Consider the following 57,195-nt stretch of genomic DNA (forward strand, 5'->3'; position numbering starts at 1 on the left):
GACGCTCGAGGATCAGCTGCCCGGCAGGTACGATTCCCAAGAGGGCCGAAGCGCCGCTGAGCAACAAGAACAACATCGACCCGGTGAGCACCGCCAGCAACACCCCGGAAAGCATCGGAACCAGGGCAGCCAAGCACAAGGCGATCAATCGTTGTAGCTCCGGTTTGTCTGGCAGCTGCCAGCGCAGTTGCTCGGCCGACAGACTCTGGCCGGTATCAAGCAGTACCGGATCGCCGACGCACAATTCGGTGTCTCCCAAACAAAAGCGCGTTCCGCGGTGCAGCTGCAGACGGGTCACCGAACTCCGCTTCCCGACGCGGTCCTCCACCCCGATCGTATTTGCATCATCACAGGTCAGTACCAGGGCCGATTGGTCCACTGCAATTTGGGCATGGTGCCGGGCGATCAGCGGGTCCTGCAGCCACAGCGGGGCACAGCGCCCCAGCCGATGCACGCCTTGGTCCAGTCGCACGCTCGCCCCGGCGTCCGGCCCAGATGCGACAAAGAGTTGCAGCGCGGCAGGCATCCGGACCCCCGAGGTGGCAGTGGCTCGCGGAATATCGGTCAGCAACAGGTGAGTGCGCGCGCTGAGCATCCCACAATCTTCCAGAGCGGTGTCTGCCACAAACCAGCGCGTCGCGCCGAAGGAGCCGGCCAAAATTTTGGCCAGCCCAGCGCCATCTAGCTGCGCGGAAACGTCGAGCCTGAATTGGCGCGGCTGGGCGAAACACCGCGCCGCCAGCAGCAACTCATAGCGCACCATGAATTCTCCTCCTCAATCGCTAGCTGGGTCTTGGCAACACTTCAGCACGCACGATGGTCCACTATTCGAGCCGCACCTCGCACTGTGGAAAACCCGTCGGAGTTTATCCACATCTTCGGGCATGCTATTGAAAGCGCTAGCCGGTGGGGCTAGGCTCCCTTGACATAGCCCTTCTAGCTAAACTCCAGAAAAGGGTTGCAAGACGCTGTGCCGGTGCCGCGCTCGCCGGTGTACCTCGAAGCATTCGGGAACGATTTTCATAGTTTCGGCTAAGGACTTTGACGTGGACGCGCTATCCATCGTGGAAGACGAAGTGCGAGAGCTGGTGCGCCGGCGCGGACTGGACCCTGGCAGACAACCTGCGCTCATCAGATCCCTGATTGACGATGTCTTGCGTGACTATGACGAACGTTCCCTGCTCGGCGCGGTCCCGGCCATCGGATCGCTCGATCAGGTTCGCCGTTCGGTCTTCGACAATGTGGCAGGATTCGGGGCGCTGCAACCGCTGCTCGATGACCCCAACGTCGAAGAAATATGGATCAACTCGCCGCAACAGGTTTTTTGCGCGCGTGGCGGGCAAAGCGAACTGACGCATATCAGGCTCGAATCCGACGAGGTAGCCGGCCTGGTGGAACGAATGCTGAAATCCTCTGGGCGCCGGTTGGATCTGTCCCAACCCTTCGTGGACTGCCAATTGCCCGATGGCTCCCGACTGCACGTAGTCATCCCGGACATCACCCACGAACACTGGGCGGTGAACATCCGTAAATTCATCGCCCGCGCAACGAAGCTCGAAGATTTGGTGGAAATCGGTTCGCTCAGCCAGGATGGGGCAGCCTTCTTAGGGTGGTCGATCGCCGCAGGGCTCAACGTGGTGGTCACCGGTCCTACCCAAGCTGGCAAGACGACGATGCTCAACTGTTTGGCATCCTCCATCGGATCGCGCGAACGCATCATCACCATCGAGGAGATCTTCGAACTGAATCTGGCCCTGCGCGATGTGGTCAGCATGCAAACCCGTCTAGCAAACTTGGAGGGCACCGGGGAAATCACCATGCGTCGGCTGGTCAAGGAAGCGCTACGCATGCGCCCGGACCGAATCATCGTAGGTGAGGTGCGCGAGGCCGAATCATTGGACATGCTCATCGCCTTGAACTCAGGCATCGCCGGACTGTGCACCTTGCACGCGAACTCTGCGCGCGATGCAATCACCAAGATCTGCACCCTGCCGCTGTTAGCCGGACCCAATATCACCAGCGACTTCACCGTGCGGACCGTGGCCGCCTGCATCGACCTGGTGGTGCACTGCACCCGCGACCCGAGCGGAAAACGCTACGTGCAGGAAATCCTCAGCGTGCGGGGCCGGGTGGAGGACGGCCAGTTCGAAACCTCAACGCTTTTCGAATACGGGCAGGGCGAGCTGAACCAGGCATCAGGAGCCGACTGGGCGCACGAGAAATTCGCGCTCGCCGGGATTAACGTCGCCCAATTGCTGATGGAACGCTCATGATCGCATTTCTAGGATTACTCGGCGGGCTGGGCATCGCGTTGATAGTGGACTGGCTGCTTTTCGACCCCACTCCGCCGCGGGCCAAACGCCAGTCGGCGATCCGGTTGTCCCTGCTGCGTGCGGGCATCGTAAGCCTGAGCCCGGCAAAATTTGTGGCGATCTGCGCGGCCAATGGACTGGTGTTCGTGCTGATCACCCTCGCTTTGACCGGTTCGTGGCTTTTTGCCAGCGTGTTTTTGCTCTTCGGGCTGTGGGCGCCATGGGTGTATCTGCGCCATCAGGCGGCTAAACGACAGGCGGCGTTGCACGAACAGTGGCCAGAGGTGGTTGATCACCTGCGCAGCGCCATCCGGGCCGGGCTATCGCTGCCCGAATCGTTGAGCCAGCTGGGCAGCATGGGACCAGAACTGCTGCGCCCGGCCTTTCGCGACTTCGCCCTGGACTATCGGGCCACCTCCAATTTTTCCATTGCACTTGAGCAATTGGGTGCGCGGCTGGCGGATCCGGTCTCCGATAAGATCCTGGCCACGCTGCGCATCACCCGCGAGGTCGGCGGTACCGACCTGGGGCAAACCTTGAGCACCCTGGCAGCATTTTTGCGCGATGACGTGCGCACCAGGGGAGAACTGGCCGCCCGCCAGTCGTGGATCGTTTCCGCGGCCCGGCTGGCGGTTGCGGCCCCCTGGATCCTGTTGCTGGTGCTCGGTACCCAAGACGCGGCGAAAAACGCCTACCTGACCTCGGGCGGAGTGGTAGTACTCATCGCTGGACTGCTCATCTCGCTGTTCTGCTATCGGGTGATGCTGCGCCTTGGCACGTTGCCGGTCGAAGAGCGGGTGCTGGCATGAACTCGCTGATCCCGTGGGCGGTGCTGTGCGGCTTCGGCTTCGGCCTGGGCTTATGGATGATCATCGTCAACCTGCCCGCTTGGCGTCCGATGTCCTTCGCCGAACGCGTTGCCCCTCACATCCGTGTGGGCATGCGTACTTCGAGGATGCTCGAAGATTCCTGGCGGGCCGAATCGCGGAGCCCGGCGGTGGTGCAATTCGCTGCGCCGCTGCTGAACCAGATCAAACGCCTCGCCAGCCTGCACAGCCCCGGCACCGAGACCGTACGCAAGCGGCTTCGTGCCGCAGGATTGAAAGCCAGCGTTGTGGACTACCGCTCGCAAGAGATCATCTGCGCGCTGTTTGGCCTGCTGGCCGGCTCGGCGCTCATGGCCCTGCTCGCGCTGAGCCGGCCCATAAATTTCGCTTTCGCTCTCATCGTGGCGCTCGGCTGCGGCATGCTCGGGTTCATGGCCCGTGGATGGTGGCTGAACGAACAGATTCAGCGTCGTGCCCGCAAGGTTCTCACGCAATTCCCCACGGTTGCGGAGGTTCTCGCCCTCACTGTGGGAGCCGGTGAATCGACCACCGGGGCGATCGAACGGATCTCGCGTATCTGCCATGGGGTGATTGGCGATGAATTCACCGAAACACTCAACGAAATCCACGCCGGCAACTCGATGATTCAGGCAATGCAGAATATGTCCGATCGTATCCAAGTTGGGGCGATGACCAGGTTCGTCGACGCGATCGTCGTGGCCACAGAGCGAGGCACGCCGCTGGCACAGGTGCTCCGAGATCAGGCTCAAGATGTGCGTGATGCCTCCAAGCGAGAGCTGATGGAAGTTGCCGGAAAACGTGAAATCAGCATGCTGATTCCAATAGTTTTTGGAGTCCTGCCGTTGACCATCGTATTTGCGGTGTTCCCCGGCCTAGCCCTCTTGGAGATGAGCTATTGACAATTTGCCGCAAGATCACAGTATTTGCCAAACGCAAAAATGTTAGGAAGTAATCCCATGTCAAGCTTCCAATCGTGGCTTCTGATCATGTCACTACGGCTGTCCGAAGGTTGCCAGAATTTCTGGCGTCAATTCACGGTGAAGCTGCGCGAAGAGCGCGGCGACGTCCCCGGATGGGTCATGATCACCTTAATGTCCGCTCTGCTCGTTGCCGCGTTGTTGGCCATCGCTGGTCCGCGTTTGCAAGACCTCTTCAACCAGGCGATCGATCGAGTCTCTGGATTAGGCTGAGCCAGGGGTCCGCGAAGATGAGCAGCGCCGCGACCGTGGTACGACGTCGCTTCCGGAGACAAGGCCCGGATGAGGCAGGATCGGCCGTGGCCGAATTCGTTATGATCACCAGCTTGCTGATCGTCATCACGTTAACGCTGATTCAATTGACGCTGGTGCTCCATGTGCGCAATACGCTCACCGACGCGGCGGCCAACGGCGCGCACTACGGGGCGTTGGCAAACCGAACTCCAGCCGACGCGGGCGGTCGAACCCGCCTGTTGATTGCCGAATCCTTGCATAGTGGTTTCGCCCAAAACGTGCAGGTGTCAACGAGCGCGGTTGGGGAAAGCCAGCTAGTGAGCGTCACCGTGTCGACGCGGGTGCCGTTGATCGGGCTACTGCCCAACGGGTGGAATTTGAGTGTTCGCGGCGATGCGGTGCGTTATGGCTAAAAGTACGCCCCGTGCCTCGCACGATGAAGGCAGCGCCATCGTGGAATTTGTGTTCGCCTCCACGGTTCTGCTGATCCCAATGATTTACCTGATCCTCGCGGCCGGTCAACTCCAGGCAGGATCCTATGCAGTGGTCGGCGCGGCCGACCAAGCCGCCAAGGTCTTCGCCGTCGCCGATACTCCCGCCCAGGCGCAGTCCAACGCCCATCAGGTGGTGGAGCGTGCGATGAATAACTTCGGTTTATCCGGTGCCAGCACGCAGATATCCTGCGATCTTGATTGTCTGAGCCCCGGTAGCATCGTCACGATTCAAGTGTCCTTGCGCGTGCAGCTGCCTTTTGTCTCCGACTACTTTGATGTCTCCGTTTTCACCGTCGACGCTGCCTCGACACAACGAATCGACCGTTTTGGATAGCGGCGGGAGGTGGCCGAGGTTGCTGCGGACTGCCCGCGCCGAGGACGGGCAGTCGCTGGTGCTTGCCATTGGGTTGTGCGCGATCACCTTGTTGACTATCTCGGTGGTGCTCGCCGCCAGCGCGGTGAACCTCAAAGCGCGCCAGCTTTTGTCCGTCGCCGATGGTGCGATTGTCGCGGCCGTGGATGAGTTCGAATTTGTAGCCGACGGAGGTCAGCCACGGATCGAACTGAACCAGGCTCAAGTGCGGGCGGCAGTTCAGCGCTATCTGCAGGATGTGGACGCGGGACAGCGTGTCGATAATCTTGCCATTGGATCGGTACAGATTCTGCCCGATGGCCAAGGCGCGCGTTTATCTCTGACTGGTTCGGTACAGCCACCGATCATCGGGTGGATCGTCCCGTCCGGGGTGAATATCAGCGTCAATTCCTCCGCGCGCACCGTTTTGAGCAGATAGTGTCGCGAGCTTAAGCCGTCCGCTTTCATGGCGTAGGCTTAGATAACTATGGCAAAAACTGACTTCTCCGCTGAAATTCGTTCGCTTCGATCCACTTTCTCTGCGATTGAGGACGTAAGCGACGTTGCTCAAATCAAGGCCGATATCGCCATGCTTTCGGAAGAGGCCGGTGTCCCTGACCTATGGGATGATCCAGCCAGCGCGCAAGTTGTCACCAGCAAGCTGTCCCATCGCCAGACAGAACTTGAACGCCTGAATAAGTTGCGCACGCGAATTGACGATCTTGAAGTTCTCGTGGAACTTGCCGAAATGGAAGACGACGACGAAACCCTGGTCGAAGCCGACAAGGAACTCATCTCGATCCACAAGGCGCTGGATGAGCTGGAAATCGTCACATTGCTCAATGGCGAGTTCGATTCGCGCGGTGCGGTGGTGACGATCCGTGCCGGAGCCGGCGGCGTCGATGCCGCAGACTTCGCCGAAATGCTGTTGCGCATGTACCTGCGCTGGGCGGAAAAGCACGGTTACAAGGCCACCGTAATGGATACCTCCTATGCGGAAGAAGCAGGGTTGAAATCCGCTACCTTCGAAATCGACGTTCCATACGTCTTCGGAACTCTTTCCGTCGAAGCCGGAACCCACCGCCTGGTACGGATCTCACCTTTCGACAATCAAGGGCGCCGTCAAACCTCCTTCGCTGCGGTGGAAGTTGTGCCCCTGATCGAACAGACCGACACCATCGAAATACCCGAATCCGAGCTTCGAGTGGACGTCTTCCGCTCCTCGGGACCAGGTGGACAAAGCGTGAACACCACCGACTCGGCGGTCCGCATGACGCACATTCCCACTGGCACCGTGGTGTCGATGCAGAACGAGAAATCACAGATCCAGAACCGCGCCGCCGCCTTGCGCGTCATGCAGTCGCGTCTGTTGCTGATTAAGAAGCAACAGGAAAGTGCGCAGAAGAAGGAGCTGGCTGGAGACGTTAAAGCATCGTGGGGTGATCAGATGCGCTCCTACGTGCTCAACCCTTATCAGATGGTTAAGGATCTGCGTACCGAACACGAGGTCGGCAACACTCAGGCGGTACTCGACGGTGAAATCGATGATTTCATTGATGCTGGAATCCGTTGGCGAGCGGGAAACCGACGCCCCGCGAACTAACTCAAAGGCCTGGAACTGAAATAGTTTCAGGCTTTTTTGTTTCCAAATTTCTCTAATTTTTAGAACTAAAAAGTTCAAGTTTATCGCCGATTTCGAGGCGATATCCTAGGAATTCAGCTACCTGAAAATCAAGTACATGCTAGGATGAAATGGTTGCTGCGGGCATTGCACCCTGCGGTTTTCGCGATTCTAGTAGCTCAGAACCCGCTCGATGTAGGCACCTTGGCCTCTTTGAAGCCGTCGGAAGCGCCATCGATAATGGCAGATAGACGCGAAAATTAGGTGCATCATTTTGCGAGACCACGGCAACGAATGAACAACCGAGAATCTATGGATTTGAACGGATGTTTGCGCGCAATTGTGTGTGGCATTTCGGTTTTTAAGGAAAGAAATCGCATTAATGCGACCGTGCTGTCCCGGAATCGGGACAGCTCTTTGCGTGCCAGTACGAGGATGCGAAGTAACTGAAAACGATACGTAACGATGAGTGAAGGAAGTGATTGATGGATAGAGGGCTTATGTACGTCGGCTAAGCGAATCCTCGCGAATCATTTCGCGGGATGAGACGTGCGAACCACGCATCAAAGGTTCCGAGGCTTGCCTCGGAAGATGCCAATTCTCAACTACGTCGTTTGAAGGAGGTGGCGTGTGAACAACCCGGAAACGGTCGGTTTCAGCGCCTTGATCATCGTACTTTTACTGGTCTTATTCTATGGGGGAACTTTTTTTGTTTCCACGAAGATTGGCCAGAAAAATGAAAACGCCGACGGTTACATGACCGCAGGCAATAAAATCGGATTCGGAATCTCCGCGGCCAGTATGACCGCGACATGGATCTGGGCATCCTCAATGTATGCCTCCGCCGCCTCGGGCTACACCTACGGCATCAGTGGTCCTATTCACTACGGTCTCTGGGGCGCCCTGATGATTCTGTTCATCTACCCGTTCGGTAAGCGGATCCGTAAAGTCGCACCGAAGGCTCATACCCTGGCCGAAGTTATGCACGCCCGCCACGGTCGCTCTAGCCAGCTGATGCTAGCCGGTTCGAACATCGTCGGTTCGGTCATTTCATTGATGTCCAACTTCATCGCCGGTGGCGTGCTCATCTCCATGCTCTCTCCCTTCAACTTCATTCAAGGCGTACTCGCGGTAGCCGGTGGCGTACTGCTCTACACGCTGTGGTCCGGATTCCGCGCCTCGGTTCTCACCGACTTCATGCAAGTTATGGCGATGCTTGGCGCCGTGGCAATCATCGTCCCGTTCATTTTCTTCGCTGCCGGATTCCCCGCGGCGTTCGAGACCGGTGCCGGCAACCTGAGCGCCCAACAGTCGAACTTCTTCTCTTCCGAAGCATTCCTGAACCAGGGTGCCCCGTATATCGCAGCGGTGTTGGCTTACGCAATCGGTAACCAAACCATCGCACAGCGTCTGTTCGCTGTTCGCGAGGATTTGATCAAGCCGACCTTCATCACCGCCACCATCGGCTACGGCGCCATGGTTATCGGTGTCGGCATGATCGGCGTACTAGCCCTGTACCTAGGCTTCGAACCAACCGATGGCAACGTCAACAACATCATTCCGGAAATGGCCATGAGCTACCTGCCTGGTATCTTGTTGGCTCTGTTCTTCGTGATGATCATCGGTGCGCTTTCATCCACCGCTGACTCGGACCTAGCTGCTTTGTCATCGATCATGATGGCCGATGTTTACGGTCAGAACGTTGCAGGCAAGAAGAAAGCCAATCCGAAGACCATGTTGTTGGTTGGACGTATCACGATGATCGTGGCAACGGTCTTGGCGGTCTGCCTCGCTAGTTTGCAATTGAACATCCTTGACCTTTTGGTCTTCGTCGGTGCACTCTGGGGAGCTTTGGTGTTCCCAGTGCTTGCCAGCTTCTACTGGAAAAAGGTCACAAACAAGGCCTTCACCGCAGCGGTATTGGCCGCCTTGGCTGTTTTCATTCCGGTGCGTTTCGACTTGATTCCAATGGTCGGATTCACCGCCATAGTCATTGAGCTCCTGGCGATTCTTGGTATCGGCATTGTGCTTGGTCTGATGAGTTTCGGCTTCTTTGGGCTGCGTCCTGCATTGATCGTCGGCACCATCGCCTCGCTCGTCGCAGCACCATTCTGCTTCGGCTTCTTGCGTGACTACACGACCTTGACCGCCTCGCTCGTCGCTTACTCGGTGAGTACCTTGATTTGTTACTTCATGTCGTTCCGTTCCAAGGAAGACTTTGACTTCGCGGTCATCGCCGAGCGCGCTGGCGACTTCGACCCGGTCGAAGAACTAATCAGCACCGCCACAAGTGGTGCGGATAAAACCGAAGGTACGAATACTCCGAAGGGGAAGGGATAAACATGCTGGCACTCACCATTTACGTATTGGCCTGGCCCGTGGTCGTTGCCGGAGTGGCGATCTTTATTGGCAGGGCCTTCATCATCGAGGCCCGCGCAGCAAAGCGCAATGGCCACCCGCTGATCTAGCATTCTAAATTCGGGGGTAAGTGCCGGTCATGTGCCGACGCTTACCCCCGAGATATTTAACGGCGGCCAGATCAAGATCCCTTGTTGGATAGGTCGGGCCCTTGAGTTATCCGGAAGTACCGCTGATGTGCGGAAGGTCACCGGGGCCACTTGTTTGACGAAAAAGTAGTCAGGTCACTGTGCTTCACGGTTTGCGCCAAGCCTGTGGAAACAGCATGAATGTGACAACACACCGTCCCAGCCGCACGCGATGTTCACGTTGCACCGATAAGGTTTGGAAGACTGGCGCATCAAAAACGTTCGATCTCGACCTGAGTTTCCGTGGGTCGCGCCCCGACGGCAACTAGCGATTGAAGACATGATTAAATTCGAAAATGTCTCGATGGTTTACGAGCCGAAGCAGAAGAATGCTGCTTTGAATGACGTAAACATCGAGGTTAACCGTGGCGAATTCGCCTTCTTAGTTGGAGAATCCGGCTCGGGAAAGTCTACTTTTCTGAGCTTGATACTGCGCGAAAAACGAGCCACGGACGGAGCGGTATACGTTGCAGGTCAAAACCTGAACCGTATCCCGAGCCGACGCGTGCCCAAATTGCGCCGCGACATCGGATTCGTGTTCCAGGACTTCAGACTGCTTCGCGAACGGACCGTGTTCGATAACGTCGCGTTTGCGATGGAAGTTATCGGTGCCTCACGCGCGCAAATTCGTGAACGTGTTCCGGACGCGCTGAGAATGGTCGGACTAGAAGATAAGGCCCGCCGTAAACCAACCGAACTTTCAGGTGGCGAGCAGCAGCGCGTGGGTATTGCCCGCGCCATCGTGAACAAGCCATCGATCCTGCTTGCCGATGAGCCGACTGGTAACCTCGACCGCAAAAACAGCGTCGAGGTCATGAACGTGCTTGATCGGATTAACCAGAATGGCACCACCGTGCTGATGGCCACGCACGCACATGAACTGGTCAGCGAATTCCGTCATCGCGTCATTGAACTGAGTAAGGGCAACGTCGTCCGCGACGAAGCTGATGGTCAGTACACGGCGATGACCACCGTAATTAATCAAGATGGTTCTCGCGAGCTGCTCACCGGTGAGGCCGCTAAGGAAGCATCTGGCGAGCTCGCAACGAACGTAGAGAAGGACGAGGACCAGTGAGACTAGGATTCATCCTCCGCGAGGCTGCTAAGGGCCTTCGGCAAAATGTCATCATGGTCGTCTCTGTTGTTTTGGTGACTTTCGTATCCCTGACCTTCGTGGGCGCTTCGGCGTTGCTGCAGCTGCAGATCAACCAGATGAAGGGTTACTGGTATGACCGCATGGAAGTTGCGGTCTTCTTGTGCGACGACAACACCGCCGCGCCGAATTGCGCCGGCGAGGGGGTCACCGATGAGCAGCGCACGAGTATCCAGCACCTGCTGGAATCTGACGAGATGGCTCCGTACATCAAGGAATTCGCGTATGAGTCGAAGTCTGATGCGCTGAAGAACTTCAAGGAGCAGTACAAGAACTCCTCACTTGTCGATCAGGTCACCGAAGATCAGCTTCCGGAATCGTTCCGTGTTGGGCTAGTTGACCCGGAGAAATATCCGGTGATCAACGAGGCGTTCTCCACAGTAGCGGGCGTGGACTCGGTGGTGGACCAACGCGAACTTTTGGAAAAGGTTTTCCAGCTCGTACGAGTAGCATCGGCCGCCGCGGCGGTGGTGGCGATCGTGATGATTGCCTGCGCGGTGCTGTTGACCGGCACGACCATTCAACTTTCTGCGATGCACCGGCGTCTGGAAACCACGATTATGCGTTTAGTCGGTGCTTCGAAAACGACCATTCAACTTCCGTTTATTATCGAAGGCGTGATTGCCTCCGTTATCGGTGGTTTACTTGCTTCGGGCACCCTGTGGCTGCTTGTGAAGTTCCTTGTTCAAGATAAACTCGCCAACGAAAACGTTGGAGTTGCCTTCATTTCGACGAATGAAGTTCTACTCGTTGCTCCAGGGCTCTTGATTATTGGTATCGTTTTGGCCACAATTTCTTCAGTGGTAACGTTGAAGCGTTACCTGAAGGTTTAGTTGTTCGTTATCTTTGGTCGAACTTCAGAACTTGATGCACAAAAACCTCTAAGGAGCAGTATGCTGTCCAACGCGGTGCGACGTAAGTTCCTACGCGCCACCATCGGTGGAGCCCTTGCTTTGTCACTTACTTTGCCGGCGGGGATCGTACTCGCCGACGAATTGGATGACCGTAAGGAAAAGGTCGAACAGAACATCGACAACCTCGAACAGGATATGGAAGTCCTAGACGCGGATATCGTTGAGACGGATCGCAAGCTGCGAGAGCAACAAGCACAAGTTCCGGTGGCAGAAGCGGCCTTGGCTGACGCGCAAAGCCGTGTAGCGAATGCCCAAGCCACCGTCGCTGACCTGACGAATCGGTTGATCAGCGCCCAGGCCACGCGTGACAAGGTTGCCAAGGCGATCGAAGAAAACGCAGCCAAGATTGCTGAAGCTGAAAACACCATGGCGCAGATCGCCTCCGAGGCATACAAGCGCGGTGGAGTTTCTAGTGGTCTAGACATGATCCTGAACATGGACTCAGCCACTGCCATGGCCGAAGGTCTCGACATGGCCAATAGGGCTATGGATTCTCAGAACGCCGTATATAACGATCTGGCGCAAGAGAAGGCAACGGACGAAAGCAACAAACTTCGCCTGGCCGCCGTAGAGGAAGAAATTTCTTCGCTCAAGGGGCAAGCCGAAGAAGCTCTCGCGCAGGAACAGGGCGCTCGCGATGCAGCGCAATCGGCCAAAGATGAACTGAACGCCCTCGTGGCCAGCACCGAATCACTCAGTGCCGAGCTGGAATCTAAGAAGCCGCAGATTCAGGCGAAGCTGAAGTCGCAAGAGCAGGAATACGCCACGGTTAACCAGCAGATCAAAGAACGCCAAGAGCGCTTGATCCGCGAAGAAGCCGAGCGCAAGCGCAAGGCGGAGGAGAAAGCTCGCAAGGAAGCCGAGGCGGAGCGTCAGCGCATCGCCAAAGAGAAGGCAGCCTACGAGGCCGAGCAGGAGCGCCAAGCCGCCGAAGCGAAGCGGAAGCAGCAGACGTACAAGAAGAAGCAATACGTCGCTCCCAAGGCAAAACCGAAAACCGAATCCCGCGCGGAACCAAGTAGCTGGGGCTTGATCAAGCCAACGAGCAGCTCGCGTATTACTTCCAGCTTCGGCTGGCGTCCGACCCCGGCGGGAACCATCGACTACACCGGTCGCGGCGGCTATGTTCACGCAGGCGTTGACTGGGGCTTCGGTGGCCAGTGTGGTTCGCCGGTTGTCGCAGCTACCAGTGGTGAAGTGTGGTTCGCCGGATGGGGTGGTTCCTCGGGCAACAAGGTGACTGTTTCGCACGGTGTCGTCAAGGGCAAGGCTTTGGCAACGAACTACCACCACCTTTCACGTATCGCTGTGAGCAACGGCCAGCACGTCAACCAGGGCCAGGTCGTCGGGTACGTGGGCACCACCGGCAACTCGACCGGTTGCCACCTGCACTTCGAAACGATCATCAACGGTTCGCACGTGAACCCATTGGGACTTCTCTAGCGTTAGACTTGTTATTTGTGCGCGGGAATCCGCCCGCGACATGCAAGGAGTGTCATGGCTAAGAAGAACCAAGAAGATCGCATCATCGCGAGCAACCGCAAAGCGCGCCACGATTTTGAGATTCTAGATACCTTCGAAGCGGGCATGGTGCTGACAGGGACCGAGGTCAAGTCGCTGCGCGAAGGTAAAGCTTCGCTGGTGGACGGATTCGGCCAGTTCTACCGCAATGAGCTCTACATTGAGAATTGCTACATTCCTGAGTACCTGAACGGTTCGTGGACTAATCATGCCGCACGCCGCCGCCGCAAGCTCTTGCTGCATCGTGCAGAACTGCTTAAGATCGAACGAAAAATCTCTGAGTCAGGCCTGACCATCGTCCCGCTGAAGTTGTACTTCAAAGACGGGCGCGCGAAGATCGAAATCGGCGTGGCTCGCGGTAAGCGCGAATACGATAAGCGACAGACGCTGCGTGAACAGCAAGATAACCGCGAAGCACTGCGTGCAATGCGAGAGCGTAATCGCGGACACGCATAAGCGTGAGGCGAAACTCGTTGGGATACCCTCCAAGATTGCGCTATGATTGTTTAACGCACCTTTGGTGTGGTTGTACCCGGGAAACCGGGACTGACAACAAAATACGGGGATGATCGGTTTCGACGGTGTGAGTCGCGACAGATGAAGCGGGCCGAGGATGCAAAGTTATCTCGTAAACGCTCTTTGCAAAACAATAAGTGCCGACTCAAAGCGCACTGACTTCGCTCTCGCTGCCTAAGCAGCCAGACAGTCCGTAAGCCAGGGGATGCTATCGCCCCTGTACCTTACGTCATTTAGATAGCCCCTGTATCCAGCGGCCGTTACCGCTGTTGGGTACATATTTTGGTAACTGTGCCTGGATCAACCACATGTTTGCGTGATGGTTGGGGCAGAGAAAATCCGCAGCAAACTGCGCCCGGAGAAGACCTGGCAACACCACATCGGACGGGAGTTCAATTCTCCCCATCTCCACGTATTTTAGCCCCGGGATCCTAGTGATCCCGGGGCTTCTTTTTTGCTCGACGCCCAAATCGGCTTGACCATTGGCCGCGCGACCATGGCTCAACACGATACGCGGCACCTCGTTACCTTCCAATCGTTTCTTTCAATCAAGGTCCGAGGGATCCTCGCGGAAAATGGCAACGCTACTGCTGCTGTCCGGCGTTCTCGGGGTCATATGACGCAGCTGAGGCGACGCGTATCCCACCCGGACATCACAGCCTCGGCGTAGGCATGCGCGGTCTGAAGGTACACCCAGTAGGCGTCCTCGACGGTGATCACGAATGAACTTGTCTCCGGCGATTCCCAGCTTGTGGTTCCGTGCTGCGGTGTCCAGCCTTTGAAGGCTGCGATGCTTCGAGCTACCAGACCATTGAGGTATTGGTTTATTTTCTCGTCGGCTGATTGCTGCGGGTTCTCCGGCGTGGTGAGCTCATTGGCATAGTAGCGCAGCTCGGTGGAACCGATGTTGGCCCCAGTTCCCGCCTCAAAGGCGGGCGTCATCCGAGATCCCGGGGCACTTCATCGGCGGTAAAGCCGGCAAGGGGCAGCGCAACTGCCAGGGGGTGCGGGGCTAATCTCGTCAGGAATCCTCCGTCAGGCATCGGCAGGAGTTGTATCGTTCGGGGTGGAGAAATATCGTCAGACGATGCAGAACCACGGCCACCTGCCCAGCGGTTTCGTGGGAAAATCTTTCGGCCGGCAATTAATGCGAGCAATAATCCAGCGGATAGGGCAGATCCAGGCAGGGTGGTCGAGGACGAATCGCTTACGGAACCTTGCGGAACCTTGCGGTGGCCGCGGCAATGAATATTGATGGCGCAACGTTTGCAACTCGGCTAACTCCGGTCTCCAGCAGGCTTCGGACCACCGGTTCCGGGCCCTCCCAGCTGTGGATATGATAGGTAACAAGGAGCCTTGCGAGCGAGTCCATGTCGCGGGGCTGCCGTTTACCACCTAGACTTAAACAGAACGGCCAAGCCGATGGCCAGATCGCTGAAACGGAGTGAGATCGAAAACGATGGGTAAAAACGGTTCCCAGCGGGTATCACCGGCAATTTCGGCAATCTATGCTGTGATCGCGTTCCTCCTCGAGGTGGGATTGCTTTTCGCCGCCGCGCTGGCCGCCATCGCCTTCATTCCCTGGCCGACGATTCCAGCGATCCTCGTGGTCGTGGTGCCTTTGCTGATCATCTGGGCGCTGTTCTTCTCGCCTAAGGCGAAGTTCCGGCTCCGCTTGCGCACACGCTTGATGCTCATTCATCTGATTTACCTGGTCGGTGCCTACGTGCTCTGGCTGAGCGTGGATCATTCATTCACCGATCAATCGCAAATCTGGGCGATCGCGATGCTTTCCTTGACTGGAATTAGCGCAATCTTGATTCTGGCTACCGGCGGATATGTGGTTCCACATGACCGCGAGAAGCGTGCACCGGTCGCGCCGCAACCTGCACAGGATGCCAAGCGCAGCCAAAATCGTGGACGCCGCGCGGCACGCTAAGTTTTCGCTGCAAGTAATGAGGGGCTCGGTCGGCTGACCGGGCCCTTGCTCATACCCGCCACGCAAGGTTTAGACGTTCAGCAACCAGCCCAGCAGCCCGGCGGTTCCGGCCAGTGACAGCGTGCCTAACAGGAACATGATGGCGCGGGCGCGGTTTACCTCGTAGAGCAGGTGGAAGCCGACGAAGAGGGTGCTTGCCGTCGTCAACGAACCGCAGAATCCGGTCGTCAGCAACCATAGCCGGTCCGCGGTAGATGTGCTGCCGGCGAAGTTATCCCGAGCGAGCTCTAGTCCGTGAGCGTGCGCATAGCCAAGGAAAAGGCCCAGCGCGAAGGTTCCAACGATGTTGGCGGCGAGGATTCCGAGCGGCCAGCCACGCCAGAGGCTGTGGGTATCGCCATGGGTGGCAGGAAGCGCTCTGTCAAGCAGATATCGTCCCACCGCGCCCAGCGCCCCAGCCAGCAGCAAGAGCCCGATCATGGGCGGCCCTCGGACGCTGGGACCAGACGCAGGATGACTCGGTGGGTGGTGAAGACCGCGGCCAGGCACAGGGCGACGGTCAGGGCCAAATAGCCCAGGTAGCCGGTGGCGCTCATCGCGGTGAAGAGCAGCAGCACGGTGGACAGGGTGGTGAATGCGCCACAGAAACCGGTACCGGCGGCCAGCTGGAGCAGCGGATTCAATGGCCTGCGGGCGCCGTAGGCGCTCAGCCCGGCCAGGGCGGTGCTGCCCAGCACATTGACCAGCAATGTCGACGCGGCCCACTCGTTGGCTGGCAGGAGCATGTCCACCCCGACCCGGACGTAGGCTCCGAGTGCGCCGCCAATTGCTACCGCAAAGAGCCGGTAGACGGTCTCCCTGCGGATCACAGTTCGCGAACCCAGATCAGCGATGCCGAGATGTAATCCAGGCCGTGCGGAATCTCGATAACCGCTCCGGGGACGAGCCCCAGGTCCTTGGCGCGGCGCAGGAAATCCGGGTCCTCGTCGCTGACCCGGCAAATGACCGCGCGCGGTCCGTCGAAGCGGTCCAGCCGTTGCGCATCGCGTGCGGCCAGCACGCCGGCGGCCGAGGGGATTGCGTCTCCGTGCGGGTCTACCGCCGGGTGGCCCAGACGTGCATGCAGCGCGTCGATGAATCGGTCGGTGACGGTATGCTCGAGCTGTTCAGCCTCGTCGTGGACCTCGTCCCAGCCGTAGCCGAGCTCATCGCGCAGGAAGGTCTCCAGGATGCGGTGCCGGCGCACCATGCGCAGCGCTTCGCGCCGCCCGGTGGCGCGAAGCGAGATGGCCCCGCGCGGAATATGGTCCACCAGGTTCTTGGCCGCCAGCTTTTGCACCATCGCGGTGGCCGAGGCGGGGGACAGGCCCAGCTGGTCGGCCAGCGCACCGGTGCCGACCGGTGTCTCTTCCCACTCGGTGAGCAGGTACAGCGCCTTGAGGTAGTCTTCCTCGCTGGTGGTCAGCTTGCGCGGATCATATCCGGGCATGGCTAGCCGCGGTTCAGATAGGGCAGGATCGCGTCGTGCAGCTTCCCGTTGCTGGCCAGCGCGTTGCCTTCGTGGCAGCCCTCCACGCCGGCGATGCTGGTGAAGCGGCCACCGGCCTCGCGTACGACGGGGACCAGCGCGGCCATGTCGTAGAGCTCCAGTTCCGGTTCGAAGGCGGCGTCCACCGCGCCCTCGGCGACCAGCGCGTAGGACAGGAAATCGCCATAGCCGCGGGTGCGCCAGGCCGTCCCAAGCAGTTCGAGCAGGCCATCGAGCTTGCCGCGCTCCTTCCAGCCGTTCAGCGACGCGTAGGACAGCGAGGCGTCGGGCAGTTCGGCCACCGCCGAGACCGCCAAGCGTCGTTGGCCTTCGCTGCCCGGCTCGGTGACGAACGCCCCCAACCCGGTGGCCGCATGCCAGCGTCGGGAAAGCGCCGGAGCGGAAACCACGCCGAGCACCGGCTCGTCGTCGATGAGCAGCGCGATCAGCGTCGCCCACACCGGCACGCGGCGCACGAAGTTCTTCGTCCCGTCGATCGGGTCGATGACCCACCGCCGGGAACCGGTGCCGTGCACCCCGAATTCCTCGCCGAGCACCGAATCTTCGGGGCGGTGCGCGGCGAGCTCTGCGAGGATCAGTTCCTCGGCGCCGCGGTCGGCGTCGGAGACCGGGGTCATATCTGGTTTGGTTTCCACCCGCAGGTCGTTCGAACCGTAGCGGGCCAAGGTGAGCGCATCGACCTTATCGGCCATCGCCAAGGCGAATTCAAGGTCTTGCTGCAAGGTGTATTCGGCCATGGTGTGGTGGCGCTAGAGCGCGCCCAGCTCCTTCTCGTGCGTGGTGTCCTCGGTGGTGATCAGTCGGCGGTAGGAAGCCAGCCGGGAGGCGGCGGCCGGAGGCGTTGCCGGATCCTGCACCCAGGCTTCCAGCGCGCAGCCGGCGGCGTTGGCATGGTGGTTGCAGCCGCGCGGGCAGCCGGTGGCGATATCCGCCAGCTCCTCGAAGGCGCCCAGAATATTGTCCGGATCCACCAGGCCCAGCCCGAAGGACCGGATGCCGGGGGTGTCGATCAGCCAGCCGCCGGCGGCCTCGCCCAGGCGCAGCGCCAACGCATTCGAGGAGGTGTGCCGGCCGCGGCCGGTCACCGAGTTCACCTGCCCGGTGGCACGGGTGGACCCGGTCAGCGCGTTGACCAGCGTGGATTTGCCCACCCCGGAATGGCCGAGCACCACCGAGACGCAGCCGGAGAGCAGCTCTTCAAGTTCGTGCAGCGCGCCGACCGCGAGCCGGGCGCTGGATCCGTCGGCGCCGCGCGCATCCACCCCGGTGGCTTCATCCCCGGTGGTGCGCGAGATGACTACCGGCAGTGCCAGCCCCTCGTAGTGGCCCAGGAATTCGGCAGGGTCCTTCACATCGGCTTTGGTCACGCAGAGCACCGGCTGGATCCCGGCGTCATAGGCGGCCACCAGGGCGCGGTCCACGAAGCCGGTGCGCGGCTCGGGGTTGGCTGCGGCGACCACGATCACCAGCTTGTCGACATTCGCCACGACCACCCGCGCGGTCGCGTCGGTGTCATCGGCGCTGCGGCGGAGCAGCGTGGTGCGTTCCTCGATGCGCACCAGCCGTGCCAGGGTGTCGGGCTTGCCGCTGGTGTCGCCGACCAGCGCCACCAGATCCCCGGGCACCACCGCCTGGCGGCGCAGCTCGCGGGCGCGCGCGGCGACCACGATCCGCTCCTCGGGCGTGTCCTCGTCCAGAATCGCCGTGTAGCGCCCGCGGTCCACGGTGATGATGCGTCCGATGACCGCCTTCTCGTAGGTCGGGCGCTCCTTGGTGCGCGGGCGGGAGCCCTTCTTATTCGGCCGGACCCGCACGGTGAAATCGTCGTATTCGCTGTAGCTCATCAGCCAGCCTGACCCGGTGCGCCAGGCGCCGCGGTGCCGGCCATCTGCGCCCACAGCCGCGGGAAATCTGGCATGGTCTTGGCGGTGGTGGCGATGTTTTCCACGCGTACCCCGTCGATGGCCAGACCCAGCAGCGCGCCGGCGGTGGCCATCCGGTGGTCCTCATAGCTGTGCAGGTCCGCCGCCTGTAGCGCACCGGGTTCGATGCGCAGCCCATCCTCGGTGGCGCGCACTCGGGCGCCCACCTTGGCCAGCTCGGTTTCCAGCGCGGCGAGCCGGTCGGTTTCGTGGCCGCGCAGGTGCCCGATGCCGTGCAGCGTACTCGGCGCATCGGCCAGTACGCACAGCGCCGCCAGGGTGGGGGCCAGCTCGGAGGCGTCCGCGTAGTCGATCCCGTGGATGGTCCCGGAGCCGCGCACCGAGAGCACCCCGTCCGCGGAGCGCGCGACCTCGGCGCCCATGGCGCTAAGGATCTGCACCCATTTACCGCCGACCTGGGTGGTGTTTTCGGGCCAGAAGGGCACCCGCACGGTGCCTGCGGTGGCCAGCGCCGCGGCCAGGAACGGTCCGGCGTTGGACAGGTCCGGTTCCACGGTGACGGTGAAGCCGGCGATGGCCCCGGGGGCGATCTGCCAGCCGCGCCCGTCGGCGTCCTCCGCGACCGCAACGCCTAGTTCGCGCAGCGTGGCCACGGTCATCAGGATGTGGTCGGGACTGGCGATCTGCCCTGCGGCGGCCCGCAGGTGCAGCCCGCCGGGCAGCGCATGCCCGATGAGCAGCATCGCGGAAATGAATTGGGAGCTGGCCGAAGCATCGATGGTGACCGATTCGCGCGCGGCCACCGCGGAGGCATCCATGGTGAAGGGCAGCATGGAGGGCTGTGCGTCGAAGTCGAATTTGACGCCGAGCGCGGCCAGCGCGTCAAGCACCGGGGCCATCGGGCGCACCCGGGCGGCGGGGTCCCCGTCGAAGTGGACCTTCGCCCCGGTGACGGCCGCCAATGCGGGCACAAAGCGCATCACGGTGCCGGCCAGTCCGCAGTCCACGCGCGGGGTTTCGGCGCCCGCGGGGACACCGGGGGTGAGCACCACCGTGGTGGATCCGTCCTCCTGCGCGGTTCGCTGAACGCGCACGCCGAACTGCTCCAGGGCGCGCAGCATCAGTTCCGTATCGCGGCTGATCAGCGTGTTGTGGATCGTGGAGGGTGAATCTGCCAGCGCGGCCAACACCAGATACCGGTTGGTCAAGGATTTCGACGCCGGAACGCTCACCGTCGCATCCAGCGCGCCGGAGGCAAAAGGTGCCTCCCACCAGTTCAGCTCGCTTCCATGAGTGCTCACAGAGATAATCGCACTTCCTTCAAATCAGCCGTTGGACTCTTGGCATAATTCTAGCCGAGAGCGTGGCGGGAATAACCGCACAGCTACCGCGGTTGAGATAAGTGTGACGACGATTGAAGACATTCAGACGCAGCAGACGGCTTGCCCCGGTGTGAGCCGCACCCTGTCCAGCCATCGGGCCAAGCGCGTAGACTCTGTGGTGATGACTGATAACACCGTGGACACGGACTTGCCCGATGTGAGCAAGGAGACCGATCAACAACGTCGCGAGCGCTTCGAACGCGATGCGCTCGGCTATGTCGACCAGCTGTACTCGGCGGCGCTGCGCATGGCGCGCAACCCGTCGGACGCCGAAGATTTGGTTCAGGAGGCCTTCACGAAGGCCTACTCGGCATTCCATCAGTACAAGCCCGGCACGAATCTGAAGGCCTGGCTGTACCGGATTCTGACGAACACCTACATCAACCTGTACCGCAAGCGGCAGCGCGAGCCGCAACGCACCTCCACCGACACGGTCGAGGACTGGCAGATGGCCGCCGCGATGGAGCATTCCTCCACCGGGTTGCGCTCCGCGGAGGCCGAGGCCTTGGACCACCTGCCGGACTCGGATGTGAAGGCTGCGCTGCAGTCCATCGGCGAGGATTTCAGGATGGCTGTCTACTTCGTGGACGTCGAGGGCTTCAGCTACAAGGAAGCGGCCGAAATCCTCGGGGTGCCGATCGGCACGGTGATGTCTCGGTTGCATCGCGGACGCAAGTCGTTGCGTGAACTACTCGCAGATTATGCAGCCGACCGCGGCATCAAGCCGGCGGAGAGCAAAACCAAGGCCACAGCGAAGAAAGCAGAGAAGTAGCGATGGACTGTAACTCATTGGGGGATTGCGCCGATGACCGCATGGTGCGCATCTATGAATACCTAGACGGTGCGTTGACGCTCAATGACCTCAAAGACGTCAAGGCACACCTGGACCACTGCCCGGAATGCACCGAGCAGTACGACCTGGAATGCATTATCCGTTCGGTGGTGCGCCGCAGCTGCCAGGAGCATGCCCCGCAGCAGCTGAAGGCGAATATCATCACGCGTATTTCGCAGATTCGGATCGAATCCGGACACTGATTTTCACGCTTTTGCCGCCGGTGCGAGGCGCAGGCGGCCAAAGGGCATAAGAAAAACCCCGTATCCTTCGAAAAACTTCGAATGCTACGGGGTTCTTTTTACTCGCATCGCTTAGCTGTTTGGGCGCTTGCCATGGTTGGCACCGCCACGCTTGCGATCTTTACGCTTACGCGAACGCTTCGACATGGTGACTCCTTTGCGCGATCAATATTTCTCTTCCCGATTTCTCGGGTCGGCTAGTAGTCTTTCACACCTTGATGTGATTTCCCTAACCAGAGGCCCGGGCCGCGATTCGCGGTCCGACGGCTTAGCTGGCGTCGGGTTCGGGCAGGTCCAGCCAGGAGTACCAGCCGCGGTGCAGCACCAGCCACGCCATCAGCCCGTAGCCGGCCTGTCCGGGCACTCCGCCGGAAGCCGTCAGGTCGCTGCGCCACTGCGAATGCGCCCGCAAGGGCGTGAAGGTGTCGATGTAGTGGTGGTTGCGGCGCAGGGCCACATCCGAATAGACCCGATTTAATTCCGCCACACGTTCGTTGCGCGCGTCGTCCAAGCCCGGGGCCGGACCGACGAGCAAGGCCTTGATGCTCATCTGCGAGGCCGAGTCGAGAATGTTGGCCAGGTTCAGCCGGCTGCGCGCGGTGGTCAGCCCGAGGTCGACGTCGCGATCGGAGAGCGCGATGACCAGGCGGTTTTCTACCTGATCGCCGAAACGGCGGGAGGCTTCCCCCATCCAGCGTTCGGCCAAGGCCTCGGAACCTTCGGCGGGGCTGGCGAGCACGAAGGACTGCAAGCGCAATGCCGGGTCCTGGGTCCGAGCCAGCACGCGGCCGAACCAGCCCAGCGCACGCGGGTCGCCATGTCCTGCAAGTAGCTCATCGCCGATGGCGGTGATGCGGATGGTGCGAAACTCCAACTTGGCGACCTTTCGTTGGGAAATCTGAATCTTTGTCAACCTTAGCAGTGTTGACTTGCCGGATCGGGGAGGACAAGGCGGGTTAAATGCCACAGCCGGCGAACCCGGCTCCGTGTTGACGGGGTCGGGTTCGCCGGCTGTGCGCCGTTCAACCGAGCGTGTCGGCTAGCGGGCGAAGGCCTGCTTCAGCAGCACCGCGGCTTCGGCGTCGTGACGCTTGGCGGTACCGGCAGAGGTCGCGGCCGAGGCCGGACGCGAGACCAGGGTGACCTTCTTCTCCAGCTCCGGGGCGACGTACAGGCCGAAGAACGGCCATGGGCCCTGGTTGGCTGGTTCGTCCTGAACCCACGAAACCGTGGCGTTCGGGTACTTGGCCAGCTCGGCAGCGATCTGCTCGGCCGGAGCCGGGTAGAGCTGCTCGACGCGGACGATCGCGACCTTCTCGTCCTGCGCCTTGGTGCGCGCGGCGAGCAGATCGTAGTACAGGCGACCGGAAACCAGCAGCACCTTCTCCACGGCATCCGCGTTGGCGATCGACTTGTCGCCGATGACCTCCTGGAAGCCGCCGGTGGTGAACTCCTCCACCGAAGTGGCCGCGGCCTTCAAGCGAAGCAGCTGCTTCGGGGTGAAGACGATCAGCGGCTTGCGTGGCCGGGCGTAGGCCTGGCGGCGCAGCAGGTGGAAGTGGTTGGCACCGTTCGAAGGCTGGGCGACCACCATGTTGTTCTCCGCGCACATCTGCAAGAAGCGTTCGATGCGCGCCGAGGAGTGGTCCGGCCCCTGGCCTTCGTAGCCGTGCGGCAGCAGCATCACCAGGGAGGTGGACTGCGACCACTTCTGCTCGGCCGAGGAGATGAACTCGTCGATCACGGTCTGCGCGCCGTTGACGAAGTCACCGAACTGCGCTTCCCACATCACCAGCGCATCCGGGCGCTCCACCGAGTAGCCGTATTCGAAGCCGAGGGCCGCGTATTCCGAAAGCAGCGAGTCGTAGATCCACAGCGGTGCCTGGCCTTCGCTCAGGTGGTGCAGCGGGTACCACTCGTTGTCGTTCTCGCGGTCGTGGAAGACCGAGTGGCGCTGCACGAAGGTGCCGCGGCGCGAGTCCTGGCCTGCCAGGCGAACCGGCACGCCTTCCATGGACAGCGAGCCGAGGGCCGCCAGCTCGGCGAAGCCCCAGTCGATGCCGCCTTCGCGGGACATCTTCTCGCGGCGTTCGAGCAATGCCTTGAGCTTGGTGTGCATGGTGAAGTCTTCGGGCACCGCCAGGTGGGCCGCGCCGATCTTCGCCAGCGTCTGCTCGCTGATCGCCGATCCGCGGGCGCCGTCGACGGTGTTCTCGTCGGCGGCCTGCGCGAAAGGCTTCTCCAGGTCGTTGATGGTCGAACCCGGGGTGATGATCGGGATCGGGGAGGTCTGGGCGGCATGCGTCTCGGAGAAGATGCGCTCCAGGTTCTCCTTGTATTCGGCCAGCACGTTCTCGGCTTCTTCCGCGGTGATGTCCCCGCGGCCGACGAGGGCCTCGGTGTACAGCTTGCGGGTGGAGCGCTTCGCCTCGATCAGGTTGTACATGATCGGCTGGGTCATCGAGGGGTCGTCGCCCTCGTTATGGCCGCGGCGGCGGTAGCAGATGAGGTCGATGACCACGTCCTTGCCGAACTTCTGGCGGTACTCGAAGGCCATCTGGCCCACGTGCACCACTGCCTCCGGGTCATCCCCGTTGACGTGGAAGATCGGTGCCTGCACGGTGCGTGCCACGTCGGTGGCGTACACCGAAGAGCGCGAAGAACTCGGAGCGGTGGTGAAGCCGATCTGGTTGTTCACGATCACGTGCACGGTGCCGCCGGTCTTGTAGCCGGGCAGCTGGCTCATCGCGAGCACCTCGGAGACGACGCCCTGGCCGGCGAAGGCCGCATCGCCGTGCACCAGGATCGGCAGCACGTTGTTCTTCGAGCCCATGCGGTCCAGCTTCGCGCGGGTGATGCCCTCGAGCACCGGATCCACGGCTTCCAGGTGCGACGGGTTGGCCGCCAGGTAGACCTTGGTGGCGTTGCCGGCGTCCGAGGTGTAGGAGCCCTCGGTACCCAGGTGGTACTTCACGTCGCCCGAACCCTGGACGGAGCCCGGGGTTGCGGTGCCTTCGAATTCGCGGAAGACCTGTGCGTAGGTCTTGCCGGCGATGTTTGTCAGCACGTTCAGCCGGCCGCGGTGCGCCATGCCGATGGCCACCTCGTCCAGCTGCTCGTCGGCGGCGTCGGAGATGATCGCGTCGAGCAATGGAATCAGCGACTCACCGCCCTCCAGGGAGAAGCGCTTCTGGCCGACGAACTTGGTCTGCAAGAAGGTTTCGAAGGCCTCGGCGGCGTTCAGCTTGCTCAGGATGCGCAGCTGCTCGTCGCGGGTCGGCTTCGCGTAGCCGGACTCCAGCTTCGCCTGGAACCACTCGCGCTCTTCCGGGTTCTGCAGGTGCATGTACTCGGTGCCGGTGGTGCGGCAGTAGGCGTCGCGCAGGATGCCCAGCACGTCGCGTAGCAGCGCGCGGTTCTTGCCGCCCAGCCCGCCGGCAACCCATTCGCGATCCAGATCCCACAGGGTCAGCCCATAGGTCTGGATGTCCAGGTCCGGGTGCTTGCGCTGGACGTATTCCAGCGGGTTGGTGTCGGCCATCAGGTGGCCGCGCACGCGGTAGGAGTTGATCAGGTGCTGGATGCGCGCGACCTTGTTGACCGCCAGGTCGACGTCGACCTGGTTGTCGATGGCCCAGCGCACCGGCTCGTAAGGGATGCGCAGCTGCTCGAAGATCTCATCATAGAAGCCCTGCTCGCCGAGCAGCAGCGCCTCGACCAGCTTCAGGAATTCGCCCGAACCGGCACCCTGGATGACGCGGTGGTCATAGGTGGAAGTCAGCGTGATGTGCTTGCCGATGCCCAGGGACGCGACGGTCTTCTCGGATGATCCGCGGTACTCGGCCGGGTATTCCAGCGCGCCGACACCGATGATCGCTGCCTGGCCCTTGGACAGGCGCGGCACCGAGTGCACGGTGCCGATGCCACCGGGGTTGGTCAGCGACACGGTGGTGCCGGAGTAATCGTCGGCGGTCAGCTTGTTGTTGCGGGCCCGCTTGATCAGGTCCTCGTAGGTGGCCCAGAACTCGTTGAAGCTCAGGGTCTCGGCGACCTTGATATTCGGGACCGCGAGCATGCGCGAGCCGTCCGGCTTTGGCATGTCGATGGCGATGCCGAAGTTCACGTGGGCCGGCTGGACGGCGGTCGGCTTCTTGTCGATCACATCGTAGGTGACGTTCATCGACGGGATCTGCTTCAGCGCGCGAATCACGGCGAAGCCGATCAGGTGGGTGAAGGAGATCTTGCCGCCGCGGGCGCGCTTGAGGTGGTTGTTGATGACGATGCGGTTATCGATCATCACCTTGGCCGGAACCGCGCGCACGGTGGTGGCGGTCGGCACGGTGAGGGAAGCATCCATATTGGTTGCGATGGCCTTCATTGGCCCGCGCAACGGGGTGCGCTTCTCCTCGCCGTACAGCCCGGTGGAAGGCGTTGCCTTCGGAGCCTGGGCCGGAATCGGAGCAGTCTTCGGCGCTGCTTCCTTTGCTGCTGGTTCGGCTTTGGCCGCGGCCGGCGCGGGAGCCGATTCGGTGCTGCGCGCCTCGGCCGCGGCGCGTGGTGCGCCCTGGCCGTTGGCTACAGGAGCAGGTTTCGCCGCCGCTGCCGCCGCCGGCGGCGCGCTCGGCGCGGCCTTGGCCGCGGATGCTGCCGGTGCTGCCGGTGCGTTGTTTTCGGTGGTGAGGGACTCGAAAATGTCCCACCATTTCTTATCGACCGAGTTCTTATCGACGAGATACTGCTGGTACAGCTCGTCTACTAGCCACTCGTTTCCACCAAACTCTTCAGTAAGTCGGTGGTGTGCTTGCTCTGGCACGTGCAACGCCTCTTCCCTGATTTCTACGTTGTTCTAGCTTGAGCCGGTGGTAGCCCGAGGACGTGAATAATGGCCACCGATACTCACAAGATTTCTAGACCTGCGCCCCAGTCTAGTGACTTTTCCAAGGGATTTGCCACGAGTCGTCGGGAATCTCACGAAAGTGGCGCTTAACACTGCCCATTTAGCTTGTTTCCCGTACCGCTGGTCGTGCGTGCGTGGCTATTGTGCGCGAAGCGGGTTCATTGGATAGAATGAATCGCACTATGGAATCTCATTCTCCTAGCCGGACCGCCGCCCGCGGGCGCAGTGCCGGCCACCTTTGCCATCGTCCGGAAGGCTCCGCCTCCCAATTGGAGCCTTCTAGTTGCCGCTTACGGCAACATAGACGCAATTTAACCCATTCACCCCGGGGGCGTGGTTAGCCGCCCATGGAATGGATCTACATACTTTTCGGCCTGCTGCTGATTCTGGGCACAGGCTTCTTCGTGGCCGTGGAATTCTCCCTCGTTGCCCTCGACAAGAGCACCGTTCAACAGGCCATCGATCGCGGCGAACGCGGTTCCAAGGCGCTGTTGCAGTGCCTGACCTCGCTGTCCACCCAGCTTTCCAGCTGCCAGCTGGGCATCACCCTGACCACCTTGCTCACCGGCTATGTGCTCGAACCGGCGATGAGCAAGCTCCTGGCACCGGTGCTCGAGAACATCGGCGTGGTGGGAGCCAGCTCCAAGGCCATCTCGGTGGTCATCTCCATGGTGATCGCCACGCTGCTCTCGATGCTGATCGGCGAGCTGGTGCCCAAGAACCTGGCCATCGCGAAGGCCATGGCCGTGGGCAAGGCGCTGGCCCGCCCGCAGCTGATCTTCACCGCCATCTTCAAGCCCGCCATTGTGCTGCTCAACGGCTTTTCGAACTCGGTGCTGCGCAAATTCTTCGGGCTGGAGGCCAAGGAAGAAATTTCGGCCGCCCGCAGCGCCCAGGAGCTCGCCTCGCTGGTGCGCCGTTCGGCGGAACTCGGCACGCTGGACATCCAAACCGCGCGCTTCGTGGAATCGACCATCGAATTCTCCGAACGCACCGCGGCCGATGTGATGACCCCGCGCACCTCGATGTCCACCATCGAGTCCGAGGCGGCACTATCCGAACTGATCCTGATGAGCGCGGACACCGGGTTCTCCCGGTTCCCGGTCACCGAGGGATCGAGCGATGACATCCAGGGCATCTGCCATGTCAAGGCCGTGGTCTCGGTGCCGCGCGAACGCCGCGCGGCGCTGCAGGTCGGCGAATTTGCGCGCGATGCGCTCTACGTGCCGGAAACCATCCACCTAGACGTGCTGCTCGAGCAGCTGCGCGCCGCGGAATTCCAGGTGGCCATCGTGATGGACGAGTACGGCGGAACCGCCGGGCTGGTCACCCTGGAAGACCTGGTCGAAGAGATCGTCGGAGAGGTCTCCGATGAGCACGACGAGGACGAGGAAGAGGCGGTCACCCAGCCGGACGGCAAGTGGCTGTTCCCCGGCATGTACCGCCCGGACCAGGTCAACGAACACTTCGCGAGCGATATCATCGCCGACGATTCGGCCTACGACACCATCGGCGGGTTCATGCTCTCCGAGCTGGGGCGTTTGGCCGAACTGAACGATGCGGTGCAAACCGAGGCGGGAATTTTCACGGTGACCGAGCTCGATGGCCGCCGGATCGCCCAGGTGCGCTTCGAACCTGCCACGCACACCAAGGAGGAGTCCAATGAGTGATTTCATCGGGCTGGCCTGGCTGGTCGTGCTGCTGGCGGTCAATGCATTTTTCGTCGCCGGCGAATTTGCGGTGATGTCCGCGCGCCGCTCGCAGATCGAGCCGCTGGCCGACGAGGGAAACAAGCGGGCGAAGATCGCGCTGTATGCGATGGAGCACGTCTCCATCATGCTCGCGGTCTGCCAGCTGGGCATCACCGTCTGCTCGCTGCTGATCCTGAACATCTCCGAACCGGCGCTGCACCACCTGCTGGAGGTGCCGATGACGGCGCTGGGCATGCCGGAGCAGATCGCGGACACCGCCGCCTTCCTCATCGCGCTGGTGCTGGTGACCTTCCTGCACGTGACCTTCGGCGAAATGGTGCCGAAGAACATCTCGGTCTCCGTCGCCGACAAGGCGGTGCTGGTGCTGGCCATGCCGCTGGTGGGCGTGGCCAAGGTGCTCAAGCCGATCATCTCGATGCTCAACGGCGCGGCGAACCTGTTCCTGAAGCTCTTCGGCGTCGAGCCGCAGGACGAGGTGACCAGTTCCTACACCGCAGCGGAGGTCCGCTCGATCATCGACACCTCCTCCCAGGAGGGCACGCTGCGCAACGAGCATGCGCTGCGGCTGACCAAGGCGCTGGAATTCTCCACCGTCACGGCCGCCTCCTGCATGGTTCAGGTCGATGACCTGTTCACCCTGGAGTGGGGGCAGACCACCGCGCGCGAATTCGAGAAGAAGGTCGGCAAGACCGGCTACTCGCGCATGCTGATCACCCGCGACGAGGTGCCGGTGGGCTACTGGCATGTCAAGGACGTGATGCTGATCGACGACGCGCACTCCACCGCGCCGCTGCGCGACCTGCCGCTGCACCCGCTGGGCGTGGTCAAGCAGGACGCGGAAATCGAGGAGGCGCTGGAGAGCATGCGCCAGGAGGGCAACCACCTCTCGGCCGTGGTCGACGAGGCGGGGCACACCATCGGCGTGCTGTTCCTGGAGGACATCATCGAGGTGCTGGTCGGCGAGATCAGCGACTCGACGCAGAAGCGCCACGCTCCACCGAGCAAGGCGAACGGCAATTAGTCTCACAGCCAAACGCGTAATGCGAACCAGTCGCAACTGGTAGGATTGACTGCGGCACCGCTTCAGCGGTGCCGCAGTCTTCTTTAAGCGCGAAAGCCGGTTCATGAGCACATCCCCGATTGTCACCTTCGACGCCGCACGCCTGGCCTTCGGGTCCCGGGTGCTGTGGGAGGGGCTGGACTTGCAAGTGCAGCCCGGGGAGTTCTTGGCGGTGCTCGGGCCCAACGGCTCGGGCAAAACCAGCTTCATCAACACCATGCTCGGCACCACGGCCCTGAATGCCGGTACCGTGTCCATCGCCGGGGACCCGGTGCGCCGCGGCTCGGAGCTGGTGGGCCTGATCCCGCAGCAACGCCCCTTCGGCGACAACGTGCCCCTGCGCGCCCGCGACCTGGTGGCCCTGGGCGTGGACGGCAACCGCCCCGGCATCCGGCTGGCCCGCCGAAAGGTTCACGCGAAGGTGGACGAACTGCTCGAATTGGTCGGCGCGCAGGACTACGCGCACCGCCCGGTCTCCGATCTTTCCGGCGGCGAACAGCAGCGGCTGCGCGCCGCGCAAGCGCTCGCGGGGGATCCGCGGGTGCTGCTCTGCGACGAGCCGCTGCTCTCCCTGGACCTGCACCACCAGCAGGCGATCAGCGAGGTGATCCACCGCCAGGCCGTGCAGCACGGGGCCGCGGTCATCTTCGTCACCCACGAGATCAACCCGATCCTGCCCTATGTGGACCGGGTGCTCTACCTGGCCGAGGGCAAATTCCACCTGGGCAGCGTCGACGAAGTGATGCGTTCCGAGGTGCTGAGCGCGCTCTACGGCGCCCCGGTGCAGGTGTTGCGCGTCAACGGGCGGATCGTGGTGCTCAGCGGCGACGGGAACCGGCAGCTGCCGCCGGACGGGCATGAGCACCCCGAAGACCACGCACTAGAGACCGGAAGGTAGGCGCGCGATGAATTTCGCAGACTTCCTGGAGCGCACGCTGAATTTTGATGACTACGCGCAGCTGCTGCCGCTGGTGACCAACTCGCTGATCGCCGGGGCGGCGCTGGGCATCGTCGGCGGGCTGATCGGCATCTTCATCATGATGCGCGATATGGCCTTCGCGGTGCACGGCATCGCCGAACTCTCCTTCGCCGGGGCGGCCTTTGCGCTGCTCATCGGCGTGGATGTGGTCACCGGCTCGGTGTTCGGCTCGCTGGTCGCGGCGCTGGTGCTCGGCGTGCTGGGCACCCGGGCCAAGGACCGCAACTCCATCACCGGGGTGCTGATGCCCTTCGGCCTGGGGCTCGGGATCCTGTTCCTCTCGCTCTACGAGGGGCGCAGCGCGAATAAGTTCGGCCTGCTCACCGGGCAGATCGTCGCGGTGGACGATGTGCAGCTTTCCGGCATGCTGGCCCTTTGCGCGGTGGTGGTGCTCGCGCTGCTGGTCGTCTGGCGGCCGCTGACCTTCGCCTCGGTGGACCCGGTGCTGGCCAACGCCCGCGGGGTGCGCACCGGCGGGCTGTCGATAATCTTCATGGTGATCCTCGCCCTGGCGGTGGCCGTCGCCATCCAGGTGGTCGGCGCGCTGCTGGTGCTGGCGCTGCTGATCACCCCGGCCGCCGCGGCCCTGCGGATCAGCTCCAACCCCGGGCTCACGGTGTTCCTGGCGATTCTCTTCGCCGAAATTTCGGTGCTCGGCGGGATCCTGCTGGCGCTGGCCGGCTCGCTGCCGATCAGCCCCTATGTGACCACCATATCCTTCGTGATCTACCTGGTCTGCCGGGGGATCGAGGCGCTGCGCTCCCCGCGCAAGCACCTGGTCTAGCCGAGCGGGCCACCGGCCCGCTCGGCGCAGCGCAAAGGCCGCCCACCGTAAATGGCGGGCGGCCTTCGCCTTTGGGGTTCGATGGAGCCGTTCAGCTGGCCTTGCGGCGGCACTCTTCGCAGAGCCCGTAGATTTCCACGGTGTGCTCCGGGTCGGTGAAGCCGTTTTCCTGCGCGACGCGCGCGGCCCAGCGCTCCACCGCCGGGGCGAGCACCTCCACGGTCTTCGAGCACACCCGGCAGACCAGGTGGTGGTGGTGCACCTCGGTGAGGCACTGGCGGAAGCGCGCCTCGCCGTCGCCGCTGCGCAGCACGTCCACCAGCCCGTCGTCGGCCATGGACTGCAAGAGCCGGTAGACGGTGGCCAGCGAGACCTTCTTCTGCGTATCCACCAGCCAGCGGTGCAGTTCCTGGGCGGTCGCAAAATCATCGACCTCGCCCAAGGCCTCGGCCACCGCGAGCCGCTGCTTGGTCACGCGGGTTTCTGGCTGCACCATCGACTTGCACCATTCCTTCTGAAAAGCTGTTTCGGGCGAAACGCGTTCGGCCCCGTTCCACCCAATTTTAGCCAACTTTTCGGCCGAGTGCGTGTCAGTGGCTGGCCGAGGGCGCGCCGTCGGCCTAGGCTGAAGCTATGCGCATCACATTACGCGGGCATTCCTGCTTGGAAGCCACCACCATCGACGGTTCGCTGCTGCTGGATCCGGGCAGCTTTTCGCAGCTGGAGGGGGCCTTCGCCGGCATCAGCGCCGTGCTGCTCACCCACCAGCACCCCGACCATGCGGACCAGCGCCAGATCCTCGCCGCGGTGCAGGACAGCTCGCTGCTGCGCGGGTATGCCCCCGATGCGCTGGCCCGGATCCTGCGCGAGCAGCTGCCGGCGCCCAAGCGGGCGCAGATCATCACCGTGGCGCCGGGGGAGGACTTCGTGGTCGGCGGCATCCGGGTGCGCACCTTCGGCGGAACCCACGCCACCATCCACGGCTCGATCGAGCTGGTGGCCAACGTCGGCTACCTGCTGGGCGACGAACAGCTCTTCCACCCGGGAGACAGCTACCAGGTGCCGATCGGCATCCGCCCGCAGGTACTGCTGCTGCCGCTGATGGCCCCGTGGGCGAGGATCGGGCAGACCATGGACTTCGCCACCGCGCTGAACGCGCCGGTCTGGGTGCCGATCCACGACGGGCTGCTCAACGAACGCGGACTGAACCTCTTCGACACCATGCTCGGCGCCCGCGCCGAAGCCAACGGCAGCCTGCTGCGCCGGCTGGAGGCGGGCACCACCTACCTGCTCGACGAGCTGGCCGAAGGCAGCGGGCAGAATTCCGGAACACCGGCGGGAGAGAGAGAATGAACACGCTGATCAGCGCCGCGGAACTCGCCGCCAAGCTAGCCGATGAAAGCCTGGTGCTGCTCGATGTGCGCTGGGTGCTCGGCCGCAAGGACGGGCAGGAGCACTACGCCGCCGGGCATATCCCCGGCGCGGTGTTCGTCGAGATGGAAACCGAGCTTTCGGGGGCGACCGGAGCGCATACCGGCCGCCACCCGCTGCCCGAACCGGCCGACTTCGAGGCCGCCGCGCGCCGCTGGGGGATCGGAGCGGATTCCTTCGTTGTCGCCTACGATGATTCCGGGGCGCTGGCCGCCGCCCGCGCCTGGTGGCTGCTGCGCCACGCCGGCTTTGAGAACGTGGCCGTGCTCGACGGGGGACTGGATGCTTGGAAGGAACGCGGCGGCCACCTGGCCACCGGGATCGAAACCAGGGAGCCGTCGGAGGTGGCGCTGAGCTGGGGCGGGATGCCGGTGCTCGAATACCAGGAGCTGGCCAGCTACTCCGGCACGCTCATCGACTCGCGCGCCACCGCCCGCTACCTGGGCATCCAGGAGCCGATCGACCCGGTAGCCGGGCATATCCCCGGGGCGCGCAACCGGCCGACCACCGACAACCTCGACGCGCAGGCCAAATTCTTTTCCGCCGAGCGGCTCGCGGCGGCCTTCGCCAAAATCGCGCCGGAGCACCTTCCGCTGGCGGCCTATTGCGGCTCCGGGATCACCGCCGCCCACCAGGTGCTCGCCGCCGAGCACGCGGGCCGCACGGCCGCCCTCTACCCGGGCAGCTGGTCGCAATACTGCTCCTACCCGCAGTCTCCGATCGCCACGAGCGATGAACAACACCGCCACTAACCGAGCCGAGAAAGGCCGCCATGAGCACGCTCTTCACCAAAATTATCGACGGCGAGATCCCCGGACGCTTCATCTGGTCCGATGAGAGCTGCGTCGCGTTCCTGTCCATCGGGCCGCTGACCGACGGGCACACCCTGGTGGTCCCGCGCGCGGAGATCGACGAATTCACCGACGCCGACGAGGCGCTGCTCAGCCACCTGAACCTGGTGGCCGCGAAGATCGGCCGCGCCCAGAAACGCGCCTTCAACGCGCAGCGCGCCGGGCTGATGATCGCCGGTTTTGAGGTCCCGCACCTGCACGTGCATGTCTGGCCGACGAACTCGCTGGCCGATTTCGACCTGTCCAACGCGATGCTGAACCCGGAGGCGGCACGCATGGACGCGAGCGCGGCCAAGCTGCGCGCGGCCCTGCGCGAAGACGGGCACAGCGAATTTGTGCCCGCCGATTGAGCCTGCGCGGTTCATCCGCTACCAGTCGCTGGCGCCCAATCAACGCGGGGTGCACCCCGGCATTTTCGCGCTGGTCAACAAGCTGGGCGCGCAGGGGGAGCTGAGCCCGGCCGAGCACGCGCGCTGGCGGGCCGGAAACGACTGGTACAACGCGGCCTACCCGAATCCGTGCCTCAGCGACCCGCAGGTCTACGACCGGGTGCTCAACCCGGGCGCGGCCGCCTGGTTCAAGCACGGCGCCGTGCACCTGCTGGCGCGCGTGGAGCCCTACCTGCTGCTGCTCGATGCGCACCAGATCCGTTGGGAACGGCTGGAAACTGCCGATCCGGGCCGCATCGTCTACGAGGACCCGGTGCAGGTGATCGCCGCCGGCGGGCCCCGCGGCTAGAGCGCCGCGAGCCCGTCCTTGATGGCCTTGCGGATGCGCTTCTCGCTGACCGAATAGGCGGTGCCCAGCTCCTGGGCGAACAGCGAGATGCGCATCTCCTCGAGCATCCACTTCACCTCGCGCAGCCCGGCCGGGGTGCGCGCGCCCTCCGGCACCCGGCCCAGCGCGCCGTCGTAGTCGTCCTCCAGCTTCTGGATCACCGTCAGCGACTGCCCGTCGCGGGTGACCGCCCCGGAATTGAGCTTCACCAACCGCGATTCGATGCCCGCCAGGTAGCGCGGCAGGCGCATCAGGTGCGCGGCCCCGGTGGCGGCGATGAACCCGGGGTAGATCAGCTGCTCCAGCTGCGAGCGGATGTCGCTGACCGCGGCGTACATCGCCAGCGACTTGGTGGACTTCAGCGCATTCGCCACCCGGGTCGCGGCGCCGAACACCTGGGAGATCACCGAGGTGATCGAGAAGACCGTGTCGATCTGCTCGGCGCGCACGGTTTCGAAGAGCTTCTCGTAGCCCGCCTCATCCATCGGTAGCGCCTCGGGCACCAGCTTGTCCACCGCGGCCATGGTGCAGTCGGCGATCAGCTCGTCGATCGACCCGTGCGGGTTCTGGCTGAAGGCCAGACGCTCGGCATTGCTCAGGTGCCCGATGACGAACTTCGCCGCCGGGGGCAGGCGCAGCATCAGCAGGCGGATGATCCCGGCCCGGTGCGCGGCATCGCGTTCGGCCGCGGTGCGGTAGACGCTCAGCGCCGCATCCTTGCCGGCGTCGTGCAGCCCCGGATAGGCGGTGATCTCCTGGCCCATCACCGTGGTGGTGACCTGGGCCGGCAGCGCGTTCCCGGCCGTGTGCAGCTTCGGCCAGCCGGTCAGCCCGCGCTGGTCCCACTGCCCGGAGCCAGGCGCCGACTTCGGAGCCTTGGCCGGCGGGGTGCCCTTGGATCCCTTCGCGCCCTTGGCCTGCGCCGGGGCCGCGGCGCGCACGGTGGCGGGGGAGTTGACCTGGCTGGACAGCGCGGCCCGGTTCGCCGCGGCCAGCTTGTACTGCAGGGCGGAGAGGTCATCGCCGTGCCCCAGCAGCTTTCCGGCGGCGTCCACCACCTCGAAGCCGAAGCGCAGGTGCGCGGGCAGCGCGGAGAAGTCGAAGATCGCCGGGTCCACCACGATGCCGCGCAGCCGGCGCAGCACCAGCGCCAGGGAAACGGCCAGGTCATCGGTGCCGGGATCAAAATCCGCGTCGAGCATGGCCAGCGCCTGGCCTGCCACATCCGGGGCGGGCACGAAGTTCTTGCGGATCGCCTTGGGCATGGAGCGGATCAGCGCGGTGAGCAGCTCGTGGCGCAGCCCCGGGATCAGCCAGGCGAAGCGCGCCGGATCGAGCTGGTTGAGGAACACCACCGGCACCTGCAGGCTCACCCCGTCCCCTTCGGCGTCGGCGGCGGCCGGGTTGTACTCGTAGCTCAGCGGCAGCGCGATGGACCCGTGGGACCAGGTGCGCGGGAACGCGGTCTCATCGAGCTGCTGTGCGTCGCCGGCGAGCACCGCGGCCGGATCGAAGTCCAGCAGGCCCGGATCCTTGGCCGCCGCGCGCTTGAACCAGCGGTCGAAGTGCCGCTCGGAGACCACCTCTTCGCCCAGCCGGGCATCGTAGAAGTCGAACAGGTCCTCGTCGGAGATGCGCAGATCGTGGCGGCGCATCCGGGTTTCGAGCTCCTCCACCTCGGCGAGCACCGCCCGGTTGCGCGCGAAGAACTTATGGTGGGTGCGCCAGTCGCCCTCCACCAGCGCATGCCGGATGAACAGTTCGCGGGCCAGCGGCTTATCCACCCGCCAGTAGTGCATGCGGCGCTTGAGCACGATCGGCAGCCCGAAGAGCGTGACCTTCTCGTAGCCCATCACCGAGCCCATTTTCTTGGACCAGTGCGGCTCGGAGTAGCTGCGCTTGAGCAGATTCGGGGCGAGCTCCTCCACCCAGGCGGGGTCGATGACCGCCGCGGTGCGCGCCCAGAGCCGGGAGGTCTCCACCAGCTCGGCGGCCATCACCCAGGTCGGGGACTTCTTGAACAGCGCGGAGCCGGGGAAAATCGAGAAGCGCCCGCCGCGCGCACCCTGGTAGTCGCGTTTGCGCTCGTCATAGAGCCCGATATGCCCCAGCAGCCCGGACAGCAGCGACTTGTGGACCTGATCCTCGTTGGCCGCCGGGTCCACCGGGGCCGCGGCGACGGTGATGTCCAGCGACTTGGACAGCTGGCGCAGCTGGGTGAACAGGTCCTGCCATTCGCGCACCCGCAGGTAGTTGATGTGCTCGGCCTTGCACAGCCGGCGGAAGGCCGAGGAGGACAGCTCCTTCTGCTGTTCCTGCAGGTAGGCCCACAAGTTCAGCAGCCCGATGAAGTCGGACTTCTCATCGGCGAAGCGCTTATGCAGTTCGGCGGCGCGTTCGCGCTGCCCGGTGTCCTCGCTGGGCCGCTCGCGCGGATCCTGGATGCTCAGCGCGGCGGCGAGCACCATCAGCTCCTTCGCCACCCCGCGCTCCGCGGACTCCAGGATCATCCGGCCCAGGCGCACGTCCAGCGGCAGTTGGGCCAGCTTGCGGCCGATCTGCGTGACCTGCGCGCGCTTGTCTTCGCCCAGTGCGCCCAGTTCGCGCAGCAGATTCACCCCGTCGGAGATCGCCCGCGCGTCCGGCGGCTGCACAAAGCCGAAGTCGGCCACGTCGGCGGCGGTGGCCACTACGCCCATGGAGATCATCTGCAGGATCACGCTGGCCAGCGAGGTGCGCAGGATCTCGGGGTCGGTGAATTCCGGGCGCGCGGCGTAGTCCTCTTCGGAGTACAGCCGGATCGCGATGCCCTCCGAGACGCGCCCGCAGCGGCCCGAACGCTGATTCGCGCTGGCCTGCGAGACCCGCTCGATGGGCAGGCGCTGGACCTTGGTGCGGTGCGAATAGCGCGAGATGCGTGCGGTGCCGGTGTCGATCACGTACTTGATGCCCGGCACGGTCAGCGAGGTTTCGGCCACGTTGGTGGCCAGGATCAGCCGCGGCGCGGACCCCGGGTGGAAGACCCGGTGCTGTTCGGCCAGCGAGAGCCGGGCGAACAGCGGCAGCACCTCGTAGCGCGGCAGCCGCTTGTTGCCGGCCACCATGGCGCGCAAGGCGTCGGCGGCGTCGCGGATCTCGCGCTCCCCGGAGAAGAAGATCAGGATGTCTCCCGGCTCCTCGGCGGACAGTTCGCGCACCGCGTCGGTCACCGCATCCAGCGGGTCGCGGTCATCTTCCAGTGCGTTCGCATCCGCCTCGTCCGGCTCTTCGCCGCCGGCCTCCAGCGGCCGGTAGCGGATTTCCACGGGGAAGGTGCGCCCGGAGACCTCGAGGATCGGCGCGGGCACCAGCGCACCTGCAGCATCGAGGGTGCCGAAGTGCGCGGCGAAGCGTTCGGGGTCGATGGTCGCGGAGGTGATGATGATCTTCAGCTCCGGGCGCTGGACCATGATCTGCTTGAGGTAGCCGAGCAGGAAGTCGATGTTCAGGCTGCGCTCGTGCGCCTCGTCGATGATGATCGCCGAGTACTTCTTCAGCAGCCGGTCGCGCTGGATCTCGGCGAGCAGGATGCCGTCGGTCATCACCTTCAGCTTCGTTTGGCGCGAAACCTCCCCGGTGAAGCGCACATGGAAGCCCACCTCGTCGCCGATGCTCGTGCCCAGCTCCTCGGCGATGCGCTCGGCCACGGTGCGCGCGGCCAGTCGGCGCGGCTGGGTGTGCCCGATCATGCCGTGCTTGGCCAACCCGAGCTCGAGCAGCATCTTGGGCAGCTGGGTGGTCTTGCCGGACCCCGTTTCGCCGGCGATGATCACCACCTGGTTCTGGCGCACCGCATCGAGGATGTCGGCGCGGCGGGCAGAAACGGGAAGGGCTTCGGGATAAGAAATGGTGAGGGCCATGATGTGCCCATTCTATTCCGGCCAGGCGGCTGCCGGCAGTCACCGCGACTCAGCGCGCCCGCGGGGGCGCAAAACAGGCCGCGCGCCGGCAAAAACTCTTGATCTGCGTCACAGTGCGGCGAAGTCAATTTTTAAATCCGTCCACCGAAATGCCGGCAGCCTCGCTGGCCCGAATACGGATTCGCGCCCGAGAGCACGCCAAATGCCCAGTTGTGTCCGGCATTGGCCGAATCAAGGGGCAAACGTCTTTGGCATCACCGGGTTCATCGGCGAAGTGAGGTCTTTCACATGTAAGATCGTGGGTAATCACCTGCACGTGGTTCGGGCAGTTCCCGGTTCGCTTGTCTTCGCCGATGAGCTGGCTACCGGGCCAACGCGCACGGGGACATCACTCGCACAGGGAACATGTTGAAAGGATCACCATGAAGCGATTCACAGCTTTGAAACTAGCCGCAGTGGCTGCCACCGGCGCCTTGGCGCTCACCGCCTGCGGCTCGGACACCGGCAGCGAGGGTTCCGGCGACGGCGGAGCCGCCGCCGAGGGCCCGGTCAAGATCGGCATTTTCCAGTATGTCTCGCACCCATCCCTTGACGCCGTCACCAAGGGCTTCAAGCAGGGCATGGAAGACGCCGGCTACACCGGCGACAAGATTTCCTACGACGACAACAACGCGCAGGGCGACCAGGCCACCAACGCCTCGATCGCCGGCAAGCTCGCGGCCGACAGCGACATCGACCTGGTGCTGGCGATCGCCACCCCGTCGGCGCAGGCCGCGGCCCAGTCGATCACCAGCATTCCGGTGCTCTTCTCCGCGGTTACCGATCCGGTGGACGCGAAGCTGGTGGCCTCCAACGAGGCTCCAGGCGCCAACGTCACCGGCACCTCGGACAAGAACCCGGTCAAGGAGCAGCTGGAACTGCTCAAGACGCTCTCCCCGGATGCGAAGAAGGTCGGCATCGTCTACTCCTCGGGCGAGGCGAACTCCGCCATCCAGGTCCAGTGGGCCGAGGAAGCCGCCGGCGAGCTCGGCCTGACCATCGAGAAGTCCGCCATCTCCGCGCCTTCCGAGGTGCAGCAGGCGGCCAACTCGCTGGACGTCGACGCCTACTACGTGCCCACCGACAACGCGGTAGTCTCCGCGCTGGAAGGCCTGCTGCAGACCGCGCAGGGCAAGAAGGTCCCGGTGATCGCCGCCGATGGTGACTCCGTAAAGCGTGGCGCCACCGCCACCTACGGCATCAACTACGAGAAGCTCGGCGAGCAGACCGCGATGATGGCGGACAAGCTGCTCAAGGGCGAGGCGGAACCGGCCACCATGCCGGTGGAAACCCTCACCGAGGTGGAGCTGTACCTGAACGAAACCGCCGCGAAGAAGATCGGCATCGAGTTCTCCGCGGAACTGAAGTCCGAGGCGGTCGAAACCTACTAGGGCCAAAGCACCACCCACCTGCGAGGAAGGCGAGGCGAGCACGTAGACGCCTCGCCTTCCTCGTGACCAAGAACTTTCCCACAACTCAAGGATCCAATTATGATCACAGCGGTTGAACTCGGGCTCATCTACGCCCTGATGGCGCTCGGGGTATATCTGACGTTCCGCATCCTGGATTTCCCGGACCTCACCGTCGACGGCAGCTTCACCACCGGTGCCGCCGTCGCCTCGGTGGGCATCGTGAACGGGGTAAACCCCTGGCTTGCCACGCTGCTCGCCTTCTTCGCCGGCATGGTCGCCGGCGCGATCACCGGCCTGCTGCATACCAAGGGCAAGATCGACGGCCTGCTCGCCGGTATTCTGACGATGATCGCCCTCTATTCGATCAACCTGCGCATTATGGGCAAGGCGAATACGCCGCTGCTCGGCGAGGACACGCTGATCAGCCCGTTGCGCACGGCGGGAATTCTCGGCTCCGCGGGCTCGGTCCTGATCCTCTTCGCCGTTGCACTGCTCTTCGTGGCCGCGATCGTCTGGTTCCTGCACACCGAAATGGGCATGGCGATGCGCGCCACGGGCGATAACCACGAGATGATCCGCTCCTTCGGGGTGAGCACCGATAACCAGAAGATCCTGGGCCTGGCCCTGTCCAACGGCTTTGTCGCCCTCTCCGGCGCGGCGATCGCCCAGTACCAGGGCTTCGCCGATGTCGGCATGGGCATCGGCGTGATCCTGATCGGGCTGGCCTCGGTGATCGTCGGCCAGGCCATCTTCACCCAGCGCTACATCTGGCTTGCCGCGCTGGCCGTCGTCTTCGGCGCGGTCATCTACCGGCTGGTCATCCAGTTCGCACTGGTCGCCGGGCTGGAGGTCAACGACATGAAGCTGATCTCCGCGGTGCTCGTGGTGGTGGCGCTGCTGCTGCCGAAATGGAAGGGCTTCCAGAAGATCGTGAAAACCTTCAAACGCAAGGATTCGGACGCCGCGCCGATCCAGGAAGAGGTGCGCAGCAATGCTTGAAATTTCCAACCTCTCACGGACCTTCTTCCCGGGAACCGTCAACGAGCGCAAGGCGCTGCGCAATATCAACCTGAACCTCGGGCCCGGCGAATTCGTCACCGTCATCGGGTCCAACGGAGCGGGCAAGTCCACGGTGCTGAACATGGTCGCCGGCAAGCTCTTCCCGGATACCGGGACGGTCACCGTCGACGGCAAGAACGTCACCAAGATGGCCGACTACACCCGCGCCAGGTACATCGGCCGGGTCTTCCAGGATCCGATGGCCGGCACCGCGCCGACGATGACCATCGAGGAGAATATGGCCCTGGCGCACGCCCGCGGCCGCTTCCGCGGTTTGGGCATGGGGGTGGGCGCCAAGCGCCGGAAGCTGTTCGTCGAGGAGCTCAAGTCCCTGGAGCTGGGGCTGGAAAAGCGCTTGAAGACGAAGGTCGGGCTGCTCTCGGGCGGCCAGCGCCAGGCGCTCAGCCTGCTGATGGCCACCTTCTCCAAGCCGAAGATCCTGCTGCTCGATGAGCACACCGCCGCGCTGGATCCGCAGCGCGCGGCCCTGGTCTCGCGGCTGACCAACGAGATCGTGCAGCGCCATGCGCTGACCACGCTGATGGTCACGCACAATATGGAACAGGCGCTGGCCCTGGGCACCAGGCTGATCATGATGCATGACGGGCAGATCATCCTGGACCTGGACCAGGAGGCGAAGAGCAAGATGACGGTCAAGGGCCTGCTGGGCGAATTCGAGAAGATCAAGGGCGCGCAGCTCGACGATCGCACGATGCTGCAGTAGCTTTTTCTTGGCTTTTGCCTCCGCTGGCCACCGGTGTTCCCTGTAGTTCAGGGTTCGCCGGCGGCCATCGGTGCTTTAACCGGACAACGCGGCGGCGCGGGGCGTACTAGGGTTGGAGCGGTTGATGTTTCCCGCTCGCGGCTTCCGTAGCCCCGGCGAGCACCGCATGAAAGGTCCAGGTGGATAGATGGCACGCAGGCAGATTCCGGTGATCGCGCTGACCGGATACTTGGGGGCCGGCAAAACCACCGTGCTCAACCACCTGCTGCGCACCCCGGGGGCGCGCATCGGGGTGGTGGTCAACGATTTCGGGACCATCAACGTCGACGCCGGGCTGATCACCGGGCAGGTGGACGCCGCGCAATCCATCGCCGGCGGCTGCGTGTGCTGCCTGGACGACTCCGGGGGACTGGATGAGGCCCTGGCCAGGCTCGCCGCACCGCGGCTGCGGCTGGACGTGATCATCATCGAAGCCAGCGGGGTGGCCGAGCCGCTGTCCCTGGCCCGGCTGATCCGCTTCAGCCAGGCGAAGAACATCCGCCCCGCCGGGCTGATCGAGGTGGTGGATGCGGCGAACTACTTCGAGACGGTGGACACCCATGCCGATCCGCCGGCGCGATTCGAGGCCGCCTCGCTGGTGGTGCTGAACAAGCTCGACCAGCTCGGGCAGGAAGCTCACCCGGGCGCGGGCCAAGCCGACGTCCTTGAGCGCATCACCGAGCGCATCGCCCTGCGCAATCCGCGCGTGCCGCTGGTGCACGCGGTGCGCGGGGCCATCGACCCGGAGCTGGTATTCGACGTGGCGCTGGCCGAAGACCCCGAGGACCAGCTGCCGCTCGGCGCGCTCATGCGGGCCGAACACGGCTCGCACACCCACCAGCATGCCGCCTCGGTGAGCGTGACCGCCGGCGCACCCATCGCCGCCGGCGCGCTGCTGGACCTGCTCGAGCGCCCGCCGTCCGGGGTCTACCGGCTGAAGGGGATCGTCCAGGTGGCCACGGCCCGCGGCGCGAAATCCTGGGCGGTGAATCTGGTCGGACGCCATATCCATGTGGCCGCGCATCCTTCAAGCGATGCTGCGGGGCTGGTGGCCATCGGCGTCGGGATCGATGAACATCTGGTGCGCGGAGCGCTAGCGCAAACGCTGCGGCCGGCACAGGGTCCGGACGCGGAAGGGATGCGCCGGCTGCAGCGCCATGCCCGGCTGAGCGCCTGAGCGCCAGCCTGCCGAGGCGGGGCAGCGATCGAGCGAGCGCGGGGAAAAGAAAAAGGCCCCGCGACTGCGGAACCTTTTTGCTGGTGCCCCTGAAAGGAATCGAACCTTCGGCCTTCTGCTCCGGAGGCAGACGCTCTATCCACTGAGCTACAGAGGCATGTTGCTGGGCAACAGGAAAAATACTATCAGGTGAAAGCGCCATCTGCGCAATTGGCCCGGCGGCGCGCCAACGCGGGTGATGCCTGCAGCATCACAGGGGGCAAAGTCATCAATGCCCAAGATGCCTGCGAAAAACCGCTATTCTTGAACGGTGACTCCTGAAGAACTCTCCGCTGCCATATCCGCATGCCTGACGCAGGCCGTAGCCGCCGGCGAAATCGCCGTCGAGGTACCCGACACCGTGCGCGTCGAGCGACCCAAAAGCCGTGAGCACGGCGACTGGGCGACCAACATCGCGCTCCAACTGGGCAAGAAGGCCGGCATGGCCCCGCGCGACTTCGCGCAGATGCTGGTGCGCCGGCTTTCCGAAGTCCCGGGCGTCGGCGCGGTGGAGATCGCCGGACCCGGCTTCCTGAACATCACCGTGGACGCGGCGGCCGCCGGCGAGCTGGCCCGCTCCATCGTCGAGGCCGGGGCGGGCTTCGGGCACAACCAGGCGCTGGCCGGGCACGTGGTCAACATGGAATTCGTCTCCGCCAACCCCACCGGCCCGCTGCATATCGGCCACACCCGCTGGGCGGCGCTGGGAGACGCGATCGCCCGCGTGCTGCGCGCCTCGGGCGCCGAGGTGACCAGCGAGTACTACATCAACGACGCCGGCAACCAGATGAACGTGTTCGCCCGCTCGGTGTACAACCGCATGCATGGCCTGCCGGTCCCCGAGGGTGGCTACCCGGGGGAGTACATCAAGGAACTGGCCGACATCGTGCAGGCCGCCGCCCCGGAACTTGCCGAGCAGGACGAGGCCACCGCGCTGCCCAAGCTGCGCGAACTGGCCTACACCGCGCAGCTGGCGGACATCAAGTCCACGCTGGCTGACTTCGGCGTGCACTTCGACGTGTTCTACTCCGAATCCACCCTGCATGAGGGCGGTGCGGTGGCGGACGCCGTCGCCCGGCTGCGCGAACAGGGCCACATCTTCGATCTGGAGGGCGCGGTCTGGCTGCGCACCACCGACTTCGGCGACGACAAGGACCGGGTGCTGATCCGCGCCAACGGGGAACCGACCTACTTCGCCGCCGACGCCGCCTACTACCTGTCCAAGAAGGACCGCGGCTTCAGCGAGAAGATCTACCTGCTCGGAGCCGACCACCACGGCTACGTCAACCGGCTGAAGGCCATCGCCGCCTGCGCCGGGGACGACAAGGACAAAAACATCGAGGTGCTGATCGGCCAGCTGATTTCCGTCAACGGGGCCAAGCTCTCCAAGCGCGCGGGCAATATCATCGAGCTGCGCGATTTGATCAACTGGATCGGCGCCGACGCGCTGCGCTACTCGCTGGCCCGCTACCCGGCCGATTCGCCGATCGCGCTGGATCCGGAGCAGCTGAAGAAGAACACCAACGACAACCCGGTGTTCTACGTGCAGTACGCCCACGCGCGCTCCTTCGGCGCCTCGGCGAACGCGGTCGCCAAGGGCGTCACCCGTGAGAGCTTCGACGCGGCGCTGCTCACCGACCCGAGCGAGAACGAACTGCTGGCCGTGCTCGGCCAATTCCCCTCGGTGGTCGCCGGGGCCGCGCAGTCGCGCGAGCCGCATCGCATCGCCCGCTACCTGGAGCAGGTCGCCGGGGCCTACCACTCCTGGTATGCGGCCACCCGCGTCACCCCGCTGGGCGACGAGCCGGTGCAGGAAGTGCACCACACCCGGTTATGGCTGAACGACGCCACCACCCAGGTGCTGGCCAACGGACTCGGACTGCTGGGCGTTTCGGCCCCGGAGAGGATGTAATTCTTATGACCGCTTCACCACTGGCTCCGGCCTGGCTCAGTTTCCCCGCCGACCCCAACGCGCTGCGCGAGGTGCAGTGGGCCTCCGGAGTTTCCCGCGATGCCCACGGCGAGCTGGCCGTGCAGGGCGTGGCGGTCTCGGAACTGGCCAGGGAATTCGGCACCCCGCTGTTCGTGCTGGACGAAAACGACTTCCGCGCCCGCGCCCGCGGGTTCAAAACCGCCTTCGATGCCGCCTTCGCGCAGCTGTGCGGCGCGGTGGACGTGTACTACGCCGGCAAGGCGTTCTTGTGCACCGAGGTGGCCCGCTGGGTCACCGCCGAGGGATTGCGCCTGGACACCTGCTCCGGCGGCGAGCTCGCGGTGGCCCAGGCCGCCGGCGTGCCCGGGGCGAAGCTGTCGCTGCACGGGAACAACAAGTCCGTGCCGGAGATCGCCCGCGCCCTGCGCATGGGCGTGGGACGCATCGTCATCGACTCGCTGGACGAGCTGGAACGCGTGATCTTGGTCGCAGCCGCGGAGGGGATCACGGCGCAGGTGATGCTGCGCCTGACCCCCGGGGTGCACGCCTCCACCCATGAGGCCATCGCCACCGCGCACGAGGACCAGAAGTTCGGGCTGTCCATCCAGCCCGGGCCCACCGGCACCTCCCCGGCGCTGGCGGCCATCGCCCGCGCCCTGGAGGCCCCGGGCATCAACCTGCTCGGCCTGCACGCGCATATCGGCTCGCAGATCTTCGACGCCGAGGGCTTCGCCATCGTCGCGCGCACGATGCTCGGCATCCTCGCCGAGGTGCGCGAACGCCACGGGGTCACGCTGCCCGAACTGGATCTGGGCGGCGGCTACGGCATCGCCTACACCGAGGCCGACCACCCCTCCACCCCGGCGAAGCTCGCCGGGCAGATGGCCGAGGTGGTCGCCGCGACCTGCGCGCAGCTGGGCATCGACTGCCCGCGCCTGTCCATCGAACCGGGCCGCGCCATCGCCGGGCCCTCGACCTTCACCCTCTACGAGGTGGGCGTGCGCAAGGACGTGTTCGTCGAGGACGGGGCCGGGGGCACCGCGCCGCGGCGCTACGTGTCGGTGGACGGCGGGATGAGCGACAATGCCCGGCCGGTGCTCTACGACGCGGATTACAGCGCCGTGCTGGCCAACCGTGTGACGCAAAGCGACGCGATTATTTCTCGCGTAGTTGGGAAACACTGCGAGTCGGGTGACATAGTCGTGAATGACGTTTACCTGCCCGAGGACGTAGCCGCCGCCGATTTGCTGGCGGTTCCGGGCACCGGCGCCTATTGCTGGGCGCTGTCGAGCAACTACAACTACCTGACCCGTCCGGCGGTGGTTGCGGTGCGCGACGGCCAAGCCCGTCTGATCGTGCGCAGGGAAACCGAATCCGATTTGTTGGCCCGTGACATGGGAGTTTAAGTGAGCGGTGAAAAAAGCCTGAAGGTCGCCCTGCTGGGTTGCGGCACGGTAGGTGCCCAGGTGGCACGAATCCTGATCGAGGACAGCGGCGCCCTGGCGGCCCGCTCCGGCGCGAGCTTGGAACTGACGGGGATTGCCGTGCGCAACCTGGAGTCCAAGCGCGATGTGCAGCTCGACCAGCAATTGTTCACCACCGATGCCAATGCGCTGATCGACGGCGCCGACGTGGTGATCGAGCTGCTCGGCGGCATGGAGCCGGCCGGGGAGTACATTTCCCGGGCGCTGGCCCGCGGGGCCAGCGTGATCACCGGGAACAAGGCGCTGATCGCCGCCCGGGGCGCCGAATTGAACGCGCTGGCCGCCGCCTCCGGCGCCCAGCTGCGCTACGAGGCCGCGGTGGCCGGGGCGATTCCGATCCTGCGCCCGATCGCCGATTCGCTGGCCGGGGACCACATCACCAAGGTGATGGGCATCGTCAACGGCACCACCAACTTCATCCTCGACGCGATGGACACCACCGGCGCCGCCTTCGACGACGTGCTCGCCGAAGCCCAGGCGCTGGGTTATGCCGAGGCCGATCCGACCGCCGACGTGGGCGGGCACGATGCCGCCGCGAAGGCCGCGATCCTCGCCTCGCTGGCCTTCCACACCACCGTCTCCTCGGACCAGGTGCACACCGAGGGCATCACCGAGGTGACCGCCGCCGACGTATCCGCCGCCGCCGCGGCCGGCTACGTGATCAAGCTGCTGGCCATCGCCGAGAAGTCCGAGCAGGGCATTTCGGTGCGCGTCTACCCGGCGCTGGTCAACCGCAACCACCCGCTGGCCACCGTGCACGGTGCGTTCAACGCGGTGTTCGTCCAGGCGCAGAACGCCGGGGACCTGATGTTCTACGGCGCAGGAGCCGGCGGCAACGCGACCGCATCGGCCGTGATGGGCGACGTAGTCGCCGTCACCCGCCAGCTGGCCGCCGGGGCCCCGCTGCCCAATGGCTCCGCGGATGCCGCCGCGAGCCTGATGGACTTCTCCGCGATCACCACGCGCTACTGGATCGGCTTGACCGTCTCCGACGAGCCCGGAGTGCTCGCGCGCATCGCGGCGATCTTCGGCGAGCATGGGGTCTCCATCGAATCCATGAACCAGCAGGCGGCGCACCCGGATGCGGCAGCCCAGCTGCGCATCCTCACCCACCAGGGCACCGAGGCCGCGCTCAGCTCCACCGTGGCGGCGCTCACCGCGCTGGACGCGGTGGATTCAGTCCTATCCGTAATGCGAGTTGAAGGAAACTAAGTGGCGCATCAGTGGCGTGGAGTCATCCGCGAATATGCCGACCGGCTGCCGGTCGATGAGAACACCCAGGTCATCACGCTCGGCGAAGGCGGGACCCCGCTGGTCTTCGCCCCGGCGCTGAGCGAATTGACCGGATCGAGCGTCTATCTCAAGGTCGAGGGCATGAACCCGACCGGCTCCTTCAAGGACCGCGGCATGACCATGGCGATGACCGCCGCGGTGGCCGCCGGCGCCAAGGCCGTGGTCTGCGCCTCCACCGGCAACACCTCCGCCTCCGCCGCGGCCTACGCCACGCAGGCCGGGCTGAAGTGCGCGGTGCTCGTCCCGGAGGGCAAGATCTCCATGGGCAAGATGTCCCAGGCGATCGCGCACGGCGCGGACATCATCCAGATCGACGGCAACTTCGACAACTGCCTGGACGTGGCCCGCAAGCTCAGCGAGAACTACCCGGTGTTCCTGGTGAACTCCGTGAATCCGGCGCGCATCGAAGGCCAGAAGACCGGCGCGTTCGAGGTCGTCGACTTCCTCGGCGACGCCCCGGACTACCATGTGCTTCCCGTCGGGAACGCGGGCAATATCACCGCCTACTGGAAGGGCTACAAGGAGTACGCGGCCGAGTACACCACCCAGGCCGGCGGCAAGCTGCCGGCGGTCTCCACGAAGACCCCGATCATGTGGGGCTTCCAGGCCGCGGGCGCCGCGCCGATCGTGCTGGGCCACCCGGTCACCGAACCGGACACCATCGCCACCGCGATCCGCATCGGCAACCCGGCCAGCTGGGAGCAGGCCGAGGCCGCGCGCGATGAATCCGGGGGACAGATCGATTCGGTGACCGACGAGGAAATCCTCGCCGCGCACCGCTGGCTCTCCTCCCGCGAGGGCGTGTTCGTGGAACCTGGTTCCGCCGCCGGGGTTGCCGGGCTGATCAAGCACCACGGCGCCGGCAACGTGCCGACGGGCAAGAAGATCGTCATCACCGTCACCGGCCACGGCCTGAAGGACCCGAACTGGGCCCTGCAGAACCCGGACGGCACCACGGTGGAACCGACCAAGGTCGGCTTCGACGTGGTCGAAGTTGCCACCGCCCTGGGCCTGGCCTAAAAAATGCAGCATCGGCCCGCCGCATCATCCCTCGATGCGGCGGGCCGAGCACTATCCGAGCCAAGAATGATACGCCGATGAACCCCGAACTTCTCGAAGGAACCATGACGCAGCAGATAGCCCTGGGCCAGCACCTCATCGTGGCCCCTCCGGCCACCAGTGCAAACCTCGGCCCGGGCTTCGACTCGCTGGGCCTGGCGCTGGAATACCGCGACCGCCTCGAAATCCGCACGGTAGAGCAGAGCTCCGTGACGCTGACCGGGCAGGGCGCGGACACGCTGCCCACGGACGAGTCGCACCTGATCATCGCGCAGATGCACGGCTACTGGAAGGCGCGCGGTTTCGCTCCGGTGGGCATCGAGCTGAAGGCGGAGAACAATATCGAGCATGCCCGCGGCATGGGATCCTCCGCCGCGGCCATCGTTGCCGCCTTCGCCGCCGCCGACGCCTTGCTCCCGGAAGATGCGCGCGGCGGCATCGACGCCATCTTCCAGGCCGCCGCCGCCTGGGAGGGGCACCCGGATAACGTGGCCCCGGCCGTGTACGGGGGATTGAGCATTTCCACCACCGATGCGGCAGGTAGCTTCACCACGGTGGCCGTGCCGCTGCACCCGGCGGTGCGCGCGGTGCTCGCCGTGCCCTCGAACGGGCTCTCCACCGAGGCCGCCCGCGGGGTGCTGCCGGCGCAGATCGACCACGCGCAGGCCTCGGCGAACTCCGCCAGCGCCGCGCTGCTCATCCACGCGCTGAGCAATGACCCAAGCCAGCTGCTCGGCGGAACCCGGGACTACCTGCACCAGGACTACCGGGCGGTGGCCATGCCCGAAAGCGCCGCGCTGCTGCGCGCCTTGCGCGGGAATTCGCTGGCCGCGGTGGTCTCCGGGGCCGGTCCCACGATCTTGACCCTGGTCTCCGATGAGGCCCAGCTGCAGGCCGCCCGCGCCGTAATCGAGTCATTCGCCACAGGATCTTCGGTGTCGTGGAGCATTAAAGTGCCCGAACTGGCCAAGAACGGTGTTACAGTAGAAGTGCTGTAACACTCACGGCAGACCGGATTGCTGAGCGCATTGCGCAGTAATGAATCCACTTGGCCAGTGTTGATCGGGCGAAATCGGTTTACCGAACTTTCGTTCGTCCAGCCGTTCCGGATCTTTTCTGCAGTTCGCAGCACCTCTGATATCCCACGTTTGTGCACTCCTCGTGCCGTCGAGATATCAACCTTTTAAGTCCAGCGTTTGCCTTACACAATCTTTTAGCGTGAGCGGCCTGGATGGCGTGACGACCATCGAATCTCGGTCGTGACGCCTATACATACGGCACAGTGGGTTGCTTGAACCAGCCCATCCTACGAGTCAGAAGGAACTTTCGTGACCGAAACCACAAGCCTCAACGAAGGCGTGGACACTAAGACTTCCGAAACCAAGAGCGCCGGCCTGGCCTCTTTGAAGATGACCCAGCTCCAGCAGCTGGCCTCCCAACTAGGCATTACCGGCGGATCGCGCATGCGCAAGGCCGATCTGGTGAAATCCATTGGCGATCATCAGCGCGGTGGCTCTGTAGCCTCCAAGGAAACCGGCAAGGAATCCGCCAAGGCAGCCAAGGCTCCGGCCAAGGAGCAGAGCGAAACCGCCGAAAAGGCTCCTGCGAAGAAGGCGGCGGCCAAGGCCCCGCGCGGTCGTCGCGCACCTAAGGCCGAGGCCGAAGCGCCAACTCAGGGCGAGGCTTCGACCCAGGCGGCAGCTCCGGCAGCTGCGGCAGAGCCGAAGACCGAGCAGGCCGAAAAGCCAGTGCGGGCACGTCGCACCTCGCGTCGCGTCACCGACTCGGGCAAGATCAGCGCTCCGGCAGCCGAAGGCGGCGAAACTCCGCAGCCAGCGGCCGAGCAGGCTCCGGCCGCGAAGGCCGAGCAGACGCAGGCTCCGCGCCAGCGTCGTAACTCGCGTGCGAAGGCCGAACCGGTCGCCGCGGAGAACACCGAAGCCGCTGCGGAAGCCAAAGCAGATGCTGGCGCATCGGCCCCGGCCGCCGAGGGCGAAAACCAGCCGGAGGCCCGCGAAGAGCGGCGCGAACGCGGCAACCGCCGGGAACGCAATTCCAATCGTCGCGAGCGCAACGCCGACCGTGGCGAGCGCACCGAGCGCAGCGAGGCCGATACCGACCGCAACGATCGCGAAGAGCGCGGCGAACGCGGCAACAACCGCAACGAGCGTGAAGAGCGCGGCAACAACCGCAACGAGCGCGAAGAGCGTGGCGAGCGCGCCAACGACCGCAATGACCGGCGTGAGCGCAGCAACGACCGCAATAGCGACCGCAACAACGAGCGCAACGACGAGCAGGGCGCAAACGACTCCGAAGACCGCAATGAGCGTTCCAACGATCGCAATGACCGCAATGCCGAGCGCAGCGAACGCAACCGCAACCGCCGCGAACGCAACCGCGGGGACCGGAACGACCGCAGCGATCGTAACGACCGCAATGATCGTAACGATCGCAACGACCGGAACAACCGCAACCGCCGCAACCGCCGTGATGACCTGGACGAGCCACAGCTGAGCGAAGACGATGTCTTGCTGCCGGTGGCTGGCATCCTGGACGTGCTGGAGAACTACGCGTTCGTCCGCACCTCCGGTTACCTGCCAGGCCAGAACGACATCTACGTCACCCTGGGCCAGGTCAAGAAGTACAACCTGCGCAAGGGCGATGCGATCGTCGGTGCGGTCCGCGCTCCACGCGATGGCGAAACCCCGAATCCGCGCCAGAAGTTCAACGCCCTGGTGCAGCTGACTTCGGTGAACGGCAAGAAGCCCGAAGACAACAAGGAGCGCGTCGAGTTCAACAAGCTCGTCCCGCTGTACCCAACCGAGCGCCTGCGCCTGGAAACCGATCCGAAGCTGGTCGGCCCACGTGTGATCGACCTGGTCGCCCCGATCGGCAAGGGCCAGCGTGGCCTGATCGTTTCGCCTCCGAAGGCCGGCAAGACCCTGATCCTGCAGGCTATCGCGAACGCGATCACCATCAACAACCCAGAAGTGCACCTGATGATGGTGCTCGTTGATGAGCGTCCCGAAGAAGTCACCGACATGCAGCGCACCGTGAAGGGCGAGGTCATCGCCTCCACCTTCGACCGTCCGGCAGATGACCACACCACCGTCGCCGAGCTCGCCATCGAGCGCGCCAAGCGCCTGGTGGAAATGGGCATGGACGTCGTGGTCTTGCTTGACTCGATGACCCGCCTGGGCCGTGCGTACAACCTGGCCGCTCCTGCTTCCGGACGTATCCTGTCCGGCGGTGTGGATTCGGCCGCGCTGTACCCGCCGAAGCGCTTCTTCGGTGCCGCCCGCAATATCGAGAACGGCGGCTCGCTGACCATTCTGGCCACCGCGCTGGTGGAGACCGGGTCCAAGATGGACGAGGTCATCTTCGAGGAGTTCAAGGGCACCGGCAACATGGAGCTGCGCCTTTCGCGCAAGCTCGCCGACAAGCGCATCTTCCCGGCGGTCGACGTCAACGAGTCCTCGACTCGCCGCGAAGAGCAGCTGATGAGCGCCGAAGAGGTGCGCATCATGTGGCGCCTGCGCCGGATGCTCTCGGGCATCGATCCGCAGCAGGCCCTCGAGGTGCTCACCGGCAAGATTCGCGAAACCGAATCGAACGCCGAATTCTTGATGCTGGTCAACAAGACCACTCCCAACAAGGATTAGCACCCCTGACCGCCATGGCGTTCAGGCAGTCGGCATTTCACGCCGACCGCCTGGACGCCATCGGCGCGTCACACGACATAGACTTTGACTACAGCGCGCGACGCACGATCCGTGGGCCGGGCAACGCATAACAGGAAGAACAGCCAACATGTTTGAATCCGTCAAGACGCTACTTGAGGAGCACGCCGCGATTCAGGCGGAGCTTTCAGACCCAGCAGTCTACGCCGACCAGGCCAAGGCCCGCAAGCTCGGACGACGTTCGGCTCAGCTCAAGGGCATCGTCGACGCGTACAACAAGTGGAAGCAGGCCACCGAGGATCTGGAAGCCGCGCAGGAAATGGCCGATGAGGATCCGGAGTTCGCCGAAGAGGTTGAAACCCTCAAGGTGGCCTTGCCCGAGCTGGAGGAGAAGCTGCGCCGCCTGCTGATCCCGCGCGACCCGAACGACGCACGCGACGTGATCCTGGAGGTCAAGGGCGGCGAAGGCGGCGACGAGGCGGCCCTGTTCGCCGCGGACCTGCTGCGCATGTACACCCGCTTCGCCGAGCACAAGGGCTGGAAGGTGGAGATGATCTCCTTCAACGAGTCCGATCTGGGCGGCTACAAGGACGCCCAGGTGGCGATCAAGGGCAAGTCCAACGACCCGGCCGAAGGCGTCTACGCGCAGCTGAAGTTCGAGGGCGGCGTGCACCGCGTGCAGCGCGTGCCGCAGACCGAGTCCCAGGGCCGCATCCACACCTCGGCCGCCGGCGTGCTGGTGCTGCCCGAGGTGGACGAGCCCGAAGAGGTGGACATCCACGCGAACGACCTGAAGGTCGACGTGTACCGTTCCTCCGGCCCCGGCGGGCAGTCCGTGAACACCACCGACTCCGCGGTGCGCCTGACCCACATCCCCACCGGCATCGTGGTCGCCATGCAGAACGAGAAGTCGCAGATCCAGAACCGCGAAGCCGCGATGCGCGTGCTGCGTTCGCGCCTGCTGGCCCACCAGCAGCAGATCATCGACGAAGAGAACTCCGCCGTGCGTGCCAGCCAGATCCGCACCATGGACCGTTCCGAGCGCATCCGCACCTACAACTACCCGGAAAACCGCGTCGCGGATCACCGCACCGGCTACAAGGCGTACAACCTGGATGCGGTGATGGACGGCGAGTTGGCTCCGGTGATCGAATCCTGCATCCAGCTCGATGAAGAAGAGCGCCTGGCGGCGCTGGGCGAACGCTAAGCGGCAAAGAGCCATAGCGTGGAGCAGCTGAATACCGCGCGGCGGGCCGCCGCCGCGGTTCTCTCCGACGCCGGGGTGCCAAGCCCCGGCGTCGATGCCGACCTCTTGCTGTGCTTCGTCACCGGGGACAGCCGTGCCGAGCTCAAATTGCGCGAGCTGCGCGGGGAAAACCTCGACGAGGCACAGTACGCACAATATCTGGACCTTGTAGACCGACGGGCGCGGCGCATCCCGCTGCAGCACCTGACCGGCGAGGGCCATTTCCGCTACCTGACCCTGCAGGTCGGGCCCGGGGTATTCTCGCCGCGCCCGGAAACCGAGTCGGTGGTGCAGGTAGGTCTGGACTTCATCGGCTCGCTACAAGGTTCACGTTGTGTAGACCTGTGCTCCGGGTCCGGGGCGATCGCCGCCGCGCTGGCCACCGAACTGAGCGCATCCACCGTGTGGGCGGTGGAACTCTCCGCCGAGGCGATCGGCTATACCCGGGCGAACTGCGAACCGCTGGGCGTGAGAGTCCTGCACCAGGACGCGGCGCAGCTGCCCGTTGCCCTGCACCGAACCATGGACCTGGTGATTTCGAACCCGCCGTACATCCCGCCCAACGCGATCCCGCGCGAGGTCGAGGTGCGCGAGCACGACCCGCAGATGGCGCTGTACGGGCTGGGCAGCGACGGGCTGCGGATCCCGCGGGCGGTTTCCGCCGAAGCCCTGCGGCTGCTGCGCCCGGGCGGCATGTACGTGATGGAACACGCGGAGGTGCAAGCCGCCAGCGCCGCCGCGATGCTGGACGAACTGGGTTTCGAGGCGGTCACCGGGCACCAAGACCTCACCGGACGGGCGCGAGCCACCAGCGGCCTTGCCCCGTTATCCTCCGACCGCATGAAAGAATAAACCCGTGAGCACAACATTTGATGTCAGCAACGCAGAGCAGCGCGCCGCAGCGATCACCGCAGCCAAGGAAACCCTCGGCGAGAAGCGCTGCATCGTCCTACCCACCGACACCGTCTACGGGATCGGCGCCGACGCATTCAGCCCGCAGGGCGTCGCCATGCTGATGGCCTCCAAGGGCCGCTCACGCAATATGCCGCCTCCCGTGCTGATCGCCCAGGTCGCCACCATGGACGGGCTCGCCCGGGACATCCCCGATGAAGCCCGCAAGCTCGCCGAGGCCTTCTGGCCCGGCGCACTGACCCTCATCCTGCAGGCACAGCCCTCGCTGACCTGGGATCTGGGGGAGACCCGCGGCACCGTCGCGCTGCGCGTGCCCAACGACGACACCGCGCTGGAACTGCTTGGCGCCACCGGACCGCTGGCCGTCTCCTCGGCCAACCGCACCGGCCAGCCGGCGGCGACCACCGTGGACGAGGCGATCGCGCAGCTCGGCGAGAGCGTGGACGTGTACCTCGACGGCGGCGCGCGCGGCAGCTCCGATGGCGGCGCCACCCTGCCTTCGACCATCGTCGACGCCACCGGCGAGACCCTCCGCGTGGTCCGCGCCGGCGCCATCGACATCGGCGAACTGCGCGTCGTGGTCCCGAACATTGCGGATGTGGAGCCCCAGGCTCCGAGCCAGGACGCATGAGAAGCTACGTCCTGCTGATCGCGTTCAGCTTCGCCACCTCCTTTTTGCTGACCCCGATCATCCGTTCGATCGGCCACCGCTTCACCCGCAGCCAAATGGTGCGCGAACGCGACCAGCACAACGCGCCGATCGTGAAATTCGGCGGGTTGGCGATCATGATCGCCTTCGGCGCCGGGCTCTGGCTGGCCAGCCACTTCAGCTTCTTCGCCGGGGTCTTCGAAAACGGGCTGACCATCCGCGGCATCGCCATCGCACTGGTGATGATCGCGCTGCTCGGGCTGTGGGATGACGTCGGCGACCTGCGCTGGTACTACAAGGCGGCAGGCCAGGTGGCCATCGGCGCGGTGATCGCCGGACACGGCATCCTGATCCGCTCGCTGCCGGTTGGCACCTGGCGGATCGAGGAGCCCTGGGCACAGGGAGCCCTGACGGTGTTTCTGGTCGTGCTGACCATGAACGCCATCAACTTCTCCGACGGGCTCGACGGGCTCGCCGCGGGCCTGGCCGCTATCGGCGCGGCCACCTTCTTCCTCTACTCCTACATCCTGGCCACCCATGTGAGTGCCGATGACTACGCGAATGTCGGAGCGCTGCTTTGCGCTTTGTTACTCGGTGCGTGTGTGGGATTCCTGCCACATAATTTCAACCCCGCGAACATCTTCATGGGGGAGACCGGGGTGCTGACCATCGGGCTGATCCTGTCGGTTTCGGCCATCGCGGTCACCGGCGACGTGCAGGGGCTCGATGCCCATCGTTTCCGCAATGTGCCGGCCTACATGCCGATGGTGCTGCCGATGGTGATCGTCTTCCTGCCGGTGCTCGATCTGAGCCTCTCGGTGGTGCGCCGCCTGCTCAACAAGCGCTCGCCCTTCTCCCCGGATTCCAAGCACATCCACCACCGCATGCTCTCCCAGGGCCACTCGGTGCGCAAAAGTGTGGTGTTGCTCTACATCTGGGCGGCATTGGTGGCCGCTACGGTCGTATCGATCGCCTTCATACCGCTGGTCATCTTGATCCCGGTCATCGTGATTCTGGTTATCGGAGCCGCCTTGCTCACCTGGTGGCCGCTGGTCTCGGTGCGTTACACCAACCTTCGGGCCAAGCTCGGGAAGTAACCAGAACCCAAGCAGTTTCTATCTCGTGTAGAATTCATGGTGGATCATCTCCCGCGAGGGTAATAACCGTGCGGGGGAAATGAGTATCATCAGCATCATCCGGTGCCCGATGGATCGTCGAAAGTGAACAGAGGAGGATGCGGAGATGAATTCACGTTCTGACCGCATAACCGCCTCTGCCGCTCCGAAGTCCATCTGGCTGCCAATTCTTGGTATCTCCGTGCTGTACTCGTTGATCGCAACGGCCGCATTTTTCCTGATTTCGTGGCTGCTTGCAGATTTGCGATACGCACTTTCCGGGGCGTTTGCCGCCGGCTTAGTGATCGGCTTCTTCGCCGTCAGCATCTTGATTGCTGAGGCCGCCGGACGAATCCGCAGCACGTGGGCGATGCCCGCGTTTCTGGGAACATTCGTCATCAAGGTATTTGGCATTGCCTTCGTGCTGTTGAACCTGGGGTTGCCCGAATGGGTCAACCGTCAGGGATTCGTGCTCGCAGCTGCGGTCTCACTCGTTGCCTGGCAGGTCGGCGAGGTTCGCGCCTTCATGAAGACGCGCCTTGCCATCTACAACGAGTCATAGACATTTAGCCCGCGACGTTTATGTCATGGGTGAGCTGTGAGTTTGATAGGCTTACTACGGGTCATTTTCGGCAATTCGTTTAAATACGAGGGGCCGTCTCCGAAAGGCATTCTCAGGGGAACCTGAGGGTGGCACTTCATCAACGTCGATGTGCTATGCAAAAGCGCTGATGGAACCCGTTTGATTTTTTCTTCACAAGGTGAGAGGCAGTTACCGCCAGTCACCGCCTTTTGCCCGTGACCGTTACTGCAGAGAGGACAGCGCGTTGTTCGCGTTTGCGCTCCCAATGGCCTCAGAAGAAGGCGGATTCATTCCGCCATCCGTATCCGATACTCACCTCCCAGATATTTTCCCTTGGATGGTTGAGTACGGCACCGGTTTCGGCAAGCAGATGCTCATGATCGTGCTTTCGATCGTGCTCATTACTTGGTTCTTCACCGCGGCCATCAAGAACCCGAAGCTGGTTCCAAGCAAGACGCAGTACCTCGCCGAGTCCGGCTACGCCTTCGTGCGTAACGGAATTGGCCGCGACATCATTGGTGAGAAGAACTTCCGTCCTTGGATTCCTCTGCTGTTCGCGACCTTCTTCTTCGTCCTGCTGAACAACCTCTTCGGAGCAATTCCGTTCCTGCAGATTCCATCGTTCTCACACGCTGGTTCTGCATACGCGATGGCCATCATCATCTACGGCACCTGGATTGCCGTGGGTTTGAAGAATCATGGTATTCGCTACTTCAAGTTGGCCGTCGTTCCATCCGGTGTTCCGGGCTGGATCATGCCACTGATGATTCCACTGGAAATCATCTCTAACTTCATCGTTCGCCCACTGACGCACTCGCTGCGTTTGATGGCAACGATGCTGGCCGGTCACATGATCGTGATGCTGGCAGCTGCCGGCGCACGTCACCTGATCGTTGTTCAGGATTCCTTGGCTATGAATGGTCTTGGCATCTTGGTCATCCTCGGATCGGTCGCAATGTACTTCCTGGAACTGCTGATCATGGTGCTGCAGGCGTTCGTTTTCGCCTTGCTTACCGCGATCTACCTCCAGGGTGCAATTGAAGCCGA

General features: G+C 63.7%; 54 protein-coding genes, 1 tRNA gene and 1 other RNA gene (2 of these 56 running past the window's edge). 42 read left to right on the forward strand and 14 right to left on the reverse strand.

Features of this window, described 5'->3' with window-relative positions; genetic code table 11:
- On the reverse strand, positions 1–763 hold the beginning of the coding sequence (locus CQ019_RS15805) for an FtsK/SpoIIIE domain-containing protein (RefSeq protein WP_105570103.1). It extends 2,900 nt beyond the left edge of the window; 763 of the gene's 3,663 nt are visible here — the first part of the coding sequence; its start codon is at positions 761–763; its stop codon lies beyond the left edge, outside the window.
- Positions 764–1,046: 283 nt separating this feature from the next.
- Between CQ019_RS15805 and CQ019_RS15810 the strand changes: the two genes are divergently transcribed.
- From CQ019_RS15810 to ssrA, 15 genes are all read left to right on the forward strand, one after another.
- Positions 1,047–2,273 (forward strand): CpaF family protein, encoded by a 1,227-nt coding sequence (locus CQ019_RS15810; protein WP_105554310.1) that lies wholly within the window; start codon positions 1,047–1,049, stop codon positions 2,271–2,273.
- Complete coding sequence (locus CQ019_RS15815; RefSeq protein WP_105554309.1) at positions 2,270–3,121, forward strand: type II secretion system F family protein; 852 nt, start codon at positions 2,270–2,272, stop codon at positions 3,119–3,121. The genes CQ019_RS15810 and CQ019_RS15815 overlap by 4 nt, the downstream gene beginning before the upstream one ends.
- Complete coding sequence (locus tag CQ019_RS15820; protein WP_105570104.1) at positions 3,118–4,059, forward strand: type II secretion system F family protein; 942 nt, start codon at positions 3,118–3,120, stop codon at positions 4,057–4,059. The genes CQ019_RS15815 and CQ019_RS15820 overlap by 4 nt, the downstream gene beginning before the upstream one ends.
- Positions 4,060–4,146: 87 nt before the next feature.
- A complete protein-coding gene (locus tag CQ019_RS15825) occupies positions 4,147–4,350 on the forward strand; it encodes a hypothetical protein (RefSeq protein WP_374954808.1) in 204 nt (67 codons plus the stop codon).
- 86 nt (positions 4,351–4,436) lie between these two features.
- Positions 4,437–4,784 carry a TadE family protein gene (locus tag CQ019_RS15830; protein WP_258133707.1) on the forward strand — a complete coding sequence of 116 codons (348 nt, stop codon included), beginning with the start codon at positions 4,437–4,439 and terminating at the stop codon, positions 4,782–4,784.
- Positions 4,777–5,199, forward strand: a complete 423-nt coding sequence (locus CQ019_RS15835) for a hypothetical protein (RefSeq protein ID WP_105570105.1) — start codon at positions 4,777–4,779, stop codon at positions 5,197–5,199. The genes CQ019_RS15830 and CQ019_RS15835 overlap by 8 nt, the downstream gene beginning before the upstream one ends.
- Positions 5,200–5,218: 19 nt before the next feature.
- Complete coding sequence (locus tag CQ019_RS15840) at positions 5,219–5,656, forward strand: hypothetical protein (RefSeq protein WP_105554305.1); 438 nt, start codon at positions 5,219–5,221, stop codon at positions 5,654–5,656.
- Between the two features lie 48 nt (positions 5,657–5,704).
- Positions 5,705–6,820, forward strand: a complete 1,116-nt coding sequence (gene prfB / locus CQ019_RS15845) for a peptide chain release factor 2 (protein WP_105554304.1) — start codon at positions 5,705–5,707, stop codon at positions 6,818–6,820.
- Between the two features lie 648 nt (positions 6,821–7,468).
- The gene (locus CQ019_RS15850; protein ID WP_105554303.1) at positions 7,469–9,178 is read left to right on the forward strand and encodes a sodium:solute symporter family protein; all 1,710 of its coding nucleotides are present in this window, start codon (positions 7,469–7,471) and stop codon (positions 9,176–9,178) included.
- A gap of 2 nt (positions 9,179–9,180) precedes the next feature.
- Positions 9,181–9,306, forward strand: coding sequence for a putative transporter small subunit (locus tag CQ019_RS18660; protein WP_219843951.1), 126 nt, complete (start codon positions 9,181–9,183; stop codon positions 9,304–9,306).
- A 358-nt stretch (positions 9,307–9,664) separates the two neighbouring features.
- Positions 9,665–10,459, forward strand: coding sequence for a cell division ATP-binding protein FtsE (ftsE, locus tag CQ019_RS15855; RefSeq protein WP_105554302.1), 795 nt, complete (start codon positions 9,665–9,667; stop codon positions 10,457–10,459).
- Positions 10,456–11,370, forward strand: coding sequence for a permease-like cell division protein FtsX (ftsX, locus tag CQ019_RS15860; RefSeq protein ID WP_105554301.1), 915 nt, complete (start codon positions 10,456–10,458; stop codon positions 11,368–11,370). The genes ftsE and ftsX overlap by 4 nt, the downstream gene beginning before the upstream one ends.
- Before the next feature lie 60 nt (positions 11,371–11,430).
- Positions 11,431–12,894, forward strand: a complete 1,464-nt coding sequence (locus CQ019_RS15865; protein WP_105554300.1) for a M23 family metallopeptidase — start codon at positions 11,431–11,433, stop codon at positions 12,892–12,894.
- Positions 12,895–12,948: 54 nt separating this feature from the next.
- Positions 12,949–13,428, forward strand: coding sequence for an SsrA-binding protein SmpB (smpB, locus tag CQ019_RS15870; protein ID WP_105554299.1), 480 nt, complete (start codon positions 12,949–12,951; stop codon positions 13,426–13,428).
- Positions 13,429–13,533: 105 nt separating this feature from the next.
- Positions 13,534–13,902: a transfer-messenger RNA gene (gene ssrA / locus CQ019_RS15875) on the forward strand.
- 198 nt (positions 13,903–14,100) lie between these two features.
- On the opposite strand, the gene CQ019_RS15880 is transcribed toward ssrA, so the two are convergent.
- Complete coding sequence (locus CQ019_RS15880) at positions 14,101–14,430, reverse strand: hypothetical protein (protein WP_105570106.1); 330 nt, start codon at positions 14,428–14,430, stop codon at positions 14,101–14,103.
- Positions 14,431–14,947: 517 nt separating this feature from the next.
- On the opposite strand from CQ019_RS15880, the gene CQ019_RS15885 reads away from it, so the two are divergent.
- Positions 14,948–15,427 (forward strand): DUF2568 domain-containing protein, encoded by a 480-nt coding sequence (locus CQ019_RS15885; protein WP_105554297.1) that lies wholly within the window; start codon positions 14,948–14,950, stop codon positions 15,425–15,427.
- 69 nt (positions 15,428–15,496) lie between these two features.
- Here the strand turns inward: CQ019_RS15885 and CQ019_RS15890 are convergent, their stop codons facing one another.
- Genes CQ019_RS15890 through aroA form a run of 6 tightly spaced genes read right to left on the reverse strand, consistent with a single transcriptional unit; the run spans position 15,497 to position 20,160 of the window.
- Positions 15,497–15,907 (reverse strand): CrcB family protein, encoded by a 411-nt coding sequence (locus CQ019_RS15890; protein ID WP_105554296.1) that lies wholly within the window; start codon positions 15,905–15,907, stop codon positions 15,497–15,499.
- Positions 15,904–16,296, reverse strand: coding sequence for a CrcB family protein (locus CQ019_RS15895; RefSeq protein WP_181148554.1), 393 nt, complete (start codon positions 16,294–16,296; stop codon positions 15,904–15,906). The genes CQ019_RS15890 and CQ019_RS15895 overlap by 4 nt, the downstream gene beginning before the upstream one ends.
- Positions 16,293–16,916 carry a metal-dependent transcriptional regulator gene (locus CQ019_RS15900; RefSeq protein ID WP_105554295.1) on the reverse strand — a complete coding sequence of 208 codons (624 nt, stop codon included), beginning with the start codon at positions 16,914–16,916 and terminating at the stop codon, positions 16,293–16,295. The genes CQ019_RS15895 and CQ019_RS15900 overlap by 4 nt, the downstream gene beginning before the upstream one ends.
- A gap of 2 nt (positions 16,917–16,918) precedes the next feature.
- Positions 16,919–17,713, reverse strand: coding sequence for an inositol monophosphatase family protein (locus CQ019_RS15905; RefSeq protein ID WP_105554294.1), 795 nt, complete (start codon positions 17,711–17,713; stop codon positions 16,919–16,921).
- Positions 17,714–17,725: 12 nt separating this feature from the next.
- Positions 17,726–18,820: a ribosome small subunit-dependent GTPase A gene (locus tag CQ019_RS15910; protein WP_105570133.1), complete on the reverse strand. Its 1,095-nt coding sequence runs from the start codon at positions 18,818–18,820 to the stop codon at positions 17,726–17,728.
- On the reverse strand, positions 18,820–20,160 hold the full coding sequence (gene aroA / locus CQ019_RS15915) for a 3-phosphoshikimate 1-carboxyvinyltransferase (RefSeq protein WP_258134045.1): 1,341 nt from the start codon (positions 20,158–20,160) through the stop codon (positions 18,820–18,822). The genes CQ019_RS15910 and aroA overlap by 1 nt, the downstream gene beginning before the upstream one ends.
- Positions 20,161–20,362: 202 nt before the next feature.
- Here aroA and CQ019_RS15920 point away from each other — a divergent pair, with 202 nt between their 5' ends.
- Together CQ019_RS15920 and rsrA are read left to right on the forward strand one after the other, a co-directional pair.
- A complete protein-coding gene (locus tag CQ019_RS15920; protein ID WP_096284260.1) occupies positions 20,363–21,013 on the forward strand; it encodes a sigma-70 family RNA polymerase sigma factor in 651 nt (216 codons plus the stop codon).
- 2 nt (positions 21,014–21,015) lie between these two features.
- Positions 21,016–21,276: a mycothiol system anti-sigma-R factor gene (gene rsrA / locus CQ019_RS15925; protein ID WP_096283949.1), complete on the forward strand. Its 261-nt coding sequence runs from the start codon at positions 21,016–21,018 to the stop codon at positions 21,274–21,276.
- A 111-nt stretch (positions 21,277–21,387) separates the two neighbouring features.
- Here rsrA and CQ019_RS18950 read toward each other — a convergent pair whose 3' ends face one another.
- The 3 genes from CQ019_RS18950 to CQ019_RS15935 all read right to left on the reverse strand — a co-directional run bounded on the left by CQ019_RS18950 (position 21,388) and on the right by CQ019_RS15935 (position 26,128).
- Positions 21,388–21,462, reverse strand: a complete 75-nt coding sequence (locus CQ019_RS18950) for a 50S ribosomal protein bL37 (protein ID WP_374954809.1) — start codon at positions 21,460–21,462, stop codon at positions 21,388–21,390.
- 121 nt (positions 21,463–21,583) lie between these two features.
- A complete protein-coding gene (locus tag CQ019_RS15930) occupies positions 21,584–22,189 on the reverse strand; it encodes a GDSL-type esterase/lipase family protein (RefSeq protein ID WP_105554291.1) in 606 nt (201 codons plus the stop codon).
- Positions 22,190–22,354: 165 nt separating this feature from the next.
- Positions 22,355–26,128 carry a multifunctional oxoglutarate decarboxylase/oxoglutarate dehydrogenase thiamine pyrophosphate-binding subunit/dihydrolipoyllysine-residue succinyltransferase subunit gene (locus CQ019_RS15935; protein ID WP_105570134.1) on the reverse strand — a complete coding sequence of 1,258 codons (3,774 nt, stop codon included), beginning with the start codon at positions 26,126–26,128 and terminating at the stop codon, positions 22,355–22,357.
- A 431-nt stretch (positions 26,129–26,559) separates the two neighbouring features.
- On the opposite strand from CQ019_RS15935, the gene CQ019_RS15940 reads away from it, so the two are divergent.
- The 4 genes from CQ019_RS15940 to CQ019_RS15955 all read left to right on the forward strand — a co-directional run bounded on the left by CQ019_RS15940 (position 26,560) and on the right by CQ019_RS15955 (position 30,747).
- On the forward strand, positions 26,560–27,882 hold the full coding sequence (locus tag CQ019_RS15940; protein WP_105554289.1) for a hemolysin family protein: 1,323 nt from the start codon (positions 26,560–26,562) through the stop codon (positions 27,880–27,882).
- On the forward strand, positions 27,875–28,945 hold the full coding sequence (locus tag CQ019_RS15945) for a hemolysin family protein (RefSeq protein ID WP_096283941.1): 1,071 nt from the start codon (positions 27,875–27,877) through the stop codon (positions 28,943–28,945). The genes CQ019_RS15940 and CQ019_RS15945 overlap by 8 nt, the downstream gene beginning before the upstream one ends.
- 103 nt (positions 28,946–29,048) lie before the next feature.
- Complete coding sequence (locus tag CQ019_RS15950; RefSeq protein WP_105554287.1) at positions 29,049–29,882, forward strand: metal ABC transporter ATP-binding protein; 834 nt, start codon at positions 29,049–29,051, stop codon at positions 29,880–29,882.
- A 7-nt stretch (positions 29,883–29,889) separates the two neighbouring features.
- Complete coding sequence (locus CQ019_RS15955; RefSeq protein ID WP_105554286.1) at positions 29,890–30,747, forward strand: metal ABC transporter permease; 858 nt, start codon at positions 29,890–29,892, stop codon at positions 30,745–30,747.
- Between the two features lie 91 nt (positions 30,748–30,838).
- On the opposite strand, the gene CQ019_RS15960 is transcribed toward CQ019_RS15955, so the two are convergent.
- Positions 30,839–31,243, reverse strand: coding sequence for a Fur family transcriptional regulator (locus CQ019_RS15960; RefSeq protein ID WP_096283935.1), 405 nt, complete (start codon positions 31,241–31,243; stop codon positions 30,839–30,841).
- 137 nt (positions 31,244–31,380) lie between these two features.
- Between CQ019_RS15960 and CQ019_RS15965 the strand changes: the two genes are divergently transcribed.
- Genes CQ019_RS15965 through CQ019_RS15980 form a run of 4 tightly spaced genes read left to right on the forward strand, consistent with a single transcriptional unit; the run spans position 31,381 to position 33,767 of the window.
- Positions 31,381–32,100 carry an MBL fold metallo-hydrolase gene (locus CQ019_RS15965; RefSeq protein WP_105570109.1) on the forward strand — a complete coding sequence of 240 codons (720 nt, stop codon included), beginning with the start codon at positions 31,381–31,383 and terminating at the stop codon, positions 32,098–32,100.
- Complete coding sequence (locus tag CQ019_RS15970) at positions 32,097–32,930, forward strand: sulfurtransferase (RefSeq protein WP_105554284.1); 834 nt, start codon at positions 32,097–32,099, stop codon at positions 32,928–32,930. Before CQ019_RS15965 ends, CQ019_RS15970 begins: the two co-directional genes overlap by 4 nt.
- Positions 32,931–32,950: 20 nt before the next feature.
- Positions 32,951–33,379 carry an HIT family protein gene (locus CQ019_RS15975; RefSeq protein WP_105554283.1) on the forward strand — a complete coding sequence of 143 codons (429 nt, stop codon included), beginning with the start codon at positions 32,951–32,953 and terminating at the stop codon, positions 33,377–33,379.
- Between the two features lie 49 nt (positions 33,380–33,428).
- Positions 33,429–33,767 (forward strand): hypothetical protein, encoded by a 339-nt coding sequence (locus tag CQ019_RS15980; RefSeq protein WP_258134043.1) that lies wholly within the window; start codon positions 33,429–33,431, stop codon positions 33,765–33,767.
- Here the strand turns inward: CQ019_RS15980 and hrpA are convergent.
- Positions 33,764–37,705 carry an ATP-dependent RNA helicase HrpA gene (gene hrpA / locus CQ019_RS15985; RefSeq protein ID WP_105570110.1) on the reverse strand — a complete coding sequence of 1,314 codons (3,942 nt, stop codon included), beginning with the start codon at positions 37,703–37,705 and terminating at the stop codon, positions 33,764–33,766. The two genes, CQ019_RS15980 and hrpA, sit on opposite strands and share 4 nt — an antisense overlap.
- A 422-nt stretch (positions 37,706–38,127) precedes the next feature.
- On the opposite strand from hrpA, the gene CQ019_RS15990 reads away from it, so the two are divergent.
- From CQ019_RS15990 to CQ019_RS16005, 4 genes are all read left to right on the forward strand, one after another.
- Positions 38,128–39,135 carry an ABC transporter substrate-binding protein gene (locus CQ019_RS15990; RefSeq protein WP_105554281.1) on the forward strand — a complete coding sequence of 336 codons (1,008 nt, stop codon included), beginning with the start codon at positions 38,128–38,130 and terminating at the stop codon, positions 39,133–39,135.
- 99 nt (positions 39,136–39,234) lie between these two features.
- Positions 39,235–40,155, forward strand: a complete 921-nt coding sequence (locus tag CQ019_RS15995; protein ID WP_105570111.1) for an ABC transporter permease — start codon at positions 39,235–39,237, stop codon at positions 40,153–40,155.
- Positions 40,148–40,939 (forward strand): ABC transporter ATP-binding protein, encoded by a 792-nt coding sequence (locus tag CQ019_RS16000; protein ID WP_105554279.1) that lies wholly within the window; start codon positions 40,148–40,150, stop codon positions 40,937–40,939. The genes CQ019_RS15995 and CQ019_RS16000 overlap by 8 nt, the downstream gene beginning before the upstream one ends.
- A gap of 187 nt (positions 40,940–41,126) precedes the next feature.
- Complete coding sequence (locus CQ019_RS16005; RefSeq protein WP_105570112.1) at positions 41,127–42,155, forward strand: GTP-binding protein; 1,029 nt, start codon at positions 41,127–41,129, stop codon at positions 42,153–42,155.
- Between the two features lie 81 nt (positions 42,156–42,236).
- Here CQ019_RS16005 and CQ019_RS16010 read toward each other — a convergent pair.
- Positions 42,237–42,312 (reverse strand) — tRNA-Arg (locus CQ019_RS16010).
- Between the two features lie 153 nt (positions 42,313–42,465).
- Between CQ019_RS16010 and argS the strand changes: the two genes are divergently transcribed.
- The 12 genes from argS to atpB form a co-directional block, all read left to right on the forward strand.
- Positions 42,466–44,106, forward strand: a complete 1,641-nt coding sequence (gene argS / locus CQ019_RS16015; protein WP_105554277.1) for an arginine--tRNA ligase — start codon at positions 42,466–42,468, stop codon at positions 44,104–44,106.
- Between the two features lie 5 nt (positions 44,107–44,111).
- Complete coding sequence (lysA, locus tag CQ019_RS16020; protein WP_105554276.1) at positions 44,112–45,533, forward strand: diaminopimelate decarboxylase; 1,422 nt, start codon at positions 44,112–44,114, stop codon at positions 45,531–45,533.
- Positions 45,534–46,823: a homoserine dehydrogenase gene (locus CQ019_RS16025; RefSeq protein WP_105570113.1), complete on the forward strand. Its 1,290-nt coding sequence runs from the start codon at positions 45,534–45,536 to the stop codon at positions 46,821–46,823. It abuts the gene before it with no gap.
- On the forward strand, positions 46,824–47,924 hold the full coding sequence (gene thrC, locus CQ019_RS16030; protein WP_105570114.1) for a threonine synthase: 1,101 nt from the start codon (positions 46,824–46,826) through the stop codon (positions 47,922–47,924).
- 77 nt (positions 47,925–48,001) lie between these two features.
- Positions 48,002–48,961, forward strand: a complete 960-nt coding sequence (thrB, locus tag CQ019_RS16035) for a homoserine kinase (protein WP_258134040.1) — start codon at positions 48,002–48,004, stop codon at positions 48,959–48,961.
- A gap of 330 nt (positions 48,962–49,291) precedes the next feature.
- Positions 49,292–51,625 carry a transcription termination factor Rho gene (gene rho / locus CQ019_RS16040; protein ID WP_105570115.1) on the forward strand — a complete coding sequence of 778 codons (2,334 nt, stop codon included), beginning with the start codon at positions 49,292–49,294 and terminating at the stop codon, positions 51,623–51,625.
- 148 nt (positions 51,626–51,773) lie between these two features.
- Complete coding sequence (prfA, locus tag CQ019_RS16045; RefSeq protein ID WP_105554272.1) at positions 51,774–52,850, forward strand: peptide chain release factor 1; 1,077 nt, start codon at positions 51,774–51,776, stop codon at positions 52,848–52,850.
- Between the two features lie 18 nt (positions 52,851–52,868).
- Positions 52,869–53,741 (forward strand): peptide chain release factor N(5)-glutamine methyltransferase, encoded by an 873-nt coding sequence (gene prmC / locus CQ019_RS16050; protein ID WP_105554271.1) that lies wholly within the window; start codon positions 52,869–52,871, stop codon positions 53,739–53,741.
- 4 nt (positions 53,742–53,745) lie between these two features.
- Complete coding sequence (locus tag CQ019_RS16055; RefSeq protein ID WP_105554270.1) at positions 53,746–54,432, forward strand: L-threonylcarbamoyladenylate synthase; 687 nt, start codon at positions 53,746–53,748, stop codon at positions 54,430–54,432.
- On the forward strand, positions 54,429–55,547 hold the full coding sequence (locus tag CQ019_RS16060) for an MraY family glycosyltransferase (RefSeq protein WP_105554269.1): 1,119 nt from the start codon (positions 54,429–54,431) through the stop codon (positions 55,545–55,547). Before CQ019_RS16055 ends, CQ019_RS16060 begins: the two co-directional genes overlap by 4 nt.
- Positions 55,548–55,692: 145 nt before the next feature.
- Positions 55,693–56,127, forward strand: a complete 435-nt coding sequence (locus CQ019_RS16065) for a hypothetical protein (RefSeq protein WP_105554268.1) — start codon at positions 55,693–55,695, stop codon at positions 56,125–56,127.
- A gap of 286 nt (positions 56,128–56,413) precedes the next feature.
- Positions 56,414–57,195, forward strand: partial view of a F0F1 ATP synthase subunit A gene (gene atpB / locus CQ019_RS16070; protein WP_105554267.1) — the 5' portion only. It continues 10 nt past the right edge of the window; the window shows 782 of its 792 coding nt (coding positions 1–782); the start codon lies at positions 56,414–56,416; its stop codon lies beyond the right edge, outside the window.

It is taken from the genome of Arthrobacter sp. MYb229, from assembly GCF_002975405.1.
Lineage (GTDB): Bacteria > Actinomycetota > Actinomycetes > Actinomycetales > Micrococcaceae > Glutamicibacter.

Coding starts and splice junctions, on each gene's coding strand:
- thrB (WP_258134040.1), top strand. CDS start 48,002: ATGAACCCCGAACTTCTCGAAGGAACCATGACGCAGCAGATAGCCCTG.
- CQ019_RS15955 (WP_105554286.1), top strand. CDS start 29,890: ATGAATTTCGCAGACTTCCTGGAGCGCACGCTGAATTTTGATGACTAC.
- CQ019_RS15975 (WP_105554283.1), top strand. CDS start 32,951: ATGAGCACGCTCTTCACCAAAATTATCGACGGCGAGATCCCCGGACGC.
- CQ019_RS15835 (WP_105570105.1), top strand. CDS start 4,777: ATGGCTAAAAGTACGCCCCGTGCCTCGCACGATGAAGGCAGCGCCATC.
- CQ019_RS15825 (WP_374954808.1), top strand. CDS start 4,147: ATGTCACTACGGCTGTCCGAAGGTTGCCAGAATTTCTGGCGTCAATTC.
- CQ019_RS16065 (WP_105554268.1), top strand. CDS start 55,693: ATGAATTCACGTTCTGACCGCATAACCGCCTCTGCCGCTCCGAAGTCC.
- CQ019_RS16000 (WP_105554279.1), top strand. CDS start 40,148: ATGCTTGAAATTTCCAACCTCTCACGGACCTTCTTCCCGGGAACCGTC.
- CQ019_RS15965 (WP_105570109.1), top strand. CDS start 31,381: ATGCGCATCACATTACGCGGGCATTCCTGCTTGGAAGCCACCACCATC.
- CQ019_RS15815 (WP_105554309.1), top strand. CDS start 2,270: ATGATCGCATTTCTAGGATTACTCGGCGGGCTGGGCATCGCGTTGATA.
- CQ019_RS15995 (WP_105570111.1), top strand. CDS start 39,235: ATGATCACAGCGGTTGAACTCGGGCTCATCTACGCCCTGATGGCGCTC.
- CQ019_RS15990 (WP_105554281.1), top strand. CDS start 38,128: ATGAAGCGATTCACAGCTTTGAAACTAGCCGCAGTGGCTGCCACCGGC.
- prfA (WP_105554272.1), top strand. CDS start 51,774: ATGTTTGAATCCGTCAAGACGCTACTTGAGGAGCACGCCGCGATTCAG.
- CQ019_RS15880 (WP_105570106.1), bottom strand. CDS start 14,430: ATGACGCCCGCCTTTGAGGCGGGAACTGGGGCCAACATCGGTTCCACC.
- rsrA (WP_096283949.1), top strand. CDS start 21,016: ATGGACTGTAACTCATTGGGGGATTGCGCCGATGACCGCATGGTGCGC.
- CQ019_RS15945 (WP_096283941.1), top strand. CDS start 27,875: ATGAGTGATTTCATCGGGCTGGCCTGGCTGGTCGTGCTGCTGGCGGTC.
- CQ019_RS15940 (WP_105554289.1), top strand. CDS start 26,560: ATGGAATGGATCTACATACTTTTCGGCCTGCTGCTGATTCTGGGCACA.
- hrpA (WP_105570110.1), bottom strand. CDS start 37,705: ATGGCCCTCACCATTTCTTATCCCGAAGCCCTTCCCGTTTCTGCCCGC.
- CQ019_RS15885 (WP_105554297.1), top strand. CDS start 14,948: ATGGGTAAAAACGGTTCCCAGCGGGTATCACCGGCAATTTCGGCAATC.
- CQ019_RS15865 (WP_105554300.1), top strand. CDS start 11,431: ATGCTGTCCAACGCGGTGCGACGTAAGTTCCTACGCGCCACCATCGGT.
- prfB (WP_105554304.1), top strand. CDS start 5,705: ATGGCAAAAACTGACTTCTCCGCTGAAATTCGTTCGCTTCGATCCACT.
- CQ019_RS15905 (WP_105554294.1), bottom strand. CDS start 17,713: ATGGCCGAATACACCTTGCAGCAAGACCTTGAATTCGCCTTGGCGATG.
- CQ019_RS15950 (WP_105554287.1), top strand. CDS start 29,049: ATGAGCACATCCCCGATTGTCACCTTCGACGCCGCACGCCTGGCCTTC.
- CQ019_RS15920 (WP_096284260.1), top strand. CDS start 20,363: ATGACTGATAACACCGTGGACACGGACTTGCCCGATGTGAGCAAGGAG.
- CQ019_RS18660 (WP_219843951.1), top strand. CDS start 9,181: ATGCTGGCACTCACCATTTACGTATTGGCCTGGCCCGTGGTCGTTGCC.
- CQ019_RS15890 (WP_105554296.1), bottom strand. CDS start 15,907: ATGATCGGGCTCTTGCTGCTGGCTGGGGCGCTGGGCGCGGTGGGACGA.
- lysA (WP_105554276.1), top strand. CDS start 44,112: ATGACCGCTTCACCACTGGCTCCGGCCTGGCTCAGTTTCCCCGCCGAC.
- CQ019_RS16060 (WP_105554269.1), top strand. CDS start 54,429: ATGAGAAGCTACGTCCTGCTGATCGCGTTCAGCTTCGCCACCTCCTTT.
- smpB (WP_105554299.1), top strand. CDS start 12,949: ATGGCTAAGAAGAACCAAGAAGATCGCATCATCGCGAGCAACCGCAAA.
- CQ019_RS15960 (WP_096283935.1), bottom strand. CDS start 31,243: ATGGTGCAGCCAGAAACCCGCGTGACCAAGCAGCGGCTCGCGGTGGCC.
- CQ019_RS15970 (WP_105554284.1), top strand. CDS start 32,097: ATGAACACGCTGATCAGCGCCGCGGAACTCGCCGCCAAGCTAGCCGAT.
- ftsE (WP_105554302.1), top strand. CDS start 9,665: ATGATTAAATTCGAAAATGTCTCGATGGTTTACGAGCCGAAGCAGAAG.
- CQ019_RS15910 (WP_105570133.1), bottom strand. CDS start 18,820: ATGAGCTACAGCGAATACGACGATTTCACCGTGCGGGTCCGGCCGAAT.
- CQ019_RS15820 (WP_105570104.1), top strand. CDS start 3,118: ATGAACTCGCTGATCCCGTGGGCGGTGCTGTGCGGCTTCGGCTTCGGC.
- CQ019_RS15900 (WP_105554295.1), bottom strand. CDS start 16,916: ATGCCCGGATATGATCCGCGCAAGCTGACCACCAGCGAGGAAGACTAC.
- CQ019_RS16005 (WP_105570112.1), top strand. CDS start 41,127: ATGGCACGCAGGCAGATTCCGGTGATCGCGCTGACCGGATACTTGGGG.